General features: G+C 61.2%; 46 protein-coding genes (1 of these 46 only partly in view). 23 read left to right on the top strand and 23 right to left on the bottom strand.

Annotated features, from left to right (window positions below; all coding sequences use genetic code 11):
• Positions 1-186, bottom strand: partial view of a DUF2780 domain-containing protein gene (locus tag LVD08_RS02920; RefSeq protein WP_027610668.1) — the start only. It extends 372 nt beyond the left edge of the window; 186 of the gene's 558 nt are visible here — the first part of the coding sequence; it begins with the start codon at positions 184-186; the stop codon falls past the left edge of the window.
• A 148-nt stretch (positions 187-334) separates the two neighbouring features.
• Here LVD08_RS02920 and LVD08_RS02915 point away from each other — a divergent pair, with 148 nt between their 5' ends.
• Together LVD08_RS02915 and LVD08_RS02910 are read left to right on the top strand one after the other, a co-directional pair.
• Positions 335-970 (top strand): RNA polymerase sigma factor, encoded by a 636-nt coding sequence (locus LVD08_RS02915; RefSeq protein WP_247267341.1) that lies wholly within the window; start codon positions 335-337, stop codon positions 968-970.
• Entirely contained in the window at positions 967-1641 is a 675-nt protein-coding gene (locus tag LVD08_RS02910; protein ID WP_247267340.1) for an anti-sigma factor, read from the top strand. The genes LVD08_RS02915 and LVD08_RS02910 overlap by 4 nt, the downstream gene beginning before the upstream one ends.
• A gap of 118 nt (positions 1642-1759) precedes the next feature.
• Here the strand turns inward: LVD08_RS02910 and fdhA are convergent, their stop codons facing one another.
• The 8 genes from fdhA to LVD08_RS02870 all read right to left on the bottom strand — a co-directional run bounded on the left by fdhA (position 1760) and on the right by LVD08_RS02870 (position 11909).
• Positions 1760-2959: a formaldehyde dehydrogenase, glutathione-independent gene (fdhA, locus tag LVD08_RS02905; RefSeq protein WP_027610665.1), complete on the bottom strand. Its 1200-nt coding sequence runs from the start codon at positions 2957-2959 to the stop codon at positions 1760-1762.
• Between the two features lie 205 nt (positions 2960-3164).
• Positions 3165-4022, bottom strand: coding sequence for a formyltetrahydrofolate deformylase (purU, locus tag LVD08_RS02900; protein ID WP_003228959.1), 858 nt, complete (start codon positions 4020-4022; stop codon positions 3165-3167).
• Between the two features lie 215 nt (positions 4023-4237).
• Positions 4238-4870: a sarcosine oxidase subunit gamma gene (locus tag LVD08_RS02895; protein ID WP_008086919.1), complete on the bottom strand. Its 633-nt coding sequence runs from the start codon at positions 4868-4870 to the stop codon at positions 4238-4240.
• 160 nt (positions 4871-5030) lie between these two features.
• Positions 5031-8048 (bottom strand): sarcosine oxidase subunit alpha, encoded by a 3018-nt coding sequence (locus LVD08_RS02890; protein ID WP_027610663.1) that lies wholly within the window; start codon positions 8046-8048, stop codon positions 5031-5033.
• On the bottom strand, positions 8045-8374 hold the full coding sequence (locus tag LVD08_RS02885; protein ID WP_003228964.1) for a sarcosine oxidase subunit delta: 330 nt from the start codon (positions 8372-8374) through the stop codon (positions 8045-8047). Before LVD08_RS02885 ends, LVD08_RS02890 begins: the two co-directional genes overlap by 4 nt.
• 14 nt (positions 8375-8388) lie before the next feature.
• Positions 8389-9639: a sarcosine oxidase subunit beta gene (locus LVD08_RS02880; protein ID WP_003206307.1), complete on the bottom strand. Its 1251-nt coding sequence runs from the start codon at positions 9637-9639 to the stop codon at positions 8389-8391.
• A 20-nt stretch (positions 9640-9659) separates the two neighbouring features.
• On the bottom strand, positions 9660-10913 hold the full coding sequence (gene glyA, locus LVD08_RS02875) for a serine hydroxymethyltransferase (RefSeq protein ID WP_027610662.1): 1254 nt from the start codon (positions 10911-10913) through the stop codon (positions 9660-9662).
• 285 nt (positions 10914-11198) lie between these two features.
• Positions 11199-11909: a TraX family protein gene (locus LVD08_RS02870; RefSeq protein WP_247267339.1), complete on the bottom strand. Its 711-nt coding sequence runs from the start codon at positions 11907-11909 to the stop codon at positions 11199-11201.
• A 126-nt stretch (positions 11910-12035) separates the two neighbouring features.
• On the opposite strand from LVD08_RS02870, the gene LVD08_RS02865 reads away from it, so the two are divergent.
• Positions 12036-13076 carry a threonine aldolase family protein gene (locus LVD08_RS02865; protein WP_247267338.1) on the top strand — a complete coding sequence of 347 codons (1041 nt, stop codon included), beginning with the start codon at positions 12036-12038 and terminating at the stop codon, positions 13074-13076.
• A 208-nt stretch (positions 13077-13284) separates the two neighbouring features.
• On the top strand, positions 13285-14109 hold the full coding sequence (locus tag LVD08_RS02860; RefSeq protein ID WP_247267337.1) for an SDR family oxidoreductase: 825 nt from the start codon (positions 13285-13287) through the stop codon (positions 14107-14109).
• A 120-nt stretch (positions 14110-14229) separates the two neighbouring features.
• Here the strand turns inward: LVD08_RS02860 and gbcB are convergent, their stop codons facing one another.
• The gene (gene gbcB, locus LVD08_RS02855; RefSeq protein WP_027610659.1) at positions 14230-15330 is read right to left on the bottom strand and encodes a glycine-betaine demethylase subunit GbcB; all 1101 of its coding nucleotides are present in this window, start codon (positions 15328-15330) and stop codon (positions 14230-14232) included.
• Between the two features lie 281 nt (positions 15331-15611).
• Between gbcB and gbcA the strand changes: the two genes are divergently transcribed.
• Positions 15612-16907 carry a glycine-betaine demethylase subunit GbcA gene (gbcA, locus tag LVD08_RS02850; RefSeq protein WP_115986006.1) on the top strand — a complete coding sequence of 432 codons (1296 nt, stop codon included), beginning with the start codon at positions 15612-15614 and terminating at the stop codon, positions 16905-16907.
• Between the two features lie 102 nt (positions 16908-17009).
• On the opposite strand, the gene LVD08_RS02845 is transcribed toward gbcA, so the two are convergent.
• From LVD08_RS02845 to LVD08_RS02805, 9 genes are all read right to left on the bottom strand, one after another.
• Complete coding sequence (locus LVD08_RS02845; protein WP_247267336.1) at positions 17010-18254, bottom strand: metallophosphoesterase family protein; 1245 nt, start codon at positions 18252-18254, stop codon at positions 17010-17012.
• A gap of 25 nt (positions 18255-18279) precedes the next feature.
• Positions 18280-20148, bottom strand: coding sequence for a c-type cytochrome (locus LVD08_RS02840; protein ID WP_247267335.1), 1869 nt, complete (start codon positions 20146-20148; stop codon positions 18280-18282).
• Positions 20149-20346: 198 nt separating this feature from the next.
• A complete protein-coding gene (locus LVD08_RS02835; RefSeq protein ID WP_247267334.1) occupies positions 20347-23799 on the bottom strand; it encodes a GMC family oxidoreductase N-terminal domain-containing protein in 3453 nt (1150 codons plus the stop codon).
• Positions 23800-24870: 1071 nt separating this feature from the next.
• A complete protein-coding gene (etfB, locus tag LVD08_RS02830) occupies positions 24871-25641 on the bottom strand; it encodes an electron transfer flavoprotein subunit beta (RefSeq protein ID WP_247267333.1) in 771 nt (256 codons plus the stop codon).
• A 10-nt stretch (positions 25642-25651) separates the two neighbouring features.
• On the bottom strand, positions 25652-26872 hold the full coding sequence (gene etfA, locus LVD08_RS02825) for an electron transfer flavoprotein subunit alpha (RefSeq protein WP_247267332.1): 1221 nt from the start codon (positions 26870-26872) through the stop codon (positions 25652-25654).
• Positions 26872-28821, bottom strand: coding sequence for a dimethylglycine demethylation protein DgcB (gene dgcB / locus LVD08_RS02820; RefSeq protein WP_247267331.1), 1950 nt, complete (start codon positions 28819-28821; stop codon positions 26872-26874). The genes etfA and dgcB overlap by 1 nt, the downstream gene beginning before the upstream one ends.
• A gap of 154 nt (positions 28822-28975) precedes the next feature.
• On the bottom strand, positions 28976-31036 hold the full coding sequence (gene dgcA / locus LVD08_RS02815; protein ID WP_007962624.1) for a dimethylglycine demethylation protein DgcA: 2061 nt from the start codon (positions 31034-31036) through the stop codon (positions 28976-28978).
• Positions 31037-31051: 15 nt separating this feature from the next.
• Entirely contained in the window at positions 31052-31582 is a 531-nt protein-coding gene (locus tag LVD08_RS02810) for a DUF5943 domain-containing protein (RefSeq protein ID WP_007926354.1), read from the bottom strand.
• A gap of 78 nt (positions 31583-31660) precedes the next feature.
• Complete coding sequence (locus tag LVD08_RS02805; RefSeq protein ID WP_103368837.1) at positions 31661-32638, bottom strand: dipeptidase; 978 nt, start codon at positions 32636-32638, stop codon at positions 31661-31663.
• Positions 32639-32872: 234 nt separating this feature from the next.
• Here LVD08_RS02805 and LVD08_RS02800 point away from each other — a divergent pair, with 234 nt between their 5' ends.
• From LVD08_RS02800 to LVD08_RS02785, 4 genes are all read left to right on the top strand, one after another.
• Positions 32873-33274 carry a lysozyme inhibitor LprI family protein gene (locus tag LVD08_RS02800; protein WP_097089169.1) on the top strand — a complete coding sequence of 134 codons (402 nt, stop codon included), beginning with the start codon at positions 32873-32875 and terminating at the stop codon, positions 33272-33274.
• 212 nt (positions 33275-33486) lie between these two features.
• Complete coding sequence (locus tag LVD08_RS02795) at positions 33487-33741, top strand: type II toxin-antitoxin system RelE family toxin (protein WP_096795711.1); 255 nt, start codon at positions 33487-33489, stop codon at positions 33739-33741.
• A complete protein-coding gene (locus tag LVD08_RS02790) occupies positions 33725-34048 on the top strand; it encodes a helix-turn-helix domain-containing protein (protein ID WP_247267330.1) in 324 nt (107 codons plus the stop codon). The genes LVD08_RS02795 and LVD08_RS02790 overlap by 17 nt, the downstream gene beginning before the upstream one ends.
• A 28-nt stretch (positions 34049-34076) precedes the next feature.
• Positions 34077-34493, top strand: a complete 417-nt coding sequence (locus LVD08_RS02785; protein WP_064589572.1) for a DUF3010 family protein — start codon at positions 34077-34079, stop codon at positions 34491-34493.
• A 139-nt stretch (positions 34494-34632) separates the two neighbouring features.
• On the opposite strand, the gene LVD08_RS02780 is transcribed toward LVD08_RS02785, so the two are convergent.
• Positions 34633-35577 (bottom strand): GlxA family transcriptional regulator, encoded by a 945-nt coding sequence (locus LVD08_RS02780; protein ID WP_247267329.1) that lies wholly within the window; start codon positions 35575-35577, stop codon positions 34633-34635.
• Positions 35578-35769: 192 nt separating this feature from the next.
• On the opposite strand from LVD08_RS02780, the gene LVD08_RS02775 reads away from it, so the two are divergent.
• From LVD08_RS02775 to LVD08_RS02750, 6 genes are all read left to right on the top strand, one after another.
• Entirely contained in the window at positions 35770-36714 is a 945-nt protein-coding gene (locus LVD08_RS02775) for a choline ABC transporter substrate-binding protein (protein WP_247267328.1), read from the top strand.
• 76 nt (positions 36715-36790) lie between these two features.
• Positions 36791-37678, top strand: coding sequence for a 3-keto-5-aminohexanoate cleavage protein (locus LVD08_RS02770; RefSeq protein WP_027610645.1), 888 nt, complete (start codon positions 36791-36793; stop codon positions 37676-37678).
• A 140-nt stretch (positions 37679-37818) separates the two neighbouring features.
• Entirely contained in the window at positions 37819-38784 is a 966-nt protein-coding gene (locus tag LVD08_RS02765; protein ID WP_096795714.1) for an L-carnitine dehydrogenase, read from the top strand.
• Between the two features lie 127 nt (positions 38785-38911).
• Positions 38912-39388 (top strand): thioesterase family protein, encoded by a 477-nt coding sequence (locus LVD08_RS02760; RefSeq protein WP_247267327.1) that lies wholly within the window; start codon positions 38912-38914, stop codon positions 39386-39388.
• Between the two features lie 23 nt (positions 39389-39411).
• Positions 39412-40575 carry a gamma-butyrobetaine dioxygenase gene (locus LVD08_RS02755; protein WP_247267326.1) on the top strand — a complete coding sequence of 388 codons (1164 nt, stop codon included), beginning with the start codon at positions 39412-39414 and terminating at the stop codon, positions 40573-40575.
• Between the two features lie 370 nt (positions 40576-40945).
• The gene (locus LVD08_RS02750; RefSeq protein WP_007962640.1) at positions 40946-41209 is read left to right on the top strand and encodes a hypothetical protein; all 264 of its coding nucleotides are present in this window, start codon (positions 40946-40948) and stop codon (positions 41207-41209) included.
• Positions 41210-41296: 87 nt separating this feature from the next.
• Here the strand turns inward: LVD08_RS02750 and gbdR are convergent, their stop codons facing one another.
• Positions 41297-42400, bottom strand: a complete 1104-nt coding sequence (gbdR, locus tag LVD08_RS02745; protein WP_007949927.1) for a choline metabolism transcriptional regulator GbdR — start codon at positions 42398-42400, stop codon at positions 41297-41299.
• Between the two features lie 515 nt (positions 42401-42915).
• Entirely contained in the window at positions 42916-44292 is a 1377-nt protein-coding gene (locus LVD08_RS02740; protein ID WP_115985992.1) for an L-serine ammonia-lyase, read from the bottom strand.
• A 436-nt stretch (positions 44293-44728) separates the two neighbouring features.
• Here LVD08_RS02740 and LVD08_RS02735 point away from each other — a divergent pair, with 436 nt between their 5' ends.
• From LVD08_RS02735 to choV, 3 genes are all read left to right on the top strand, one after another.
• The gene (locus LVD08_RS02735; RefSeq protein ID WP_027610641.1) at positions 44729-45676 is read left to right on the top strand and encodes a choline ABC transporter substrate-binding protein; all 948 of its coding nucleotides are present in this window, start codon (positions 44729-44731) and stop codon (positions 45674-45676) included.
• 66 nt (positions 45677-45742) lie between these two features.
• On the top strand, positions 45743-46588 hold the full coding sequence (gene choW, locus LVD08_RS02730; protein ID WP_007962645.1) for a choline ABC transporter permease subunit: 846 nt from the start codon (positions 45743-45745) through the stop codon (positions 46586-46588).
• Positions 46585-47763 carry a choline ABC transporter ATP-binding protein gene (choV, locus tag LVD08_RS02725; RefSeq protein WP_007962646.1) on the top strand — a complete coding sequence of 393 codons (1179 nt, stop codon included), beginning with the start codon at positions 46585-46587 and terminating at the stop codon, positions 47761-47763. The genes choW and choV overlap by 4 nt, the downstream gene beginning before the upstream one ends.
• Positions 47764-48017: 254 nt before the next feature.
• On the opposite strand, the gene betT is transcribed toward choV, so the two are convergent.
• Entirely contained in the window at positions 48018-50015 is a 1998-nt protein-coding gene (betT, locus tag LVD08_RS02720; RefSeq protein WP_097089039.1) for a choline BCCT transporter BetT, read from the bottom strand.
• 428 nt (positions 50016-50443) lie between these two features.
• Between betT and betI the strand changes: the two genes are divergently transcribed.
• The 5 genes from betI to LVD08_RS02695 all read left to right on the top strand — a co-directional run bounded on the left by betI (position 50444) and on the right by LVD08_RS02695 (position 57547).
• A complete protein-coding gene (gene betI, locus LVD08_RS02715; RefSeq protein WP_247267325.1) occupies positions 50444-51064 on the top strand; it encodes a transcriptional regulator BetI in 621 nt (206 codons plus the stop codon).
• Positions 51065-51126: 62 nt separating this feature from the next.
• Positions 51127-52599 carry a betaine-aldehyde dehydrogenase gene (betB, locus tag LVD08_RS02710; protein WP_247267324.1) on the top strand — a complete coding sequence of 491 codons (1473 nt, stop codon included), beginning with the start codon at positions 51127-51129 and terminating at the stop codon, positions 52597-52599.
• A gap of 179 nt (positions 52600-52778) precedes the next feature.
• On the top strand, positions 52779-54482 hold the full coding sequence (gene betA / locus LVD08_RS02705) for a choline dehydrogenase (protein ID WP_098966005.1): 1704 nt from the start codon (positions 52779-52781) through the stop codon (positions 54480-54482).
• Between the two features lie 285 nt (positions 54483-54767).
• The gene (locus tag LVD08_RS02700) at positions 54768-56210 is read left to right on the top strand and encodes a TldD/PmbA family protein (protein WP_247267323.1); all 1443 of its coding nucleotides are present in this window, start codon (positions 54768-54770) and stop codon (positions 56208-56210) included.
• Positions 56210-57547, top strand: coding sequence for a TldD/PmbA family protein (locus tag LVD08_RS02695; RefSeq protein ID WP_247267322.1), 1338 nt, complete (start codon positions 56210-56212; stop codon positions 57545-57547). The genes LVD08_RS02700 and LVD08_RS02695 overlap by 1 nt, the downstream gene beginning before the upstream one ends.
• Positions 57548-57671 lie beyond the last annotated feature (124 nt).

The following is a 57671-nucleotide window of genomic DNA, read 5'->3' as shown; positions in this document are numbered from 1 at the left end:
ACCGAGACCGGTAACGGCTTGCAGCAAACCGGCGGTTTCCGAGGTCGGCGCGGCGGCGGTGGCAGCGTTGCCACCCTGCATGCTTGCAGCCGCTTTGGTCACGTCGTCCAGACTGAAGCCAGCAAACACCGGGCTCGCTGCAAGGGTCATAAGTGAAGCCAAGGCAATACCGCGTGAAATCTTCATTCAGACATCCTCTTGCGCTGTGGTAACCGCCCGTCTATGAGCGGCAGAACTGCCGGTTTGACCGGGTTTCAGCCAGCATGTTCCTCGCCGGCGCATCCATTTTCAGCGTAGCCACGTATATAAAACGTGAAACCGTGGACAACCCGAGATGAATGGCACAAGCGCCGTCGCTGAACTAGCCTGTGAACAGCCCGAGCAGCGCCCTCGTCGCCCGCCCATTGCCTGGAGAGCCGTCATTTCCATCGCCGACCCCGATCAGTTGCGCCAGCTGTTGGCCCAGTGCTCACTGGGCGACCGCGGTGCATTCGAAACGCTCTATCGCAGCGTTGGCCCACGCCTGCACGGCGTGGCCCTGCGCTTCATGGGCCGGGCGGATCTGGCCGAGGAAGTGCTGCAGGAAAGCTTCGTGCGCATCTGGAACAACGCCTCGCGCTACGAAGCCCATCTGTCGGCGCCGCTGACCTGGATGATCAACATCACCCGCCATCAGGCCATCGACCAGCTACGCAAACAACGCGAACGGCCACTGACCGATTTCGAGCAGGACACCCTGCCGGACGAAGGCCCTTCGGCTCACGACCTGTTGAACAGCAGCCGCGAAGCCAGCGCGCTGCATCGCTGCCTGGACACCCTCGACGGCATGCAGCGCCAGTCGATCAGCGTCGCCTACTTCCAGGGCCTTTCCTGCTCGGAACTGGCCGAACACCTGGCGGCACCGCTGGGCTCGGTGAAGTCGTGGATTCGTCGCGGCATGGAGCGTCTGCGCAGGTGCCTTGAATCATGAATTACCAGACCCCCGCCTTGCGCCGCGCCCTCGCTGCCGATTACGCCATTGGCCTGATGTCGGCGGCGGCGCGTCGGCGTTTTGAACAATTGCTGCTGGATGATGCAGCACTGCGAAGCGAGTTGGCGCAGTGGCAGGAGAGCCTCGCCAGCCTTACCGAAATGCTGCCGGAGCAACCGGTGCCAGATCGGGTGTGGCAAGGCATCACCGCACGGATCGAGCCGCAAGTGCTGCACGTCCCGGAAAAACGTCCGTTCTGGAACTGGCTGCGCGTCAGCGTCGCTGCCTGTTCGATCGTGGTGCTGGTGTTCCTCGGCTCCCTGTACAACCGCGACGACGCCCGCTACCACGCCACCCTGCTGAGCGCCGACGCGCAACCTGCGCTGAAAGTCGCGGCGCATGCGGATTATCTGCAGGTCGAACCGCTGACTTTGGCGGCAATCGGGCCAGATCGCAGTCTGGAATTGTGGGCGATACCGGCGGACGGCAAGCCGATTTCACTGGGGGTGATTCCTGCAGGCGGCAAAGGCAAGGTTGAACTGAGCGCGGCGCAGAAAGTCTTGATCGGCCAGCCGATTGCGCTGGCGGTGAGTCTGGAACCCAAGGGTGGCTCGCCGACCGGGCAGCCGACCGGGCCTGTGCTTTACCAGGGCGCTTTGGCAGCCCTCTGATTGAAAAAATCAAAAGATCGCAGCCTTCGGCAGCTCCTACATCGATCCCTGTAGGAGCTGCCGAAGGCTGCGATCTTTTGGTCTAAAAAAAAGGCGACCCGTGGGTCGCCCTTTTTACTTACGCCGCACTGAACAACCGATGCGGATCGATCACAAACTTCTTCGGTACGCCGGCATCGAACTCGCCGTAACCTTCCGGCGCCTGGTCGAGGCTAATGACCTGCACGCCGACCACTTCGGCGATGTTGATGCGGTCCCACATGATCGCCTGCATCAGTTGGCGGTTGTACTTCATCACCGGGGTCTGGCCGGTGTGGAAGCTGTGGGATTTGGCCCAGCCCAGACCGAAGCGGATGCTCAGGCTGCCCATTTTCGCGGCGGCATCGACCGCGCCCGGATCTTCGGTCACGTACAGGCCCGGAATACCGATCTTGCCGGCGACGCGCACCACGCCCATCAACGAGTTGAGCACGGTGGCCGGGGCTTCGGCTTTCACCCCGTCATGCCCGTGGCCGCGCGCTTCGAAGCCCACGCAATCCACCGCGCAATCGACTTCCGGCTCGCCCAGCAGTGCGGCGATCTGTTCGTGCAGCGGCGTGTCCTTGGACAGGTCGACCACTTCAAAACCCTGAGCCTTGGCGTGCGCCAGGCGGATGGTATTGACGTCGCCGATGATCACCACCGCCGCCCCCAGCAGACGCGCCGAGGCTGCAGCGGCCAGACCGACCGGGCCGGCGCCGGCGATGTAAACGGTGCTGCCCGGGCCAACGCCCGCCGTCACCGCACCGTGATAACCGGTCGGGAGGATATCGGAGAGGCAGGTCAGGTCGCGGATTTTCTCCATGGCCTTGTCGCGATCCGGCAGCTTCAGCAGGTTGAAGTCGGCGTACGGCACCAGCACGTACTCGGCCTGGCCGCCGGTCCAGTCACCCATGTCGACATAACCGTAGGCACCGCCGGCACGAGCCGGGTTGACGGTCAGGCAGACGCCGGTGTGCTGCTCCTTGCAGGAACGGCAGCGCCCGCAAGCCACGTTGAACGGTACGGAAACCAGGTCGCCGATCTTCAGGTTCTCGACGTCGGAACCCTTTTCGATCACTTCGCCGGTGATTTCGTGGCCCAGCACCAGACCGGTCTGCGCCGTGGTACGGCCGCGCACCATGTGCTGGTCGGAGCCACAAATGTTGGTGGATACCACACGCAGGATCACCCCGTGTTCGATCTTCCTGCCGCGCGGGTCCTGCATTTTCGGATAGTCGATTTTCTGTACTTCGACCTTGCCAGCGCCGAGATACACCACACCACGATTGCCAGACATGCTTTCACCTCGCTGTTGTTTTTATGGAACTGCGTTGCCCAGGCAGGCAGCGCGTTAAGTGCTCGGGTTATTGCTTGTTGGTTTTGCGTTGTCAGTTATGGCCTCTTCGCGAGCAAGCCCGCTCCCACAGTTGATCTTGGGTGTGACAGAGACCTGTGTTTCGACACAAATCCCTTGTGGGAGCGAGCTTGCTCGCGAAAGCGATCTAAAGAACGACCGTGCGATTGGCGTTCAAAAACACCCTTCTTTCGATGTGATAACCCACGGCCCGGGCCAACGTCAGCCCCTCGATATCCCGCCCCTTGGCAATCAGATCCTCGGGGTAATGACTGTGATCCACCGCCTCGACACCCTGGGCAATGATCGGCCCTTCATCGAGGTCGTTGTTGATGTAATGCGCCGTGGCGCCGACCAGCTTCACGCCTTTGTTGTAGGCCTGGTGATACGGCTTGGCGCCCTTGAACCCCGGCAGCAGCGAGTGATGGATGTTGATCGCCTTGCCATCGAGCTTGCGGCACAACTCCGGTGACAGCACCTGCATGTAGCGGGCGAGGATCACCAGTTCGGCACCGGACTCTTCGATCACCTGCCACACCTGACGCTCCTGCGCCGGCTTGTCGTTGGGGTCGAGGGGGAAATGGTAGTAGGGAATCTGGTGCCAGTCGGCCAGCGGCTTGAGGTCAGGATGGTTGGACACCACCGCCGCCACGTCCATCGACAACTGGCCGATGCGCTGGCGGTAAAGCAAATCGTTGAGGCAGTGATCGGCCTTGGAGACCATGATCACCACTTTTGGCCGGTAGTTCGGCGCGGTCAGCTCGAAGACCATGCCGAACGCCTGACCGCGCTCGGCAAGGCCGGCGCGGAAGGATTGTTCGTCGAAACCGTCAGGCTGACGGAATTCCACGCGAATGAAGAAACGGCCCGAGAGCCGGTCATCGAACGAATGGTGCTCGGTGACGTAGCAACCCTGCTCGAACAGAAAACGCGTCACCGCGTCCACCGTGCCGAGCACGCTGGGGCAGTCGGCGGTCAGAATCCATGTGTCTGGGGCGCGGCTCATGGTGCGGTGACTCCTGTTCTTTTGTGCGCGGTGTCTGGGGGATTTTTGCCCCTCACCCTAACCCTCTCCCGGAGGTAGAGGGGACTGACCGAGGTGTTCTTTCGAGCTACGCCGACCTGAAATATCGGGTCGAACTCAGGCTCGAAATCACACAAATCTGCTCCCTTTCCCCCTCTCCCCCCTGGGGGAGAGGGCTGGGGTGAGGGGGTAAGCTTTTAGGCTTGTACGCTCAACCCGTATTCAGCCGACGCATCCTGCAGCCACAACCACCAGTAATCCGAGAAGCTGCGGCGGATCAGCAGTTCCCAGGTATCTTCGGCGGTGTGGCGGATCATCAGCTGCGACTTGGCGAACACCGTGCCCACGGCTTTGCCGACCGGGAAGTTGTTCGGGTGCACGTCGTAGCTGGTGGATTTCATCAGCACCTGACGCACGTTCGGCCCGCTCAGTTCGAGCACCTGCTGGCCGCCGCTGACGTTGACGATCGCGATGTGCAGGTCGCCCAGCGCCTCGCGCAGTTTCTGCTCGGCGGCAAATTCTTCACCGCTTGGCACGATCAGCAGCCACTCGTCCGGGCCCATCCATTGCAGGCTGGTTTCGCCTTTGACGATCACGCTCAGGGCGCCCGGCAACTCAATGCCGAGGGCCTTGTGCACGCCAGCGGCGAAGGCTGCATCGTGGCCATCGCCACGAATGGTCAGGTGACCGAGGAGTTTCTTTTCACGCACGATCACGCCGGCGTTCTTGCGACCCTTGCCGACCAGGCTGGCGAGGTCGGCATGGTGCAGCGACGACTCGGCCTTGGCCCCGGTGGTCGGGCGTTGTTGGTACACGTTGGCTGTGGTCATAAAGCACCTTCCTGAATTCTGACTTGAACCCTTTGCAAGCAGATCTACCGCTATCGCGAGCAGGCTCACTCCTACAAGGGGTACGCGATCACCTGTAGGAGTGAGCCTGCTCGCGATGAAGTCACCGCGGTGCGACTGGCACTCCACAGGAGCCGAACCCTCAAATATTTTGCCGATCACCCTTCGGATCGAAGAACACCGAAGACACAATCTCCGCCTCGATCACGCTGCCATCGGCCAGCGGCGCGAACACCCGCTCGCCCATGCGCTTCAGACCGCCCTTGACCACGCCCATGGCAAACGAATAGCCGAGGGAGTTGTGCGCGTAGCTGGAGGTCACGTGGCCGACCATGGTCATCGGGATCGCCTGCTTGGTGTTGAACACCAGTTGCGCACCTTCCGGCAGCCAGACGTTCGGGTCGATCGGCTTCAGGCCCACCAGTTGTTTACGCTGATCCTTCACGCAGTCTTCACGGTTCATGCCGCGCTGGCCGATCCACGAGAACGGTTTGGTACGACCGACGCACCAGCCCATGTTCAGGTCGTCCGGGGTCATCGAGCCGTCAGTGTCCTGACCGACAATGATGAAACCCTTCTCGGCGCGCAGCACGTGCATGGTTTCAGTGCCGTACGGCGTCAGGTTGTACTGCTTGCCGGCCTCGACGATTTTCTCCAGCACGCCCATCGCGTAGTCGGCCTGCACGTTGACTTCGTACGACAGCTCACCGGTGAACGAGATACGGAACACCCGCGCCGGCACGCCGCCGACCAGACCTTCTTTCCAGGTCATGAACGGGAACGCTTCGTTGCTCAGATCAATGTCGGTCACGGCGCTGAGCAGCTTGCGGCTGTTCGGCCCGGACAGGGTCATCGTCGCCCAGTGGTCGGTGACCGAGGTGAAGTAGACCTTCATCTCTGGCCATTCGGTCTGGTGGTACAGCTCCAGCCATTGCAGCACGCGAGCCGCGCCGCCCGTGGTGGTGGTCATGACGAAATGGTTGTCGGCCAGACACGCCGTCACACCGTCGTCGAAAACCATGCCGTCTTCTTTGCACATCAGGCCGTAACGGGCCTTGCCCACGTCGAGCTTGGTCCAGGCGTTGGTGTACACGCGGTTGAGGAACTCGCGGGCATCCGGGCCTTGAATGTCGATCTTGCCCAGGGTCGAGGCGTCGAGCAGGCCGACGCTGTCGCGCACGGCTTTGCATTCGCGTTTGACGGCGGCATGCATGTCTTCACCGTTTTTCGGGAAGTACCAAGGACGTTTCCACTGGCCGACGTCTTCAAACTCGGCGCCGTTTTTCAGGTGCCATTGATGCAGTGCGGTGTAGCGCACCGGTTCGAAGATGTGCCCACAGTGACGACCGGCTACCGCGCCGAACGTTACCGGCGTGTAGTTGGGGCGGAACATCGTGGTGCCCATCTGCGGGATGGTCACGTTCAGCGAACGCGCGGCGATGGCCAGGCCGTTGACGTTGCCGAGCTTGCCCTGATCGGTGCCGAAACCCAGCGCGGTGTAGCGTTTGACGTGTTCGACCGACTCGAAACCTTCGCGGGTCGCCAGTTCGATGGCGGCGGCGGTGACGTCGTTCTGCAGGTCGACGAATTGCTTCGGCGCACGCGAGGTGCCCTTCTCGTGCGGCACCTGGAACAGCGCCAGGGTCGCTTCTTCGAGACGGCTCAGCGCTTTTGGCAGCGTGCCTTCGACCACCGCAAAACCGGCTTCACTGGCAGCGCGTGCGCCACCTTCGAAACCATCGGCCAGCGAATCTCCGAGGCCGTAAACGCCGTTGATGCCGCCGACGCACACACGCTTCTGCGGTGCTTCGCCCGGTACGAAACCGAGGATGTCTTCACGCCAGATCGGCTTGCCACCGAGGTGCGAAGCCAGGTGCACGACAGGGCTGTAACCGCCGGAACTGGCGATCACGTCGCAGTCGAGCCATTCGCCCGGGCTGGTCACGGTGTGCGCTTTGACGTCAATCGCGGCGATGCGGGCAGCGGTGACGCGCTTGCTGCCACGAGCTTCGATCACAGCGCTGCCGGTGAGGATGCGAATGCCTTTGGCGCGGGCTTCTTCCACCAGCGCACCACGCGGATTGCTCCGTGCATCGGCGATGGCCACCACTTGCAGGCTGGCGTCGAGCCAATCCAGCGCCACGCGATAGGCGTGATCGTTGTTGGTGGTCAGCACCAGCTTCTTGCCCGGTGCCACACCGTAACGGCGCACGTAAGTCGAGACCGCACCGGCGAGCATGTTGCCCGGCACGTCGTTGTTGCCGTAGACCAGCGGACGTTCGTGGGCGCCGGTCGCCAGCACTACACGCTTGGCGCGGACACGATGAATGCGCTGACGTACCTGACCGATTGGCGCGCGGTCACCAAGGTGATCGGTGAGGCGTTCATGAATGGTCAGGAAATTGTGGTCGTGGTAGCCGTTGACCGTGGCGCGCGGCAACAGCAGCACGTCCGGGGTGTTCTTCAGTTCAGCAATGACGCTGGCCACCCATTCGATCGCCGGTTTGCCGTCGAGGCTTTCGCGGGAATCTAGCAGGCTGCCGCCGAACTCTTCCTGCTCATCAGCGAGGATCACCCGCGCACCACTGCGCGCAGCCGCCAGGGCCGCGGCGAGACCGGCAGGGCCGGCGCCGACGATCAGCACGTCGCAGTGCTGGTTCATGTAGTCGTAGGTGTCCGGATCGACTTCGGTCGGCGAACGGCCAAGCCCTGCAGCCTTGCGAATGTACTTCTCGTAGGTCATCCAGAACGATTGCGGGTACATGAAAGTTTTGTAGTAGAAACCCGGCGGCATCAGCTTGCCGCCGACCTTGCCGAGAATCCCCATCATGTCGTTGTTGACGCTCGGCCAGCCGTTGGTGCTGGTGGCGACCAGGCCTTGGTACAGCGCCTGTTGCGTGGCGCGCACGTTGGGAATCTGCGTGGCTTCGGTGGCCCCGATCTGCAGCACGGCGTTCGGCTCTTCGGCACCGGCGGCGAAGATCCCGCGTGGACGCGAATACTTGAAGCTGCGGCCGATGATGTCGACGCCGTTGGCGATCAGTGCCGAGGCCAGCGAGTCGCCCTCGAAGCCTTTGTAGCTCTGACCGTTGAAGGTGAAGCTCAGCACTTTGTTGCGGTCGATCCGTCCACCGTTGGACAGGCGATTGGTCTGGCTCATACCTTCTCTCCCAGCGCCGTCGTGGCTGTTTTCGCCGTATCAGCCTTGTCGGTGAATTGCGGCTTGGTGCCGATCTTGTAGGTTTCGAGAATCTCGTAGGTCACGGTGTCGCGGGTGACGTTGAAGTACTGGCGGCAACCGGCGACGTGATCCCACAGCTCGTGGTGCAGACCACGCGGGTTGTCGCGGAAGAACATGTAATCGCCCCACTCTTCATCGGTGCAGGCGTTCGGATCCAGCGGACGCGGGATGTGCGCCTGACCGGATGCATGGAATTCCTCTTCGGAGCGCAGTTCGCCGCAGTGAGGACAGAAGATATGCAACATGGGGATTTCTCCTGTTAGTGGGCAACCGCAGCAGCGCCGTGTTCATCGATCAACGCACCGTTGTGGAAACGGTCGATGGAGAAAGGTGCGGCCAATGGGTGCATTTCACCCTTGGCCAGACTCGCGGCAAACACGTTGCCCGAGCCAGGAGTGGCCTTGAAGCCACCGGTGCCCCAACCGCAGTTGAAGAACATGTTCGGTACCGGGGTTTTCGAAATGATCGGGCAAGCGTCCGGGGTGGTGTCGACGATGCCGCCCCACTGGCGGTTCATGCGCACCCGCGACAGCACCGGGAACATCTCGACGATGGCCTGGATGGTGTGCTCGATCACCGGATACGAACCGCGCTGGCCGTAGCCGTTGTAACCGTCGATACCGGCGCCGATCACCAGGTCGCCCTTGTCGGACTGGCTGATGTAACCGTGCACGGCGTTGGACATGATCACGCTGTCGATAATCGGTTTGATCGGCTCGGACACCAGCGCTTGCAGCGGGTGGGATTCGATCGGCAGACGGAAACCGGCGAGCTTGGCCATGTGCCCGGAGTTACCGGCGGTGACCACGCCGACACGCTTGGCGCCGATGAAGCCCTTGTTGGTCTCAACGCCGATGCACACGCCGTTTTCCTTGCGGAAACCGATCACTTCGGTCTGCTGGATCAGATCCACGCCCAAGGCGTCGGCGGCACGGGCAAAGCCCCAGGCCACGGCATCGTGACGGGCGACGCCGCCGCGACGCTGAACAGTCGCGCCCATCACCGGGTAGCGGGTGTTTTTCGAGCAGTCGAGGTACGGGATCTCGTCGGCCACTTGCTTGGCATTAAGCAGTTCGCCATCGACGCCGTTGAGGCGGTTGGCGCTGACCCGACGCTCGGAATCTCGGATGTCCTGCAGGGTGTGGCACAGGTTGTAGACGCCGCGCTGGGAGAACATCACGTTGTAGTTGAGATCCTGCGACAGACCTTCCCACAGTTTCATCGCATGTTCGTACAGGTGCGCCGACTCGTCCCACAGGTAGTTGGAACGCACGATGGTGGTGTTGCGCGCGGTGTTACCGCCGCCCAGCCAGCCCTTCTCAACCACGGCCACGTTGGTGATGCCGTGTTCCTTGGCCAGGTAGTAAGCGGTCGCCAGACCGTGCCCGCCGCCGCCAACGATGACCACGTCGTAGACCTTCTTCGGCGTCGGCGTGCGCCACATGCGCTGCCAGTTCTCGTGGTGGCTGAGGGAGTGTTTGAAGAGGCCGAAGCCCGAATAGCGTTGCATAGTCATTTACTCCAAACCGCTCAGCGATAAACCGGGTAGTCGGCGCACAGTGCCGCGACGTTCTTGGCCACATTCGCTTCAACGTCGGCGTCACCGAGGTTGTCGAGGATGTCGCAGATCCAGCCGGCCAGCACTTCGCACTGGGCGACCTTGAAGCCACGCGTGGTGACGGCCGGGGTGCCAATGCGCAGGCCCGAGGTCACGAACGGCGACTGCGGGTCGTTCGGCACGGCGTTCTTGTTGACGGTGATGTGCGCACGGCCGAGGGCAGCGTCAGCATCTTTGCCGGTCAGGCCCTGACGGATCAGGCTGACCAGGAACAGGTGGTTGTCGGTACCGCCGGACACTACATCGTAGCCACGTTTGATAAACACGCTGGCCATCGCCTTGGCGTTGTCGATCACTTGTTGCTGATAGGCCTTGAAGCCGGGCTCCAGCGCTTCCTTGAAGCACACCGCTTTACCGGCGATGACGTGCATCAACGGGCCGCCCTGGGCACCGGGGAATACCGCGGCGTTGAGCTTCTTCTCGATCTCTTCGTTGGACTTGGCCAGGATAAGCCCGCCACGCGGACCGCGCAGGGTTTTGTGGGTGGTGGTGGTGACCACGTCGGCGTACGGCAGCGGGTTCGGGTACAGGCCAGCAGCGACCAGACCGGCAACGTGGGCCATGTCGACGAACAGCAGCGCACCGACCTTGTCGGCGATCTGGCGGAAGCGCGGGAAGTCCAGGGTCTTGGAGTAGGCGGAGAACCCGGCAACGATCATCTTCGGCTTGCACTCGACGGCGAGACGCTCGACTTCGTCGTAATCGATCAGCCCGGTGTCGGTGTTGATCCCGTACTGCACCGCGTTGTACAGCTTGCCCGAGGACGACACCTTGGCGCCGTGGGTCAGGTGACCGCCGTGAGCCAGACTCATGCCGAGAATGGTGTCGCCCGGCTGGATCAGCGCCAGGTACACCGCGCTGTTGGCCGAGGAACCGGAGTGCGGCTGGACGTTGGCGTAATCGGCGCCGAACAGTTGCTTGGCGCGTTCGATCGCCAATGCTTCGACTTTATCCACATGCTCGCAGCCACCGTAGTAGCGCTTGCCCGGATAACCTTCGGCGTATTTGTTGGTCAGGCCGCTGCCTTGCGCTTGCATGACGCGCTTGCTGGTGTAGTTCTCCGACGCGATCAGCTCGATGTGATCTTCCTGACGTTGCTCCTCGGCATTCATCGCCGCCAGCAGTGCATCGTCGTAACCCTGGATCTGGTCTTGCTTGCTGAACATCGCGTCTCTCCCAGCGGCATCTGTGCGCCATTCGTCTCGGTAAGGCACTGGCAATCAAGGCAGTGCCCTTTGATGCGATGGTATGACCGGCGCAGACAGCTCAAATGCCTGCGGACGCCACGCAAAGGTGCGTTTACGACATGGCCGGAAAAGGCTGGTCGGACACATCATCCAAAACTGCGGAGATCCCCTGTGGGAGCGGGCTTGCTCGCGAAGAGGCCGTGTCAGTCGACATCATTACCGCCTGACACACCGCTTTCGCGAGCAAGCCCGCTCCCACAGGGGTCAGGTGTATGCCGCGCGGATGGCGAGCAGCAGGAGGAAATGCAGGGGGTAGAGTGCGTACGCCCAGCGGCGCATCGGCAGGGGATGGATAGACCCGAAGTGTCGCAACAGGAACATGCCGAGCAATGGCGCACCCAGACACGCCGCGATGCCGATTACCGCGACGGCGTTACCGAATACGGCAGCCTCATACAACACCCGCCACTGATTGCCCGCCAGACACACCAGCCCCGGCAGGAGGCCGAAATACCAGGGACGACGGATCACCCACAGCAGCGCCAGCGGCAGCAACACGCCAAACCCGCCGAACATCAGCCACTGCGAAAACAACGCCGCCAGCAGCAAGGCGCCCACGCCCAAAAGCCGCGACAACAACGTGCGATCCTGCCAGCCCCGCGCCACCAGCAACCCCAGCGCCAGCGTAGGCATCACGTTCAAGGTGTCGGGATCAGGAATGTACAAGCGGTAAGGAATCTCGCTGACCAGGCTGAACAGCAGCAACCAGCCCAGATAGCGCCACTCGGTCTTCTGCGCGCCGGCGCGGGAAAGATTCGCCGCCATCGCCAGGCAGAACCACGGGAACGCCAGACGCCCCGGCACATACAGCCAATCGGCGCTGATCCCGACATATCGCAGGTGATCGAGCAGCATGCTCAGCAACGCCAGCCACTTGAGCAGATCCAGCGCGCCGTCGCGTTTAGTCACGTGCATAATCGGGTAACAAACTGGTAATTTTCTGACAGCGACATCCCGTGTGCTCCCCGGAAGATCTTCGGTAAAGTGCGCACCCTCATTGACCACGAGCCTTCACAAGAGTCTCGACCACGGAAGCCGGCCATGACCGACAAGAGCCAACAATTCGCCAGCGACAACTACTCCGGTATCTGCCCTGAAGCCTGGGCCGCCATGGAACAGGCCAACCACGGCCACCAGCGCGCTTATGGCGACGATGAATGGACCGCACGTGCGGCCGACCATTTCCGCAAGCTGTTCGAAACCGACTGCGAAGTGTTTTTCGCCTTCAACGGCACCGCCGCCAACTCGCTGGCGCTGTCGTCGCTGTGCCAGAGTTACCACAGCGTGATCTGCTCGGAAACCGCCCACGTCGAAACCGATGAATGCGGCGCCCCGGAATTCTTCTCCAACGGCTCGAAACTGCTGATCGCCGGCACCGAAAACGGCAAGATCACCCCGCAGTCGATCCGTGAAGTCGCGCTCAAGCGCCAGGACATCCACTACCCGAAACCGCGCGTCGTGACCCTGACCCAGGCCACTGAGGTCGGCAGCGTCTACACCCCGGAAGAAGTCCGCGCCATCAGCGCCACCTGCAAAGAGCTGGGCCTGCACCTGCACATGGACGGCGCGCGTTTCTCCAACGCCTGCGCATTCCTCGGCTGCTCGCCGGCCGACCTGACCTGGAAGGCCGGCGTCGATGTGCTGTGCTTCGGTGGCACCAAGAACGGTATGGCGGTGGGTGAAGCGATCCTGTTCTTCAACCACAAACTGGCCGAAGACTTCGATTACCGCTGCAAGCAGGCCGGGCAACTGGCGTCGAAAATGCGCTTCCTCTCGGCACCGTGGGTCGGCATCCTCGAAAACGACGCCTGGCTCAAATACGCCCGCCACGCCAACCACTGCGCGCAACTGCTGGCCGAGCTGGTCAGCGACATTCCGGGCGTGGAACTGATGTTCCCGGTGCAGGCCAACGGCGTGTTCCTGCAACTCTCGGAACCGGCCATCGCCGCGCTGACCGCGAAAAACTGGCGCTTCTACACCTTCATCGGCAAGGGCGGCGCACGCTTCATGTGCTCGTGGGACTCCGAAGAAGAACGCGTACGCGAATTGGCCCGTGACATCCGCGAAGTGATGTCCGCCTGATAGCTCCCCAGCCCTGTGGGAGCGAGCCTGCTCGCGAAGAGGCCGGCACATCCGACGTAGAAGTCGGCTGCCAGACCGCTTTCGCGAGCAGGCTCGCTTCCACAAAAGCTCACCCAATCCAATCGCCCCTCCTCGTTCGCACCTGAAGACATCGTCTACATTGTCTGTCGAGCCCTCCGCTCACATAACAAGAAGCAGGAGCATCGGCATGTCGCTAAAAGGCAAAACCCTGTTCATCACCGGCGCCAGCCGTGGCATCGGGCGTGAGATTGCGCTGCGTGCCGCGAAAGACGGGGCCAATATCGTGATTGCGGCCAAAAGCGCCGAAGCCCACCCCAAACTGCCTGGCACCATCCACAGCGTAGCCAAGGAAGTCGAAGCCGCTGGCGGCAAGGCATTGGCCCTGCAAGTCGATGTGCGTGATGAAGACGCGGTGCGCAATGCGCTGGCCCAGGCCAACGAGCATTTCGGCGGCATCGATGCGCTGGTCAATAACGCCGGGGCGATCAAGTTGACTGGCGTGCAGCACATCGAACTCAAGCGTTTCGAACTGATGCACCAGATCAACACCCGCGCGGTACTGCTGTGCAGCCAGGCCGCCCTGCCCTATCTGAAAAAATCCGCCGGACACATCCTCAACCTGTCACCGCCGCTGAACCTGGCAAGCAAATGGTTCGCCCAGTACAGCCCGTATACGCTGACCAAGTACGGCATGAGCATGTTGACCGTGGGCATGAGCGAGGAATTCGCCAGTTACGGCATCAGCGTCAATTCACTGTGGCCGCAGACGATGATTGCCACGGCGGCGATCGAGTTTCAGCTGGGAAATCGCGAGTCGTTCAAGCATGCGCGCACGCCGGCGATCATGGCGGATGCGGCGCATGTGATCCTGGGAAGCAGCGCACGACAGATCACTGGACGGCTGCTTATCGACGAAGAAATTTTGCGTGAGCACGGCGTGACTGAGTTCAAGCATTACCGGTTCGAGCCGGACAGCGACGCCGCACTGATGCCCGATCTGTTTATCGATTGAAGCGCATAACCCTGTGGGAGCGAGCCTGCTCGCGAAGAGGCCGTGTCAGACAGCACAGATGTTGAATGACACACCGCCTTCGCGAGCAGGCTCGCTCCCACATTGGATTTGTGCAGTGGTCTAGAACTCGATGCGCACGTCGCCCTTCGGCACGCTGCAGCACGACAGAATGTAACCCTCGGCCTCGTCGTCCTCGGTAATCCCGCCGTTGTGCTCCATCTCTACTTCGCCGCCCAGTTTCATCACCTTGCACGTGCCGCAGATCCCCATACCGCAAGCTTTCGGAATCATCAGGCCAAGCTTGGCCGCCGCCGCGTGGACGGTTTCGCCCGGGGCCACGCGAATGCTTTTGCCGGACGCGGTGAATTCGACCTGATGCAGATCCGCCGCATCGATTTCCGGCGCATCGGCTGCCTGCTCGGCTTGCTCCACCGCATCGGCACGAGCTTCCGGTGGCGTGGCGCCGAAGGATTCCTCGTGATAACGCGACATGTCGTAACCGGCCACTTCCAGCAGGCGCTTGACCGCGTTCATGTACGGCGTCGGGCCGCAGCAGAACACTTCGCGCTCAAGGAAGTCCGGCACCATCAGTTCGAGCATCTTGTGATTGAGGTAGCCGCGATAACCGGCCCACGGCTCGCCCAATCCATGTTTCTCGCAGATCAGGTGCAGGCTGAAGTTGTCGATCCGCGACGCCATGTGTTCCAGCTCGCGGTGATAAATGATGTCTTTTGGCGAGCGCGCGCTGTGGATAAAGGTCATGTCGACATTGGCGTTGGTGTCGTAGAACCAGCGCGCCATCGACATGCACGGGGTGATCCCCACGCCGCCGCTGAGGTAAAGGACTTTCGGGCTCGGGAAGTCGATGGCGTTGAACAGCCCGACCGGGCCGTGCACCGCCAGCTCCTGGCCTTCATGCAGGGTGTCATGCAGCCAGTTGGAGACCTTGCCGCCCGGCACACGCTTGATGGTCACCGAGAAGCTGTACGGCACCGACGGCGAACTGGAAATGGTGTACGAACGCATGATCGGCTGGCCGTCGATTTCCAGCTCCAGGGTCACGAACTGCCCGGGCTTGAAGAAGAACAGGATCGGCTGGTCGGCCATGAAACAGAAAGTGCGCACGTCCCAGGTTTCCTGGATGACTTTGACGCAACGGACGATGTGTCGGCCATTGGCCCAGGTCTGGGTGGTGACCGGATTCAGGAAGCTGTTGGACATGCTGTTCTCCACGGCCGACTGTCGGCCTTCATGTGGCGATTCTGCGTATAGCGTGAACCGTCCGTTTACCTATCCGCGACATCGGCATACTTATCGCGACCAGCCCCCAACCGCCGGGGGTTGCGCGTCGGGAACAGATTGCACCATGTCGCCCATGGATAAGGTTGCGGGCAGCGCCGGCCCCACACTCGCCCCACACCAAGACGAATTCTTTACACCTTGCGTAGCAACCCTGATCAGCCACTTTCGCGGCCACGCAGATGGCCTTGAGGAATACATCGATGGACGTCACCGCAAAAATCAGCCTGGGCGATCCGCTGGAACCCGCACGCAAGGCCACCGCACAGATGCTGCAGGAGCGCGAGCGCACTTTCTCGCTGCCACAGCCGTTCTACAGCGACGAGCGCCTGTTCGATATCGACATGCAGGAGATCTTCCAGAAGGAATGGCTGATCGCCGGCATGACCTGCGAGATCCCGGCCAAAGGCAACTACCTGACCCTACAGGTCGGCAAGAACCCGATCATCGTCATTCGTGGCGCCGACGGCGTGGTGCATGCCTTCCATAACGTCTGCCGCCACCGTGGCTCGCGCCTGTGCACCAGTGAAAAGGGCAAGGTTGCAAAACTGGTCTGCCACTACCACCAGTGGACCTACGAACTGGACGGGCGCCTGCTGTTCGCCGGCACCGAGATGGGCGCCGACTTCGACATGAAGCAGTACGGCCTCAAACCGGTAAACGTGAAAACTGCCGGCGGCTACATCTTCATCAGCCTGGCGGAGAATCCGCCGGCCATTGATGACTTCCTGTCGACACTGAACCACTACATGGAACCGTACGACATGGAGAACACCAAGGTGGCGATCACCACCACCTTGATGGAAAAGGCCAATTGGAAACTGGTGCTGGAAAACAACCGCGAGTGCTACCACTGCAACGCGTCGCACCCGGAACTGCTGAAAACCCTGCTGGAATGGGACGACGTCACCGACCCGCGCGCCGATCAGGCGTTCAAGGATCACGTCGCCGCGTCTGCTGCTGCGTGGGAAGCCGAGAAGATCCCTTACGCCCACGCCAGCTTCGGCCTACGCAACCGTATCGTGCGCATGCCGCTGCTCAAGGGCACCGTGTCGATGACCCTGGACGGCAAACAGGGCTGCGCCAAACTGATGGGCCGGATCAAGAACCCGGATCTGGGCTCGATGCGCATCCTGCACCTGCCGCACTCGTGGAACCACTGCATGGGCGACCACATCATCGTCTTCACCGTGTGGCCGATCAGCGCCCAGGAAACCATGGTCACCACCAAATGGCTGGTGCACAAGGACGCGGTCGAAGGCGTGGATTACGACGTCGAGCGCATGCGCCAGGTGTGGGACGCGACCAACGATCAAGACCGGCGTCTGGCCGAAGAAAACCAGCGCGGGATCAACTCCACGGCTTATCAGCCTGGGCCGTACTCCAAGACCTATGAGTTTGGTGTGGTCAACTTCGTGGACTGGTACAGCGAGCGCATGCTGAGCAACCTTGGGGCCGAGCCTGCGCCGTACCTCAAAGGCGTCCCGGTCCAGGGCTAAAATCAAAGGCAAAAGCTTCGCGAGCAGGCTCACTCCTACAGGGGAACGCATTCCAACTGTAGGAGTGAGCCTGCTCGCGATGGCGTCAGAACAGCCACCTCATTACTTGGATGACCACCTCACCGATCCATCCTCCCCAATAAACTCCTCAAAAATATCCTCCCCCACCAACCTGATTTTCGCGTACCCGTTCAACACCCGCAGCGGATACGCCGGGTCGTTGGCATCCTGCGTCTCCGACCACAACACCCGCGAATGCCCGTTCAGCTCGCTGGCATTGCCATAGGGAATCGCCCCGTGCCCGGCGCAACGCGCATGCAGGCTGCCCTGTTGCGCGTAGACGATGCCGTTGTGCAGATGCCCCCAGTACCAATAGTCCGGCTCGCGCCCCAGGGCATCGCACACCGGTTGATACAGCGCGGTCTGGTGATGCCCGGAAATATCGAAGCCCTGGTGATGGCTGAGCACCATGATCTTTTTGCGCTTGGGCAAGGCTTTCATCCAAGTGATCTGCGGCTCGTTGAGTGTGCCGTCCATGTACAGGTTCATCGCGTCCGAGGCATACGCCGAATCCAGCCCGACCACCAGCCAGTCGTCGTTGATCAAGGCGAAATAACTGGTGCCCTGCTGCCCCGGAAAGCGCTTGGCCAGTTCCTTGAAATAGCCGTGGGCGCCGCTGTACATCTCGTGGTTGGAGTTGAGGGTGAACGAGCCGTGGCTGCCCATCGGCCAACCGGCCATGTCGACGTCTTCCTGCGAATGGCTGCCGGCGTAGTAGACGTCGCCCAGATGGATGGTGAAATCCGCTTGCGCCAGTTGCATCTGGTTGGCGACTGAAACCGCCGGCGCATGACTGTCAAAGGGGCCGGTGCCCCAGTCGCCGGCAATCGCCAGGGTCACGTCGCGCTCCATCTGCACCACCGCCGGGTCAGTGCCGAAGGTCGCGTGATGGCGCAGGTTTTCAATCCACTTGAGCAATGCCTCGCTCCACAGCAGATCAAGCAACTCCCACTTGCGACAGCCGAGCAGGCTGCCGTCCTGCAACACCCGGGTCGCCAGTTGATCGGGCGATTGCGGCAACGGTGTGGCATTGCCGATACGCAGGATCGACAGGCCATGAGACAACTCCCATGGCACCGCCGGTTCATCGCCCGGCAACTCACCGTTTTTCAGCACGTACTGCGCCTGATCGTGACCGCGCTGCAGCAGCTTGATGATCGCCTGAAACTCCTGCGGCTCAAGCTCGCTGATGAGCTTCATCCAGGCCATTTCCATGCGCGTGAACAAGCCGTGAATGCGCAGTTTGACCTTGTCGTACTCGTGTTCCCAATGACTGACCAGTGACATGGCGTAATCCTCTATCCGTAAGGGCTCACAGGGTTTTCATGAATTCGATCAACGCACGTTTGTCGTCGTCCGACAGCGTGGTGCCATACAGGTGACCGCTGTTGTGGTTGCCCTCCAGTCGGGTGTCGTATTTGAAATCCGCCGAGGCTTTGGCCTGAGCGCCCGTGGTGACGAAGCCGACGTTGACCGGGTCGTAGACGTCGGAGCCGGTGATGAACACCTCCGGACGTTTTTCCGGCGGTTGCAGCAGGTCCCACAGGGTCGGCACCGAACCGTTGTGCAGGTACGGCGCGCGCAGCCAGATACCGTCAGTCGGCGTGTTGCTGTAGCTCTGGGTCTTGCGATACGCGCCGAAGTCGAACGGCGGTTTCTTGAAGGTGTGGAACGCCGTCACCAGACCGGTGGTGAACGAGTCGAGCCGATGCGGATCGGTGCCCAGTTGATCGATGTTGGTGGTGACCTGCCCGGTGTCGGCTCGACCGAAGTCGTGGCACGCGGCGCAATTGGCCTCCCAGATCGGTTTGCCCTGCGCAACTTTCGCCTGATCCAGCGCCCACGGCCACGCCGGCGCCTTGTGCCCGAGCAGCCAGTTGGTCACGCGGTTGAAGCTCGGCGGCAGCACCGATTCCGGCGTTGCGCCCACGGCCATCGCGGCGGCGTAGTTGCGTTCGTGGATCTTGTTGTTATTGCCGTCCCAGTGGAGGTACATCGATTCCCGCGGCTTCTGGTTCCACACTTGCGGCAGATCGACGGTGCCGATGGTCGAGTCATCCGGGAAGCCGAACACCACCATTTTCGTCGGGTTGAAGGTGTCGGTGCGGCCCGGGCCCTGTTGCGGACGCAGCTTCTGCCAGGCGTAGGCCTGTTTCTGCTTGAGCAAAGCGCTCTTCGCCATGGGAATGATCAGGTAGCGGTTATAGAGTTTCTCGAAAAAGCCCAGCTGGAATTTGCCGTTGATCGCCGCCATCACCGCGTCGGTGGTGAATTTCGGGTCGCTGGCGCAATCGTAGGCGAACCACTGGAAGGCCTGCAGTTGCAGGGTGTTGGCCGGCGCGCTGGGCACGTTGACCGCAACGTCGCTGGCATTGGCCCGGTAGGAGCCGGTGTGACACAGCGCGCAGTTCGGCTCTACCGTCGGGTAACCGATCTGCCGCTTGGCCATGCCGATCGGCAGATCCTTGCCGTTCTCATAGAGAAAGCCGAAGACTTCCCAGCCGCCGGGTTTGGGCAGTTTTTCCGGGCACATCTGCGGCAGCACGGCGAACAGGTAATACGGGATCCGCGCTTCGATACCCAGGCCGATGGCGGCGTATTTGTAATGATCTTCGTCGGAGGCGTACTCCTGCTCCGGCACCACCCGCAGCATCTGGTACCAGGTCTGGTACCCAATGAAACCGAGCAGCGCCAGTACGACCAAGGTACCGACCTTGAAGGCATGGCTCTGCCATTTCCGCACCCAGGCTGCGCGCCACTCGCGCCAGCCATCGCACAGCAGCGCCCATGGCCGGTTCGCGGGCGTGGTGCCGAGGTACAGCAGAATACCGAGGATCAGGAAGAAGCTCAGATCGCCCATCAGCATCGGCACGAACACCGAGCCTTGAATGCTCGTATTGATCAGGTATATCCAGAACACCACGGCGATCAGCCGCGTCAGCACGCACAGCCAGGAATGCACCACATAGCGCGGCGCGTTGAAGCCCGACGGCATGTAAAACACGCTGATGCCCACCAGCAGCATCCCGGCGTTTTCCAGCCACGGGTCGGAGAGTTGCGGCGGCAGACCGACCACCGATGTCAGCAACCCCGGCGCGAACAGCGCCGGGATCGCGAACACCATGTTCATCGCAATGCCGATCCAGATGAAGCGTTGAAACCAGCGGATACAGGTATCCATGTCATCCATTTCCTTGTGCAGACCTTAGGAGAGTCCCTCTGTGTGATGAGCTTTTGTGGCGAGGGAGCTTGCTCCCGCTCGGCGGCGAAGCCGTCGTAAACCCGGCAGATGCGGTGGTTCAGGAAAACCGCACTCTCAGGTTTTGGGGCCGCTTCGCAGCCCAGCGGGAGCAAGCTCCCTCGCCACAGGAAAACCTCATCAGCCGAGGGCCGTTTTCTCCAGGTGTTCAAGGATGAGCGGATACACATCCACCACCGCGTTCTTGCCGAACATGCAGTCGATGTGGCCATAGCCCGGCACCACATGTCGGCTGTAGCGCTCCGGCCCGTGGACTTCGCAGACTCGCTGGTAGGTCTTGAGCGTGCTTTCCGGCAGGTAACACTGGTTCTCCGCGCCACTGATAAAGCAGATCGGCATCGTCAGCCGCTCGAAATGCGGCATGTACACATCGTTGCCCTTGAAATCCACCAGGTGCCCTTTGCGCACGATCAGCGCCAGGTGCTCGAAAGTCTCGATGTTCGATTCGCCGAACAGCTCGTGCAGGTTGTCGTGCAGGGTTTCGTTGAGGGTGTCGTGGCGATACAGCGAGGCGTACATGAAAGTGATGCGGTGGCACACCGGGTTGGTGCAATAACCCTGCGCCTCGATTCGCGCGTAACCGTTGAGGGCTTTGTCGTAGAGGCGGTTGAACCAGTTCTCCTTGCTGTCGGCGTAAGCCGTCATCGACTTGATGCCGATCGCATCGAGCATGCCCGGCAGGTGCAAACCGGCCTTCAACCCGGTGGCCGTGGCGACCACGGTGTCAGCGGCAATCTGCGAGCAGACCACCGAACGCACACCCTGCAGCCCCGCCAGCAACGACATGAAGAACGTCGTCGCGCCGTAGCAATGCACCACGCATTGCACGTCTTTGGCTCGGGTCTCCTGCTGAATCTGCGCGATGGCAGCCTTGAAGTCGTACTGGGCGATCTGGTCGCCATTCCACTCTTTCTTGCTCGCCGGCAGCAGAATGCTCACCCGGAAATCCAGCAGCCACACGTCATAGTCGTGCTTGCACAGGTACTCCAGCAGGTTGGTCTGGATGGTGTCGGTGGAAAAGATATTCGAACCGACACCCAGGCCATGCACCAGCATCACCGGGCCTTTGCTGCCGGCCTGATAACGGGTCAGGCGCAGCTCGACACCGTCTTCGGTGGGGAAGAAATGCACCGCCGGGATCGGCGCATCCAGCGGCCGTTTCAGGCGTGGCGGCGCGTCGGGGTTGAAGTAGATATCGCCAGCGAAGACCCCGCCGTAACTCTCCCAGAGAATTCCGGCGAAGAACTTGCCGAAGCGCGCCAGGCCTTCGATGCGCTCGCGCTCGTTGCGCGCGTTGAGCACTTTCATGGTGGTCATCTGCTTGGCGAAATCGCTCGGATGAATGTGCATCACCCCGGAGCCGATCACCTCGCCCGACTTGTCCGGCCCGCGATACAGCGTCACGTACAGGGTGCTGGTGTCGTGCCAGATGTTGAGCACGCCGTTGTCTTCCGGCACGGTTTTGAAGGCGCTGAAGAAATAGTCGTTGCCGTCCTCGGCGGTCAGTTTCATGTCGTATTTCATGTGCCGTGTGTCGACCTGCTGCTCGAATTGTTCGAACAGGTTGAACACGCCGTTGCTGGCGGTCAGCGGTTGCGGTGACAGCGCCGGGGCATTGACCGTACCGACGATGGTCGCGGCGTGCTCCGGCTCCTTGATCATCCGATTGAGGTCGTTGGCGGTGATGGTCAGGGTGAAGTCGATTGGCGAGTTGTCCGCCTCACCGCGTTTGGCCGCCGCCTCGTAGACTTTCAGATCAGTGCTTTGCGCGGCAGTGAATGCCCGGGAGAAATAGCCCTTCATGGTTTCGGTGAACTGCACGCCGAGAGTCGGTGGTGCCACCTGTTTGCGCGGTGCCGACGGCAACGTGTAGTCGATCTGCCAACCACGGTCAGCGGCGAGCAGGCCCATGTTGCGTTCACTCACAGCGGAGATGGTCAGCAGCGGATTGACCGCCAGCGAGGTCGGGATCACCGCGCCGTCGGTCACGTACAGACTGGCGTAAACATCGGTGCCGGCCGCGCCGCTGAACACCTGGCCCTTGTGATTGACCACGCCTTGCGTCGCGTCTTCGCCCATCACGCAACCGCCCAGCGGATGCACAGAAACGATGCTGTGCTTGAGCAGCCTGGTCCAGATCGGATTCTCGACCCAGACCCCGCCCAACGCCTTGGTGCTCTGGTACAGACGCTCATTGCCGAGTTTGAAGTTTTGCTGCTCGCCGACACCCGGCCAGTCGATGCGCAACTGGTCCTTGTTGTCGAGAATCATCCGGCCCTGGCCACTGTCGTGGCTCATGATCAGGTAGGTCTGCATATTGTGCAGCGCGCCGTAATAGGGGCCGCGCAGGAAGCTTTCGGCCTCGCGCTCCTTGTAGCCGAGCTTGCCGCTGAAACTGTCGTCCGTGGCCTTGCCGATCATCTCGGCGAACCCGGCCATCGCCGGCACCATCGGCCGGCCGAGGGCGCCGGGGATCGAGCCTTCCTCGATGACCATGCGGCTGCGCCAGTCACCTTCGGTGCGCATGTCGATGATCGAGGTGATGCACGGGCCGACCGGGTGCAGTTCCTTGGCCGAGTGTGCGCCGAAGCCGATGCCGTTGATGGTCTGCTCGCAGTTGTGGCCGAAGCCGAGGATGTCACCGTTGCCGCTCATGTTCTCGCCGAGCTGGCCGGACATCACCAGGCCCTTGTCCCGTGAGCGCAGCAGGATCTCGGTAGAACCGAGGGTACCGGCAGAGACCACAACGATGTCGGCCTTCACGAACAGCGTCGGCGCGTCGAACTTCTCGCGACCGCTGTCGAGGTACTGGAAGTGCACGATCCAGCCTTCGCCGTCGCGCTCCAGATGGCGCACCTCAGCCTGGCAGAAAATCTCCGCGCCGTGGTTCCAGGCGTCCGGCAGATAGTTCATCAGCGTGGTGTTCTTGGCCTTGTTGTTACAGCCCGAGACGCAATCGCCGCACTGGTTGCACGGCAGTTGCTCGACGCCGACGTGGTTGAGGTTGTTCGGCAGTTTGTCGAAGGTCACGTTGATCGGCGGCTTGTAGAAATGCGCGCCTTGCTTGAGGTAGTCCGCAGACTTTTTGTTGGCGTCGAGCTTGGGCAGGTTTGGCGCGGTATTCGGGTACGGATTGGGCTTGAGCATTTCCCGGGCGCGGGCGTAACCGTCCTTGAGCAGCGTATCGCGATGATCGCGTACCGCTTGCGGCCAGCGTGGATCCTCGAACACCCCGGGTTCCGGCTCCAGGGAAACGTTGGCATTGATCAGCGACGTACCGCCGAGGCCGCAGCCGACCACCACATTCTGCTGGGCGTTGACGTGCAGATCGAACAGCCCGGTGCGCGAGCCAATGTGGCCGTCCGGGTCATGCACCTGCAACTCTTCGGTCGCGGCGATCATGGTGTTGGGGTATTCACCGGGCTGCATTTCCCGCCCGCGTTCGAGCAGGCACACCTGCTTGCCGGCCCGGGACAGGCGCGACGCAGCAATGCCGCCGCCATAACCGGAGCCGATGACGATCACGTCGTAGTGTTCCTTGATCTCGCTGATGGGCGTTGCGATGCGTGTCATGAGGGTGTTCCTCTCTCAGGCAGATGGGGCAACTCTGCGGTTGCCTGCAATCAATGGGCGAACGGGCACCTGGCCTCCGGGTCGAGCCCGGCGACAGCACAGCGGTTAAAGCAGGAGGTCGCTACAGACGAGCGCGTTGATTGGCCGCACGACGTAACGTGCGCTTGCGTGGCGAGGGGGGATGGCGGTGTGGGCGGCTATCCATCATGCGTTCTCCCAGAACCTGATGTGGATAAGTGACGGCTGTCCTTGTGCCATTGCAGTGAAGACAGCGCAGGAATCGAAGTCAAGGCAACGGTTTAGAACTGTATGAAATCTGATCAATTGCTGTTTGGACTATACCGGGCGGGCCTTGCGGGGTTTGGCAAACAAGTTATCCACATAGCCACCCACAGCAAATGGGGGTAACTGTGGATGACTGGAAAAATAACTCGCTGATTTGTGAAGAAAAATCGTGACTTATCCAGAATGATGGTTTGCCAGACACATTGGCTATTTTTTGATCAAGTCTTTGTAAGCCACGTTTTTCATGGCTTGTAGAGGATGGCGAACACGTTATCCACAGAAGCACCAACAGAGTTCGGGGGTAACTTCGCGGCGGCTGTGGAAAAGCGCTGAGGGCTGTGTGAAATCGCGGTTTACACGGGGATTATCAGCTTTAAAAGCTTAATCGATCAATTATTGATCAATCCTATACAGGCCACGTTTTATATGGCTTGCAGCGGACAGCGAACATCTTGTCCACAGAAGCGCCAACAGAGATTGGGGGCAACTCTTGAAGTTATTCAGGAGAAAAAGCCCGGTAAAACCGTGACTTAGGCTGGTTGTTTTTTGAGCTGGGGCCTGGAAGGCTTGATTGGCGTGGGGTACAGGGATGGGCGAACACGTTATCCACAGATCCGCCAACAGGGATTGTGGGTAAACACACGGAGATCTGCTGCCCCCTTAACCAATGTGGGAGCGGGCTTGCTCGCGAAAGCGGTGGGTCATTCAACTTTGATGCAGCTGAAACGACGCTTTCGCGAGCAAGCCCGCTCCCACAGGGGGTGTTCACTGTCTGGAGGATCGTGGCTAGCGGACGACACCCTCTTCGATCAGGAGTTTGAGGATCGCTTCAGCGCCGGCCTGCGCGGTGACGCCTTTAAGCACTTGTCCACCGCCGCCACTGGCTTTGGCGGTGGCAGCTTTCATACGGTCCGCACCGCTCTTGGCCTTGATCACCTTCAAACGTTTCGGCCGTGGCTTGGCCGGCTGCAACGTGGCAACCGCCAGCAGTTCATCGTCCAGCACGTCGACGTCTTCGGCGTTCAGCACCCCGCGTCGCGCCGGGCCGTAGGCACTCTGTCGAGGTTTGGGCGCGGCGTTATCCACAGTCGCCAGAAACGGCAGCTTCACCTTCAACCGCCGCCGCTGCCCGCGAGGCAAGGCTTGCAGCACCAGCGCCGAACCGTCGGTGATCGACTCGACCTGCGCCAGCCCCACCACCAGCGGCCAGCCCAGCCCTTCGGCCAACAGGAACGGCAACATGCCCGAGCCTTCGCCGGTTTCCGCCTGACTGCCGGTCAGCACTACCTGGGCGCTGGCATCACGCAGATACGCGGTCAGCGCCGGCAAGGCGTCGGCGCCAGCGGGTTGCTCCAGCACATGCAGCTGTTCCAGGCCCATGCCCAGATAGGCGCGCAGTGCCGGTTCCGCGACATCCCCGGCATGCAGCACTTGCAGGTTATCCCCAGCCAGTTGCAGGCCCAGTTCCACGGCGCGCGCGTCCTGTTCGGCGCGGCGTGGCCGGCCCGAGGTCGGGTGGGCACCGATGGAAACCAGACTGATGATCTTTGTGCTCATAACCCGTTCCTTAAGCCGCATCGCGCTTGGCTTCGTTGCGGTAAGCCGCTACCGCCGCGATCAACGCCTGAAGAATTTCCGCGCTCTCGCCAATCACCGACAGGTCGGCGCGTTTGATCATGTCGCAACCGGGGTCGAGGTTGATCGCCACCACCTTGTCACAGGCACCGATGCCCTGCAGGTGCTGGATCGCCCCGGAGATACCCACAGCCACGTAAACCCGCGCGGTGACCCAAGTGCCGGACGCACCGACCTGCCGATCACGGGCCATGAAGCCATCGTCTACCGCGACCCGCGAGGCGCCTTCGGTGGCGCCGAGCGCCGCAGCGGTCTGGTGGAACAGCGCCCAGTCCTTGACCCCGTTGCCGCCGGAGAAAATGAACTCGGCTTCGGCCATCGGAATCGCCGCCGGGTCCACCGCGACCGCGCCAAGATCCTCGATCCGCGACAGGCTGCGCGCCACCGTTGTGGATAACTCCACCTGCAGTGCCTCATGACGGGTTTCGCTGACCGGTTCTGCGCATTCGGCTGCGGCCAGAATCAAGCGTGCGACCGGTCGCGCCAGGTCTTGCAGGCCCGCGCCAGCGCGACCGATGCATTCCTGATCCTTGACTTGCCAGACCCGCGTTGCCGGGCGTTCGCCCAGTGCCGCGGCAAAACGCCGACCGAGTTCACCGCCACCGCTGCGGCTGTCCGGCAGCAGCCAGTGACGCGGGTTGAACTGGTTATCCACAGCCCGCAAGCCCTGCACCCGTTGCTCCGGTGCATAACCGCTGAATTGGTCACCCTCCAGTACCAGCAAGCGATCGACGCCGGCCGTGGCGAAGGCGCTCTCTTTGTGATCGCCAAACACCACCGCCAGCACCGCACCGTCGTTGCCGGCCAGTTGATGAGCCAGGCCCAACAGGTCACGGTCGTGGCTGCTCAGGCGACCGCCAACCATGTCCGGCACCACGCTGATGTAAAACGCCGGGGCCGGTACCTGATGCAGCGGCAACTGCACTTCAACCGTGGCCGAGCGCTTGACCGCCCCGCCCTGTTGCGCGCCACTGCGGTCGATCCGTTTGATGCCGTTGGGGCCGATGAAGCCGATGCCGTGCAGATTCTTGCGGATGACACCATTGGGGCCCATCCAGCTGTGTTGCGCCGGTTGCATCGCCGCGTGCAACGGGTGCAGGCGGTTACGCGCAATCCATTCGGCGCGCGGGTCGCGGCGGATAATGTCGCTCATCAGTGGGCCTCCGCAGGTTCACGTTTGGCCGGTGCAGTCGGCTTGTTCGGCGCGGCGTCTTCGAGCAGCGCGTCGGCCACTAGTTCGGCGATGTCCTTGATCAGCGGACGCGGTTCGACCACGCCCTCGAGCATCGCCGTGCACTGTGGACAACCTACTGCTACCAGCTCGGCGCCGGTCTCGCGGATGTCATCCATGCGCATGTCGGGGATCCGCTGCTTGCCGGGAATGTCGGTGATCGGCGCACCGCCACCGCCGCCGCAGCAGCGTGAACGGAAGCCGGAACGTTGCATCTCTTTGACCTCGATGCCGAGGGCGCGCAGCACCTCACGCGGCGCCTCGTATTCGCCGTTGTAGCGACCGAGGTAGCACGGATCGTGGTAGGTCACGCTGTTGCCTTTGTGCTGACCGAGGTTCAGCGCACCGGCCTGAATGATTTCCGCCATGTAGGTGCTGTGGTGCTGCACCAGGTAGTTGCCGTCGAACGCGCCGTACTCGTTTTTCAGCACATGGAAACTGTGCGGATCGCAGGTGACGATGCGGTTGAAGCTGTATTTGGCCAGGGTCTGGATATTGCGTTTGGCGAGCAGCTGGAAGGTCGCTTCGTCGCCTAAACGCCGGGCCACATCACCGCTGTCACGTTCTTCGAGGCCGAGTACGGCGAAGTCAACCTTCGCGGCTTTCAGCACTTTGACGAACGCACGCAAGGTGCGCTGGTTACGCATGTCGAAGGCACCGTCGCCGACCCAGAACAGCACGTCGGTGGATTTCTTTTCGCTAAGCAGAGTGAGGTTCAGATCCGCCGCCCAGTTCATCCGCCCGCCCGGAGCGAAACCGCCGGGGTTGTCGGTGGCGATCAGGTTCTCGAGAACTTCGGCGCCCTTGTTCGGGGTCGCGCCTTTTTCCAGCGTCAGATGGCGGCGCATGTCGACGATGGCGTCGACGTGCTCGATCATCATCGGGCATTCCTCGACGCAGGCGCGGCAGGTGGTGCACGACCACAGGGTTTCGGCATCGACCAGACCATTGACGATAGGTTGATGCGGATTGCCGCTGTGCTCACCGATTGGCTTACCCGGATAAGGGCTACCGGCAAACTTCGCGTCAGTGCCGCCAGCCAGGCCGACGACCATGTCCTGAATCAGCTTTTTCGGGTTCAGCGGCTGGCCGGCAGCGAAGGCCGGGCACGCCGCTTCGCACTTGCCGCACTGCACGCAGGCGTCAAAACCGAGCAACTGGTTCCAAGTGAAATCCTTGGGTTTTTCCACGCCGAGCGGCGCGATTGGATCATTCAGATCCAGCGGTTTCAGACCGGTGGAACGGCCGCCGCCAAAGCGTTCGGCGCGGCGGTGCCAGGCCAGGTGCAGGGCGCCGGCGAAGGCGTGTTTCATCGGCCCGCCCCAGGTCATGCCGAAGAACAATTCCGACACGCCCCACAAAACACCGAGCCCGAGAATCGCTGCCAGCAGCCAGCCGCCGAAGTTCTCCGGGAGGATCCCGGCCACCGGCAGGGTCACCAGAAAGAACGAGGCGGAGAACGCCAGCAGGCTTTTCGGCAGGCGCATCCACGGGCCTTTCGACAACCGTGCCGGCGGGTTGAGCCGGCGCCGATAAACGAAGAGCGCACCGACGAACATCACCGCCGTCATCAGCAGCAGCGCATAGCCGAGGATGCGGTTATGCAGGCCGAAACCGTGCACCAGAATCGCCAGCACGATCGACGCCACCGCACCACCGGCCGTGGCGACGTGGGTGTTGGCGATGTATTTGTCCCGCGCCACCACGTGGTGCAAGTCGACCATGTAACGCTTGGGCATGGCCAACAGGCCGCCGAGCAGATCGACCTTCGAGGCCCGGCCCCGACGCCACATGGCCACCCGCCGCAACGCCCCCAGAACCGCAAGGGCCAGGGCTGCGAACAACAGGATTGGAAGAAGGGTGTTCAACATGGTGAAGCTCCCACCAGTACAGCCTGGAGAAACACGGTCCGCTTTACTGTGGGAGCGGGCTTGCTCGCGAAAGCGCTGGATCAGTCAGCTCATGCACAACTGACAGAATGCATTCGCGAGCAAGCCCGCTCCCACAGGGGTCATGTGCAAGTCCTTAGAAGTCTTTGCACAACCGCAACGCGTCATAAATGGCAGCATGGGTATTACGCTGCGCCACGCAGTCGCCGATGCGGAACAGCAAGTAGCCGTCACCGGTGCTGCTCAACGATGGCTGCGGCTGGATCGCGAACAGCGCCTCGACATCGATCTGGCCCTTGTTGCGCGAACCCTCTTTGAGCGCGTAGTAGATTTCCTCATCCGGACGCACGCCGTTCTCCACCACCACCTGATCGACCACCCGCTCCTCTTTGGCGCCGGTGTATTCGTTCTCCAGCACCGCCACCAGCTTGTCGCCTTCGCGGTAGACCTTTTCCAGCATCATGTCGCCGGTCATGATCACTTCTTTCGGGTACATGCTGCGGTAGTAGGTCGGGAACGATGTACCGCCGATGGCCACGCCCGGCTTGATGTCGTCGGTGACGATCTCGACCTGGCTGCCCTTGTCGGCGAGGAAGTCGGCGACCGACATGCCGGTAAACTCGCAAATGGTGTCGTAGACCAGCACGTTCTTGCCCGGCGCCACCTTGCCGTCGAGCACGTCCCAGCTGCTGACCACCAACCCTTCGGCGGCGCCCCAGTGTTCGTTCTGCTCAAGGAACGGATGCCCACCGACTGCCAGCACCACCACGTCCGGACGCAAGTCCATGATGGTGTCGGCATCTGCAGCAGTGCCCAGACGCAGGTCGACTTTCAGCCGCGCCAGTTCCAGCTGGAACCAGCGGGTGATGCCGGCGATCTGGTCACGTTGCGGTGCTTTCGACGCGGTAGTGATCTGCCCGCCGATGAATTCTTTCTTCTCGAACAGGGTCACGTCGTGGCCACGCTCGGCAGAGACGCGTGCTGCTTCCATCCCGGCCGGGCCGGCACCAACGATCACCACTTTGCGTTTGACGCCTGTGGACTTTTCGATGATGTGCGGCACGCCCATGTATTCACGGGACGTCGCGGCGTTCTGGATGCACAGCACGTCCAGACCTTGATACTGACGATCGATGCAGTAGTTGGCGCCGACGCACTGTTTGATCTGGTCGATCTGGCCCATCTTGATCTTGGCGATCAGGTGCGGGTCGGCGATGTGCGCGCGGGTCATGCCGACCATGTCGACGTAACCGCCTTCAAGGATGCGCGTGGCCTGGTTCGGGTCTTTGATGTTCTGCGCGTGCAGCACCGGAACCTTGACCACTTCCTTGATCCCGGCCGCCAGGTGCAGGAACGGCTCCGGCGGATAGCTCATGTTCGGAATCACGTTGGCCAGGGTGTTGTGGGTGTCGCAACCCGAGCCGACAACACCGATGAAATCGAGCATGCCGGTGTCGTCGTAATACTTGGCGATCTGCTTCATGTCCTCGTGGGACAGACCGTCCGGGTGGAACTCGTCACCGCAGATACGCATGCCCACGCAGAAGTCGTCACCGACCTCGGCGCGTACGGCTTTCAGCACTTCCAGACCAAACTTCATCCGGCCTTCGAAGCTGCCACCCCATTCGTCGGTACGCTTGTTGACGCGGGGGCTCCAGAACTGGTCGATCATGTGCTGGTGCACCGCCGACAGCTCGACACCGTCCAGGCCACCGGCCTTGGCGCGGCGCGCCGCCTGGGCGTAATTGCCGATCACCCGCCAGATCTCTTCCGGCTCGATGGTCTTGCAGGTCGCACGGTGCACCGGTTCACGGATACCCGACGGCGACATCAGGGTCGGCCAGTGAAAACCATCCCAGCGCGAGCGTCGGCCCATGTGGGTAATCTGGATCATGATCTTGGCGCCATGCTTGTGCATGGCGTCGGCCAGGTTCTGGAAGTGCGGAATAATCCGGTCGGTGGACAGGTTGACCGAACTCCACCATTGCTGCGGACTGTCGATGGCGACCACCGACGAACCGCCGCAGATCGCCAGGCCAATGCCGCCCTTGGCTTTCTCTTCGTAGTATTTGACGTAGCGCTCGGTGGTCATGCCACCGTCGGTCGCGTAGACCTCGGCGTGCGCGGTGCTGAGCACGCGGTTGCGGATGGTCAGTTTGCCGATCTGGATCGGCTGGAACATTGCTTCGAAAGCCATGGCGGGTTCCTCGACTTACAACGGCTTGACGGTGAACAGGCCGTCGTCGTGGCCTTCTTCGGAGCCACCGTAGACTTGCTCGGCAACCGTACGAATCTTGCTGCCGCGAGCGGCGAGGATCTGGTCCATGGCGCCGGCAAACCAGCCGGTGAACATGTAGTCGACCTTGCGCCCGACCTTGCCGTAGACGTAGACGAACGCGGAGTGTTCGAGCTTGACGCTGGCGGTGCCTTTGTCGAGGTCGATGTCCTGAATCTTGAACAGGCCCCAGCCGCGTTGCGACAGACGCTTCATGTAGTGCTCGAACACCGCGACGCCTTCCAGGCCGTGACATTCGGCTTCTTTTTCACACCAGTGCCAGGCGGACTTGTAGCCGGCCTTGTAGAGGATTTCGGCATAGGCGTCGGCGCCCAGCACTTCCTCGATACCCATGTGGTTGTTGACGAAGAAGTGACGTGGCACGTAGAGCATCGGCAGGGCGTCGGAGGTCCAGACACCGGTCTCGCTGTCGACTTCGATTGGCAATTGCGGGGCGATCTTGGCCATGGAAACTTAACTCCAGAAAATTCGGTTTGTTGCCCCCGGCACGAACGGCCGGGGGAAAGGATTCAGAAGTACGGTGGCTTATTCGCCCCAAACATCTTTCAAGACGTTGACCCAGTTCTCGCCCATGATCTTGCGCACCACTCGCTCGGGGTGGCCGCGCTTGAGCAGGGTTTCGGTCAGGTTCGGGAACTCGCCGACGGTGCGGATGCCCAGCGGGTTGATGATCTTGCCGAAGCTGGTCAGACGGCGGGCGTAGCCCTTGTCGTGGGTCAGGTATTCGAAGAAATCCTGGCCGTGACCCTGGGTGAAGTCGGTGCCGATGCCGATGGCGTCTTCGCCGACGATGTTCATGGTGTATTCGATGGCTTCGGCGTAATCGTCGATGGTCGAATCGATGCCCTTGGCGAGGAATGGTGCAAACATGGTCACGCCGACAAAACCGCCGTGGTCAGCAATGAACTTCAGTTCAGCATCGGACTTGTTGCGTGGGTGCTCTTTCAGACCCGACGGCAGGCAGTGGGAATAGCAGACCGGTTTTTTCGATTCGAGGATGACTTCTTCGGAGGTTTTGGAACCGACGTGGGACAGGTCGCACATGACGCCGACGCGGTTCATCTCGGCGACGATTTCGCGACCGAAGCCCGACAGGCCGCCGTCACGCTCGTAGCAACCGGTGCCGACCAGGTTCTGGGTGTTGTAGCACATCTGCACGATGCCGACGCCGAGCTGCTTGAACACCTCGACATAGCCGATCTGGTCTTCGAACGCGTGGGCGTTCTGGAAGCCGAAAAGGATGCCGGTCTTGCCCTGCTCCTTGGCGCGGCGGATGTCGGCGGTGGTGCGCACCGGCATCACCAGGTCGCTGTTTTCGCGGATCAGCTTCTGGCTGGCGGCAATATTGTTCACGGTCGCCTGAAAGCCTTCCCACACCGACACAGTGCAGTTGGCCGCCGTCAGACCGCCCTTGCGCATGTCTTCGAACAGCTCGCGGTTCCATTTGGCAATGATCAGACCGTCGATAACGATGCTGTCGGCGTGTAATTCGGCTGGGCTCATCAGGCGTCCCCTTATTGGCGATTCATGCGCCGAATCGTCTGCCGGCGCTTTGGGGCCAGCATATGCCTCGGTGCCGGGGCGACCGGGTGCAAAAACGACAGGGGAATTGCCGAAAGCGTCAATCCGCGACAAAGGGTCGCCAGGCGTCCCGATCAGCTACCTGTTCAAGCCCGCCAGCTTGAGCCAGAATCTGGCGCATCTTGGATACACCACTGGATTAGAGCGGCGACAACCATGAAATCGATCTTCCTGGCTTTGGCACTGATGGCGACCGGCGTACACGCCGCCGAAGAGACCGACAACAACCCGTGCGACGCGGTGGAAAACGACGTCCAGACCCTGGAGTGCTCGACCTACAGCCGCAGCACCGCCGAAGACCTGCTCAAGGACAACTACGCCAGCCTCAACGAGCGCATGCAGACCACCTATGGCAAAAACGCCGCGCAACTGGCCGACATCACCGCCAAATTGAAAACCGCCCAGCAACAATGGCTTAAAACCCGCGACGCCGATTGCGCGGTGGAAGCATTCCCGGCCACCGAAGGCAGCAAGGCGTTCAAGATTGCGCAGAATGACTGCGTGGCACGGATGAGTGACGAACGGTCGGAGTTTTTGGAGTCGATTGGGCAGGAATAGTCCTCAAAATTTGAAGGAAAATTGGAACCACTTTCTGCATTCGCCTCGTGAATCTCTTCTTCTTACGGCACATGCCGACTTCGCCTATACGTATTGCGTGAAAGCTCCGATCTACGAGCCTTTCACGCAATATGCTGACAACAGTTCTTGATTGGTCACATTGGAAATATAAGTAAAGATTCGCGAATCTTATAAAAGACTTATATTCTTCCATGAACAGCATCCACTGGACACGAAAGGCCGTTAAGCAACTCTTGAAATTGCACTCTGTGCATCAGGTAAAGGTTCGAGATGCCGTTACGTCGCTCGCCGACATGCCTGATGTGGGCAATGTCAAAGCACTGATTGGCCATGACTACGCCTACCGCCTGCGCGTCGGCAATTATCGAGTCATGTTTGACTGGGATGGCGCAATCAAAGTGATCAGTATTCAAGAGGTCAAGAAACGCGATGAACGCACCTACTGACATCCAAATCATCAACGACGCTGAAGGCAACCCAGCCTTCGTCGTCATCCCTTACGCGCAGTACATTGCGCAGAAAAAGCAGCCCGACCTGATTCCCCATGAAGTCGTCAGTCGGATGGTCGACGGGGCGACACCGATCCGTGCCTGGCGTGAATATCTCAACTTGACTCAGGAAGAAGTCGCCAAACGCATGGGTATTTCACAACCGGCGTTTGCTCAGCAGGAAACAGTCGCCAAGCCTCGCAAGGCCACACGCAAGAAAATTGCCGCAGCGTTCGGCATCACCGCCAATCAGCTTGAGTTGTAGGCTGCCCTCTTTATTCAAAGGAATTCCCATGAACATCTGCGGCATCGAAATCAAAGGCAGCGAAGCGATCATCGCCGTGGCCTCCCTTGACGGGGCAACGCTGAGCCATGTGGCGCTCAACACCAAGAAAATCGCCCTCGACGATGATGACGAGGCGGCTAACGTCAAACGCTTCGCGGCGCAGGTTGCTTCGTTTGTGCGCGAGCATTCGATTGACCGGATTGCGATCAAGAAGCGCAGCAAGAAGGGTGAGTTTGCCGGTGGTCCGACCACGTTCAAGATCGAGGGTGTGTTTCAGTTGCTGGACGGGTGTGAGGTGACGTTGTTGTCGCCGCAGACGATCAATGCCCAGGCCAAGAAGCACAATTTCGAGCTGCCGGGGACGCTGAACAAGTATCAGCATGAGGCTTATAAAGCGGCGTGTTCGGCGTTGGTGAAGAAGTAACCTTTTCTTCAGACACTGAAGATCAAAAATGTGGGAGCGGGCTTGCTCGCGAATGCGGTGGATCAGTCAACTCAAGTTTCGACTGACACTCCGCTTTCGCCAGCAAGCCCGCTCCCACATTGGTTTTGTGTGCATCCATTCAGGCTTGGGCGGTACGCCGGTCTTCACGGGGACAGCGGGCGAACTTCGCGCGGTAGCTACGGGTGAAGTACGAGGGCGATTCAAAGCCGCAGGCGATGCTGACTTCGAGCACGCTCATATCGGTCTGACGCAACAGCTGCCGGGCTTTCTCCAATCGCAGGCGCAGATAAAAATTGCTCGGTGTGTCGTTCAGATGCAGCCGAAACAGGCGCTCCAGTTGCCGCCGTGTCACCTTGATCGATTCCGCCAGTTGCAGCGTGGTCAGCGGTGGTTCGCTGTGTTGTTCCATCTCGCCAATCACTTGCACCAACTTCTTGTTGTTGATGCCGTAGCGCGTGGCGACTTCCATGCGCTGGTGGTCCTTGCGCGGACGAATCCGTCCCAGCACAAACTGCTCGCTGACCTGAATCGCCAGTTGCGGGCCATGGGCCTGGGCGATCAGGTCGAGCATCAAATCGATGGAGGCGGTGCCACCCGCCGAGGTGATGCGCCGCCGATCGATCTCGAACAGTTCCTGCGTCACGCTGAGCTGTGGATAAGACTCTTTGAACGCATCGATGGCTTCCCAGTGCAGGGTCAGGCGATGGCCGTCGAGCAGGCCGGCTTCGGCGAGGACGAAACTGCCGGTGTCGATGGCGCCCAGGGTCACGCCTTCGTTGTCCAGGCGTCGCAGCCAGTGCTCAAGGGTCGGCGTGGCGAACTTCAACGGTTCGAATCCGGCCACCACCAACAGCGTCGCGCCTTTCTTCAGCGGCTCCAGCGTCGCGTCGGCGTTGACCGACATGCCATTGCTCGCCAGCACCGCTCCGCCATCGGCGCTGAGCACGTGCCAGCGGTACAGCTCGCCGCGAAAGCGGTTGGCCACCCGCAGCGGTTCGATCGCCGAGATGAAGCCGATGGCGGAAAACCCCGGCATCAGCAGAAAGTAGAAATCCTGGGACATGTGCGCACTCGGTTAGCGGGTAGCGTGGATCGTTGATACGCCGATTGTCGTCAGCGTTCAAGCGCACAGGTCGCTACAGTGCAAGAGCCAGTCGCCGCAGTGCGCTTTCGAAGGCCTACAGCTGCGTAACTTGGCATCACCGGCACGCCAGATGCCGGAACTCACAATAAACGACCTGCCGAGGAACCCGACATGAAACGACTGATCAGCAGCTGTGTTCTTGCACTCAGCGGTACCGCTTTCTTGAGCGCCAGCGTCATGGCAGCCGAACCCGCCTCGTGCCAGAACGTGCGCATGGGCGTGGTCAACTGGACCGACGTGATCGCCACCAGTGCCATGACCCAGGTCCTGCTCGACGGCCTCGGCTACAGCACCAAACAAACCAGCGCCTCCCAGCAAATCATCTTCGCCGGGATCCGCGATCAGCGTCTGGACCTGTTCCTCGGTTACTGGAACCCGCTGATGACCCAGACCATCACCCCGTTCGTCGACGCCAACCAGGTCAAAGTCCTGGAAGCACCGAACCTGAAGGATGCCCGCGCGACCCTCGCCGTGCCGACCTATCTGGCCGACAAGGGTCTGAAGACTTTTGCCGACATTGCCAAGTTCGAAAAGGAACTGGGCGGCAAGATCTACGGGATCGAACCGGGTTCGGGCGCCAACACGCAGATCAAGGCGATGATCGCCAAGAACCAGTTCGGCCTCGGCAAATTCCAGCTGGTCGAGTCCAGCGAAGCCGGGATGCTCGCCGCCGTCGACCGCGCCGTGCGCCGCAAAGAGGCCGTGGTGTTCTTCGGCTGGGCGCCGCACCCGATGAACGTCAACGTCAAGATGACTTACCTCACTGGCAGCGAGGACGCCCTCGGCCCGAACGAAGGCATGGCCACGGTATGGACTGTCACCGCGCCGAAATACGCTGAACAGTGCCCGAACATCGGTCGCCTGCTGAGCAACCTGACGTTCACCGCCGAAGACGAGAGCCGGATGATGCAGCCACTGCTCGATCACAAGGACGCCTTCGAATCGGCCAAGCAATGGCTCAAGGATCACCCCGAAGACAAGCAGCGCTGGCTGGAAGGTGTAACCACCTTCGACGGCAAACCGGCCGCTGAAAATCTGCAACTGACCAGCAAATAACCCAAGCCCGAACACACGCTTCGCAGCCCGAGAAAAGGCTGCGAACAGACCCATCACGCCTGAAGGAAACCGCACCATGAACCACGACGTCATCATCACCTGCGCACTCACCGGTGCTGGCGACACGACCGCCAAAAGCCCCCACGTGCCGGTCACCCCGAAACAGATTGCAGCGGCTGCCGTGGAAGCAGCCAAGGCCGGCGCCACCGTTGTGCATTGCCATGTGCGCGACCCGCAGACCGGCAAGTTCAGCCGTGACGTGGCGCTGTACCGCGAAGTGATGGAGCGCATCCGTGAGGCCGACGTCGACATCATCGTCAACCTCACCGCCGGCATGGGCGGCGACCTCGAAATCGGTGCCGGCGAGCACCCGATGGAGTTCGGCCCGAACACCGATCTGGTCGGCCCGCTGACCCGTCTGGCTCACGTTGAAGAACTGCTGCCGGAAATCTGCACCCTCGATTGCGGAACGCTGAACTTCGGCGACGGCGACACCATTTACGTCTCGACCCCGGCGCAACTGCGCGCCGGCGCCAAGCGCATCACCGAGCTGGGGGTGAAGGCCGAGCTGGAAATTTTCGACACCGGCCACCTGTGGTTCGCCAAGCAGATGATCAAGGAAGGCCTGCTCGACAACCCGTTGTTCCAGCTGTGCCTGGGCATCCCGTGGGGCGCGCCGGCCGACACCACCACCATGAAAGCCATGGTCGACAACCTGCCCGCCGATGCGGTGTGGGCCGGGTTCGGCATCGGCCGCATGCAGATGCCAATGGCCGCGCAAGCGGTGTTGCTCGGCGGCAACGTGCGGGTCGGCCTGGAAGACAACCTGTGGCTGGACAAGGGCGTGCTGGCGACCAACGGTCAACTGGTCGAACGCGCCAACGAGATCCTCAGCCGCCTCGGCGCTCGCGTACTGACCCCGGCTGAGGGCCGCAAGAAGATGGGCCTGACCCAGCGCGGCTGACCCAGCACTCATTTCCCCCTGTGGGAGCGGGCTTGCTCGCGAAGGCGCTGGCTCTGCCCATAAAGATGCGTCGGATGTACCGGCCTCTTCGCGAGCAAGCCCGCTCCCACAGTTTTTTGTGCCAAATTCAGGAAATCACCATGAGCTTTATCACCGACATCAAAACCTTCGCCGCCCTCGGCAGCGGTGTCATCGGCAGCGGCTGGGTCGCGCGTGCCCTCGCCCATGGCCTCGACGTGGTGGCCTGGGACCCGGCGCCCGGCGCTGAAGCTGCGCTGCGCAAACGCGTGGCGAATGCCTGGGGTGCGCTGGAGAAAAACGGTCTGGCGCCCGGTGCTTCGCAGGATCGTCTGCGTTTTGTCGCGACCATCGAAGAATGCGTGCGCGATGCCGATTTCATTCAGGAAAGTGCCCCGGAACGCCTCGAGCTGAAACTCGATCTGCACAGCAAAATCAGCGCAGCGGCCAAGCCTGATGCCTTGATCGGATCGAGCACTTCCGGCCTGTTGCCGAGCGAGTTCTACGAGAGCTCGACCCACCCTGAACGCTGCGTGGTCGGGCACCCGTTCAACCCGGTTTACCTGCTGCCGCTGGTGGAAGTGGTCGGCGGCAAGAACACCGCGCCCGAGGCCGTGCAAGCGGCGATGAAAGTCTACGAATCCCTCGGCATGCGCCCGCTGCATGTGCGCAAGGAAGTGCCGGGATTCATCGCTGACCGTCTGCTCGAAGCGCTGTGGCGCGAGGCGCTGCACCTGGTCAACGACGGGGTGGCGACCACTGGCGAGATCGACGACGCGATCCGTTTTGGCGCCGGGCTGCGCTGGTCGTTCATGGGCACGTTCCTGACCTATACGCTGGCCGGCGGTGACGCGGGGATGCGTCACTTCATGTCGCAGTTCGGCCCCGCGTTGCAGTTGCCGTGGACTTATCTGCCGGCACCGGAACTGACCGACAAGCTGATCGACGATGTGGTCGATGGCACCAGCGACCAGCTCGGCCGCCACAGCATTTCGGCGCTGGAGCGCTATCGTGATGACTGCCTGCTGGCGGTGCTGGAGGCGGTGAAGACCACCAAAGAAAAGCATGGAATGAGTTTCAGCGAGTAATCCTTGCTCAGCAATTCCGGCCCCTTCGCGAGCAAGCCCGCTCCCACAGGTGACCGCATTCCAATGTGGGAGCGGGCTTGCTCGCGAAGACGGCAGCCCAGTCACTAATAATGTTGGATCTGACACCATGCCCACTCTCACCACCTACCAAACCACCATCATCCCCGACTGGGTCGACTACAACGGCCATCTGCGCGACGCCTTCTATCTGCTGATTTTCAGCTACGCCACCGACGCGCTCATGGACCGTCTCGGCATGGACAGCAACAACCGCGAAGCCAGCGGCCACTCGCTGTTTACCCTTGAACTGCACCTGAATTACCTGCACGAAGTGAAGCTCGGCGCCGAGGTCGAGGTGCGCACGCAAATCATCGGCCACGACAGCAAACGCCTGCACCTCTATCACAGCCTGCACCTGGCCGGCGACGACAAGGAACTGGCCGGTAACGAGCAGATGCTGTTGCACGTCGATCTCGCCGGCCCACGTTCCGCGCCGTTCACCCCGGACACCTTGAGCCGCCTGCAAGCCATCGCCGCCGAGCAAGTCGATCTGCCCGTCCCGGCTTACATCGGCCGCGTCATCGCTCTGCCACCCGCCCGTTAATCCCTCCCACGCAAGGAGCCGCCATGCACACCGCTGCCGCTGTTGCCGATTTCCGCAGTTATCCGTTGATCAGCGCGCTGAGCGGCGTGCAGAACCTGGCGGATCGCGTTTCACTTGCCTGGGCCGATGGCCGCATCAGCCCGTTTCACCATGTCTGGTTGCGCGACAACTGCCCGTGCGAACAGTGCGTCTACACCGTCACCCGCGAGCAGGTATTCGAGATCGTCGATGCCGCGCCGGATCTGGCCCCCGCCAACGCGCACATCGACAGCGACGGCTGTCTGCTGATCGACTGGCAGGATGGCCATCACAGTCGCTTCGATCCGGGCTGGCTGCGCGCTCACGCCTATGACGACGAATCCCGCACCGAACGTCTGGTCGCCAAACCCAAGGCTTACCTGTGGCGCAGCGATTTGCAGCTACCGATATTCGAATATTCAGCGCTGATGAACGACAACGGCGCGCTGCTGCAATGGTTGATCGCGGTACGCGACATCGGCCTGACTCAGGTGCGCGGCGTGCCCACCGAGCCGGGTTCGCTGAAGCTGATCGCGCAGCGCATTTCGTTCATCCGCGAGAGCAACTTCGGCGTGCTGTTCAACGTGCAGTCCAAGGCCGATGCCGACAGCAACGCCTACACCGCTTTCAACCTGCCGTTGCACACCGACTTGCCGACTCGTGAGCTGCAACCGGGTCTGCAATTTCTGCATTGCCTGGTGAATGATGCCGAGGGTGGCGAGAGTATTTTTGTCGACGGTTTTGCGATTGCCGACGCGTTGCGTCAGGAAGCACCGGAGCTGTTTCAGGCGCTGTGCGAAATCCCCGTGGAGTTTCGCAACAAGGACCGCCACAGCGACTATCGTTGCCTGGCGCCGATCATTGCGCTGGACGCGTTGGGCCGGGTTGCGGAGATTCGCATGGCGAACTTTTTGCGCGGCGCATTCGATACATCGGTGGAGCAAATGCCGCTGCTGTACCGGGCCTATCGGCGCTTGATCGCCATGACCCGTGAGCCACGTTTTCGCCTGATGCAGCGACTCAATCCGGGTGAACTGTGGTGCTTCGATAATCGCCGCACGCTGCATGCGCGCAATGCGTTTGACCCGGCCACCGGGGCGCGGCATTTCCAGGGTTGCTACATCGATCGGGATGAGTTGTTGTCGCGGATTCTGGTGTTGCAACGGTAAACCGCGTCATCGTTCTTCGCGAGCAGGCTCGCTCCCACACTGGAAATGCATTTCAAATGTGGGAGCGAGCCTGCTCGCGAAGGCGTCAGCGCCAACCACACACCGCTCCCGGATTCAAAGGCAAAAAAAGCCCCGATACAAGCCGTGACAGGATCGGGGCAGAGGGTACTGTTGAGGAGCTGCCAGTCGAGGGTGACCAAACCGTCTGTAGCGAGCTGAGGTCAGTGTGCCGACTCCCCTTGGCACTGAGTTAGCCGAAAACGACCTGTTCATAGCCGTCGCGGCCACTGCGACAAATCGCCCTTGCCGTGCCTCCACATGCCCACCAGAATCGAGTCACGACCTCCGTTGCCGAAGAAGGAAGCGCGCCATGATGTATGCCGATTTGATCGATCAGGAAGACTTGTTGGGCCAGCTCAAGGCATTGGGTTTTCAAGTGCCGAGCGGTTCGACCGCCGAGCAGGCCTGTGAGTGTGCGGTGCGTGGTCTGGACAATGTTCGCGCGTTTGAATTGCGCAAGATGGTCAAGGACATGTACACCAGCGGCGCCAGTATCCAGCCTGCGGTGCGCCAGGCGATCGACAAACAGTTGTTGCCGGCGTTGGCGGATTACCAGCAAAGCCATAGCGCCTGATAAATCCATTCGCGAGCAGGCTCGCTCCCACATTTGAAATGCATTCCAGGTGGGAGCGAGCCTGCTCGCGAAGAACGATGACTCGGTCTACAGCCTTACGCTGGCAAACGTCGACTCATTACGCGCCTGACTCAACGCCGACATCGGCCCCGATAGCGGCGACATCACGATCGCCTGCGGCAGCGGCAGCATCGCCACTTGCTGGGTGGTGTTGGAGCCTACGCGTTCGTCACGCGGCGGAATGCCGAAGTATTCGCGGTAGCACTTGGAGAAGTGCGGCGTCGACACGAAACCACACACCGACGCGACTTCAATGATCGACATCGGCGTCTGCTTGAGCAGTTGCCGCGCGCGGATCAGGCGCAGCTTGAGGTAGTAGCGCGACGGCGAGCAGTGCAGGTATTTCTGGAACAGCCGCTCCAGCTGTCGACGCGACACGGCGACGTACACCGCCAGTTCGTCGAGGTCGATCGGCTCTTCGAGGTTGGCTTCCATCAGCGCAACGATTTCCTGCAGCTTCGGCTGATTGGTGCCGAGCATGTGCTTGAGCGGCACGCGCTGGTGATCCTGCTCGTTGCGGATGCGCTCGTAGACGAACATTTCCGAGATCGCGGCGGACAGTTCACGCCCATGATCGCGGCTGATCAGATGCAACATCATGTCCAGTGGCGCGGTGCCGCCGGAACTGGTGAAACGGTTACGGTCGAGGGTGAACAGGCGAGTGCTCATCGCCACACGCGGGAAAGCTTCCTGCATCGCCGCCAGACATTCCCAGTGCACGCTGCAATCGAAGCCGTCGAGCAGACCGGCGCAAGCCAAAGCCCAGCTGCCGGTGCACACCGCGCCCAGACGCTTGGACTGACGCGCCTGGCTCTGCAGCCATGACACGTGTTCACGGGTCACGGTGCGTTGAATGCCGATCCCGCCGCAGACGATCACGGTGTCCAGGGGCGGGGCTTTGTGCATGGAGGCATCAGGGGTGATTTGCAGACCGTCACTGGCCCACACCTGGCCGCCATCGACGGTCAGGGTGCTCCAGCGATACAGCTCACGACCGGACAATTGGTTGGCCATGCGCAGGGGCTCGACTGCGGAGGCCAGAGAAATCAGCGTGAAATTGTCCAGCAGCAGAAAGCCGATGGATTGAGGCGCACGGTTCTGGGGTTGGGCCCCGGAGTTGAACGACGTCATCGCGGTATCTCCTCACACAAAGCGGGTGATGGCCTCAGGCGGAGGCTCTTGTTATTGCCGGCGTTCTCGCGTGGGAGACGGGCTTTGTTATGACAGAGCAATTGCCATGCCTAAAATTGAATGGCTGTTCAATAACTCCTGAAAACGACGTCGCGACGTGTCTATTCAAGACGTCGGACACACGGTGTTTCGAAGTGCCATCAGCGGCGCCGAGGGCCCTGCCCCGCTGCCTGTGAGCAGATCGGTAGCACTTGTGGGAACGGGCTTGCGCGCAGTTGTTTCAGAGTGTCACCGCAAGCACGGGTGACGGACGGCAGGGAGTGCGAATGGCGCACTGCGAGTGGGAAAAGCTCTTATCTGATTGCGACGCGCTAAAAGGTGGCGTGATTGTTTTGTTGTGTTCACTTAGCGCGCAGTTTTGACTGGTCTGGCGCTATCGCGAGCAGGCTCACTCCTACAGGGGAACGCATTCCAAGTGTAGGAGTGAGCCTGCTCGCGATGGGAGCGACACGGTCTCAGCACTCAACCGCGCTGACCGCCAAACCACCCCGCGAGGTCTCTTTATATTTGTCATGCATATCGGCGCCGGTATCACGCATGGTGCGGATCACCCGGTCCAGCGAGATGAAGTGCTGACCATCGCCACGCAGGGCCATCTGCGCTGCGTTGATCGCCTTCACAGCGGCAATTGCGTTGCGCTCGATACACGGCACCTGCACCAGGCCGCCGACCGGATCACAGGTCAGGCCGAGGTTGTGTTCCAGGCCGATTTCCGCCGCGTTGCACAGTTGCTCCGGCGTCGCGCCGAGAATCTCCGCCAACCCCGCCGCCGCCATCGCGCAGGCCGAACCAACCTCGCCCTGGCAGCCGACTTCGGCACCGGAGATCGAGGCGTTCTTCTTGCACAGAATCCCCACCGCCGCCGCGCCCAGGAAGTAATCGACCACATTGGCGTCGGTGACCGCTTCGCTGAACTTCATAAAGTAGTGCAACACCGCCGGGATGATCCCCGCCGCGCCATTGGTCGGCGCCGTGACCATGCGCCCGCCGGCAGCGTTTTCTTCATTGACCGCGAGGGCAAACAGGTTGACCCACTCCATGGCACTGAGGGTCGAGCCGATCACGTTGGGCTTGTTCAACTCCTGCAGGCTGCGATGCAACTTGGCCGCGCGCCGGCGCACATTGAGACCGCCGGGAAGGATGCCTTCGTGCTTGAGGCCCTGCTCGACGCAATCCTGCATCGCCCGCCACAGCTTCATCAGTCCGGCGCGGATTTCCTCTTCGCTGCGCCAGACCTTTTCGTTGGCCATCATCAGTTCGGCGACGCGCAGGTTGTTCTTTTGGCACAGCTGCAGCAGTTCCACCGCGCTGGAAAAGTCATAAGGCAATTCGGTGCGATCCAGATCGACCACACCGCTGGATGCCTGCGCCTGATCCACGACAAAACCGCCACCGACCGAATAGTAGGTGTCGCGATGAATCTCGCCGTGATCGCCTTCGGCAACCAGAGTCATGGCGTTGGGGTGGAACGGCAGGTTTTCGTCGATCAGGCGCATGTCGCGAGCCCAGACAAACGGCACCGACAGACGACCATCCAATAACAGCGTGTGAGTTTCGCGCAGCGCCTGAATACGCGGGCCGATCTGCGACGGGTCGATTGCGTCCGGCCACTCGCCCATCAAGCCCATGATCACTGCATTGTCGCTGCCGTGGCCGATACCGGTAGCCGACAGTGAGCCGAACAGTTGCACTTCTATACGCCGTACCTGCTCGAGCAGGTGCCGGTCGCGCAGCGATTCGACAAACAGGGCGGCGGCGCGCATCGGGCCGACGGTGTGGGAACTGGACGGGCCGATGCCGATTTTGAACAGGTCGAAAACGCTGATAGCCATTGCTGCAGAGCTCCTGAGGATGCCGTTCCCGGGCGTTAAGCGCCCGCTGGCGGAGCTGCTACGCTCAAGCTGCGATCCGCCGGAATGCCCGCATCATCAGGCTTTTGTCAGGTCGCTCGGCGTCTGACACCGACGCACTCATGCCCACCAACGCCGTGCCGGTTTCCTCCCGTGTTTTCGCCGTTTTTATGCGGTTCAGATGGCCAAACGGGGCGGAAAAAAGCTGTAAACGACGTCACTGACACTGGATGCGACCATCCCTGTACTGGATACGACCCACCCTGTAGGCGTCAGATTTTCACTGGTACATGATCGTTATGACTCGATTGCAAGGCGCCGTGGTAGAGCTGTCTCCAGAACGCCATCCAACCGCAACCTATAAGTGCGGTGGTCCACAGTCGGAACACTGCCAAAAAAAACACCAAGGAGTCCATCCATGAAAGGTTCCCCGTCGTTGTTGTTGGCCGCCATGCTGAGTCTGCCGTTACTGGCTCAAGCCGCAGAACCGGCGCAGTGCAGTACCGTTAACTTCTCCGATGTCGGCTGGACCGACATCACCGCGACCACCGCCACCACGTCGGTGGTGCTCGACGCCCTCGGCTACAAGACCAAGACCACCATGATCTCAGTGCCCGTGACCTACAAGTCGCTGGCCGACGGCAAGAACATGGACGTGTTCCTCGGTAACTGGATGCCGACCATGGAAAACGACATCAAGGCCTACCGCGATGCCGGCACCGTCGAAGTGGTGCGCACCAACCTCAAAGGTGCCAAGTACACCCTCGCCGTACCGCAAGCCCTGTACGACAAGGGACTGCATGACTTCGCCGACATCGCCAAATTCAAGAAAGAGCTCGATGGCAAGATCTACGGCATCGAGCCTGGCAACGACGGCAACCGCCTGATCCAGAGCATGATCGACAAGGACGCTTTCGGTTTGAAAACCGCCGGCTTCAAGGTCGTCGAATCGTCCGAAGCGGGCATGCTCTCGCAGGTCGACCGCGCGCAGAAACGCGACACCGCCGTGGTCTTCCTCGGCTGGGCGCCGCACCCGATGAACAAGCGCTTCAAGATTCAATACCTGACCGGCGGCGATGACTTCTTCGGCCCCGATTTCGGTGCTGCCACCGTGGCGACCAACACCCGCAAGGGCTACACCACCGAATGCAGCAACGTCGGTCAGTTGCTGAAGAACCTGGAGTTCACCGTCGACATGGAAAGTACCCTGATGGGCAACATCCTCGACGACAAGATGAAGCCTGAAGCGGCCGCCAAGGCCTGGCTGAAAAAGAACCCTCAGGTGCTCGATACCTGGCTCGCTGGCGTGACCACCATTGACGGTAAACCAGGCCTGGAGGCCGTGAAAGCCAAGCTCGCACAGTAATTGCCTTACGCCGGGCGAGTTCGCTCGCCCGGGCTGTTTATTCCTTGCATGCGGACGTTCACTACCATGCTGATTGATCAGAAAATCCCTTTAGGCCAGTACATCGCGGGCTTCGTTGAATGGTTGACGCAACACGGCGCCAGCACCTTCGACGCAATCGCCGTGACACTGGAAACGATGATCCACGGCGTGACGTTTGCGCTGACCTGGTTCAATCCCTTCGTCTTGATCGGCCTCATCGCCCTGCTCGCGCATTTCATCCAGCGCAAATGGGGGCTGACTGTTTTTGTGATTGCCTCGTTCCTGCTGATCCTCAACCTGGGGTACTGGCAGGAAACCATGGAAACCCTCGCCCAGGTCATGTTCGCGACCCTGGTCTGCGTGGTCATCGGCGTACCGCTGGGCATCGTCGCTGCGCACAAGCCGATGTTCTACACTTTAATGCGTCCGGTACTCGATCTGATGCAGACCGTACCGACCTTCGTTTACCTCATTCCTACCCTGACCCTCTTCGGGCTGGGTGTGGTGCCGGGCCTGATCTCCACGGTGGTGTTCGCCATCGCTGCACCGATCCGCCTGACCTACCTGGGCATCCGCGATGTCCCGCAAGAACTGATGGACGCCGGCAAGGCCTTCGGCTGCTCGCGTCGCCAATTGCTCTCACGGATCGAACTGCCTCACGCCATGCCGAGCATCGCTGCCGGCATCACCCAGTGCATCATGCTGTCGCTGTCGATGGTGGTGATCGCGGCACTGGTAGGCGCCGACGGACTCGGCAAACCGGTGGTCAACGCACTGAACACTGCTGATATCGCCTTGGGCTTCGAAGCGGGCCTGGCGATCGTACTGCTGGCGATCATGCTCGACCGTATCTGCAAACAACCCGACGCCAAAGTAGGGGGTGACGCATGAGCATAATTCGCTTCGATAACGTTGACGTGATCTTCACCAAGGATCCGCGCGAAGCACTGAAACTTCTCGATCAAGGTTTGACCCGCAGCGAGATCCTGAAAAAGACCGGGCAGATCGTCGGCGTGGAAAAGGCCAGTCTGGACATCAACAAGGGCGAGATCTGCGTACTGATGGGCCTGTCCGGCTCCGGCAAGTCGAGCCTGCTGCGCTGCATCAACGGCCTCAACACCGTGAGTCGCGGCAAGCTGTTCGTCGAGCACGAAGGCAAGCAGATCGACATCGCTTCCTGCACCCCGGCCGAACTGAAAATGATGCGCACCAAACGCATCGCCATGGTGTTCCAGAAGTTCGCCCTGATGCCGTGGCTGACGGTGCGCGAGAACATCAGTTTCGGTCTGGAAATGCAGGGCCGACCGGAAAAGGAACGGCGCAAGCTGGTCGACGACAAGCTTGAACTGGTGGGCCTGACCCAATGGCGCAACAAGAAGCCCGATGAACTCTCCGGCGGCATGCAGCAGCGGGTCGGCCTGGCCCGGGCGCTGGCGATGGACGCCGACATTCTGCTGATGGACGAACCGTTCTCGGCACTCGACCCGCTGATCCGTCAGGGTCTGCAGGATGAACTGCTGGAACTGCAACGCAAGCTGAGCAAGACCATCGTGTTTGTCAGTCACGATCTCGACGAAGCACTGAAACTGGGTAGCCGCATCGCGATCATGAAGGACGGCCGGATCATCCAGTACAGCGTGCCGGAAGAGATCGTACTGAACCCGGCGGACGACTATGTGCGCACCTTCGTAGCCCACACCAACCCGCTCAACGTCCTGTGTGGCCGCAGCCTGATGCGCACGCTGGACAACTGCAAACGCATCAACGGTTCGGTGTGCCTCGACCCGGGTGGCGATTCGTGGCTGGACCTGGCCGAAGGCAACACGATCAAGGGTGCGCGGCAGAACGGTTCGGTGCTGAACCTGCAGAACTGGGCACCGGGGCAAGCAGTGGAAGCCCTTGAGCGCAAGCCGACACTGGTGGACTCGAACATCGGCATGCGCGACGCGCTGCAGATTCGCTACCAGACCGGCAACAAACTGGTGCTGCACGACAACAACCATGTGGTGGGGATTCTGGGCGACAGCGAGCTGTATCACGCGTTGCTGGGCAAGAACCTGGGGTAAGAACCCCGGACACAAAAACGCCGCGAGAGGATCGCGGCGTTTTTGTTGGTACAGGTTATTCAGTTGCAAACAGAGAACCTGTGGTGAGGGGATTTATCCCCGATGAGCTGCGGAGCAGTCCTGAAACCTGTGACAGCGATTTATCTGAACTACCGCAATTGCCGGCTTGGGGCCGCTTCGCGACCCATCGAGGATAAATCCCCTCACCACAATGGTTTAACGGAGCAGCTGACCGCACCGCAAAACTTCAGGGGTTAGCTATACACCCGGCCAAGGAGCTGCCGATGGCTTTCAAACTGATCGAGCACATCGCGTGTGATCTGATCCTGCGTGAAGCCCATCAGGTCGTAGTCCTGGCTGCCGTTGTGCAAATACACCTCGGCGCGGTAGTAACGCTGGCGCGCTTCATCGGACTGGGCCGATTCGGTCGGGGTCGCCAGATAGCCGTCCAGGCTCACTTCGTAGACGAAAGGGTTGCCCTCTTCCATCTCGACGCGCACGCCCATGCAGCGTTTGGATTTGCCCAGCAGCGTCTGCACTTCCAGACCCTGTGCACGCAGTTGTGCAGCAGCGTCGTCAAGTGCCGGGGTCACGTGTTTGTCCATGAAGCGCTGCACCACCGATTGGCTCGGTTGCAGATCCAGCTGCGTCAGACGCTCGCTGAAACCACGACGCCCGCGCTCAGCCAGTTGCGCCTGCTCCTGTTCGATCTGCACGTCCTGGCGCATCGCCTTGTGCAGCCCGAACATGAAGAACACCAGCACCACCGAGAACGGCAGACCGGCCAGCACCACCATGGTTTGCATGGCTTCGAAGTTACCGGCGAACAGCAGACCGATGGTCACCAGCGTGATCACCACCGACCAGAAGATCCGCAGCCAGTGCGGCGCATCTTCATCAACGTTGCCGCCCTTGCAGGACAGATTCGCCATCATCACCGCGCCGGAGTCGGCCGGGGTCAGGAACAGCACGAAACCGACGAAGATCGACACACCGATGACGACTTTCGACGCCGGGTAGTGTTCCAGCAACTGGTAGATCGCCATCGACGGTTGTTCCAGCGCCGTCTTGCCGAGTTCCACCGCCCCCTGGTTCATCACCAGATCCAGCGCCGAGTTACCGAAGATCGACAGCCACGCCAGGGTGAAACCCAACGGGATCAGCAGTACACCAGCGACCAGCTCACGCACGGTACGACCACGGGAAATACGCGCGATGAACATGCCGACGAATGGCGCCCAGGAAATCCACCACGCCCAGTAGAACAGGGTCCACAGGCCCAGCCAGCGGTCGGACTTGGCGCTGTCGCCTTCGTAGACGTACAGGTCGAAGGTCTTCAGCACCACGCCGTTGAGGTAGTCGCCGATGTTCTGCACGAAGCCGTTGAGCAGGTGCAGGGTCGGGCCGAACAGCAGGACAAAAATCAGCAGACCGCTGAACAGCACGATGTTCAGGTTGGACAGACGACGAATGCCATTTTCCACGCCGGACACGGCAGCGATGGTCGCCACGGTGCTCATCACGATGATCACGATCAAAAGGTTGGTGTTGCTGTGTTCCATGCCGAACAGGTTTTCCAGGCCGGAGGACACTTGCAGCGAACCGATCCCCAGGTTGGTCACCAGACCCAGCAGGGTCACGAACATGCCGAAGCCGTCCACCGCGTGACCGGCGGCGCCTTTGACCCAACGCTCGCCGACCAGCGGATACAGCGCCGAACGCAGGGCCAGCGGCTGGTTATGACGGTAAGCGAAGTACGCCACAGCCAGACCGACCAGCGCATAGATCGCCCAGCCGTGCAGGCCCCAGTGCAGGAAGGTCAGTTGCACCGCCTGACGCGCGGCCAGGTTGGTGGCCGCTGCGCCTTCCGGAGGATTGAAGTAATGGTCCAGCGGCTCGGACGCGCCGAAGTACAGCAGCGAAATACCGATACCCGACGAGAACAGCATCCCCGCCCAGGCGCCGTAACTGAAATCCGGGGTGTCGTCCTTGCTGCCCAGTTTGAGTTTGCCGTAGGAGGAAAACGCCAGGCCCACCACAAACACCAGGTACGCGGCGATCACCACCATGTAGTACCAGCCGAAGCTGCGCGACAACCAGGCCTGAGCGATACCCAACAATCTGCCGGCCTCTTGCGGGGCGATGATCAGAATGGCGGTCAACAACAGAATCAACGCGGTAGAGGTGTAAAACACCCAACCGTTGACCGTCACCTTCTCGGGCGGGGTCTTTATAAGAGAGGCAGAACTCATGGCACAAATGCTCCAGGCAGTGCGAGAGAAGAACACAAGGCAACACGGAACCCGACCAATCGGTTAGTTGGCAGCCGACCGGCGGGTGATATAAAGACACCCCGAAAAAAGCCCGAACCTGCCGAAATGGCGTTGCGAATCGCTTTCGTGGCCAAAGCTGTGCGGACGTTCATCCGAAACCTGGCCCCGAGCGTCTTGCCCATTCAACACGTCCATCGAACAGCGAACCGCGCCATGCCCCACGCAGGTTTCAAGCATTTTCGGATGTCGTTTTATCGCCATTTACAAGCAGAAAAAATCTGTAGGCAGCGACGATTTGTCGCAGATCTTATTCTTTGTTGATTGAACGTTCAATCAAAACAAAATAGACTGGCCCTCAATCCGATAGGCGTTTATCGCCCTTCGGAAGGCCTAAGGAGATGTGCAAGATGCCCAAGGTCGGTATGCAACCCATCCGCCGCCAACAACTGATCGAAGCCACGTTGCAGGCGGTCGATCAGGTCGGTATGGGGGACGCCAGCATTGCGCTGATCGCCCGTTTGGCCGGTGTCTCGAATGGCATCATCAGTCACTATTTTCAGGACAAGAATGGCCTGATTGCCGCCACGATGCGGTATCTGATGAATGTCCTCAGCGAGAACGTCACCGCGCGCCGACAGGCGCTGGCAGACAGCAGCCCACGGGCGCATCTGCAGGTGATCATCGAAGGCAACTTCGACGCCAGCCAGGTCAATGGCCCGGCAATGAAAACCTGGCTGGCCTTCTGGGCCACCAGCATGCACCAGCCGTCTTTGCACAGGTTGCAGCGGATCAACGATCACCGTCTGTATTCCAACCTGTGCTGCGAGTTCCGCCGTGTGTTGCCGCTCGAAGATGCGCGCAGCGCCGCGCGTGGACTGGCAGCGTTGATCGACGGCTTGTGGTTGCGCGGCGCGCTGTCGGGAGACGCTTTCGACACGGCGCAGGCGCAACAGATCGCGTACGAATACATGGATTTCCAATTGGCCAAGCAGGTGAACCAGAGCACACAGAAAACGCTCGGTACCTGAACCGCCACCGCAGTTTCAGCGCGGTGGTCGACGCCAACCACTAATGCACTTGCGAGGACACTATGGCCCGTTTCGAACTGCAAAAACTCTACATCGATGGCACGTACTCCGACGCTGGCAGCGATGCCACTTTCGAAGCCATCAACCCGGCGAACGGTGAAGTCCTCGCCCAAGTGCAACGTGCGACCAAGGAAGACGTCGAGCGTGCTGTGGTCAGCGCTGAAAAGGGCCAGAAAATCTGGGCCGCGATGACCGCCATGGAGCGTTCGCGCATCCTGCGTCGCGCCGTCGACATCCTGCGCGAGCGCAACGATGAACTGGCTGCTCTGGAAACCCTGGACACCGGCAAGGCTTACTCCGAAACCAAATACGTCGACATCGTCACCGGCGCCGACGTGCTGGAATACTACGCAGGCCTGGTGCCGGCGATCGAAGGCGAGCAGATTCCGCTGCGCGACACTTCCTTCGTCTACACCCGTCGCGAGCCACTGGGCGTGGTCGCCGGTATCGGCGCGTGGAACTACCCGATCCAGATCGCCCTGTGGAAATCCGCACCGGCCCTGGCCGCCGGTAACGCAATGATCTTCAAGCCAAGCGAAGTCACCTCGCTGACCACCCTGAAACTGGCCGAAATCTACACCGAAGCCGGCCTGCCAAACGGCGTGTTCAACGTGCTGACCGGCAGCGGCCGTGAAGTCGGCACCTGGCTGACCGAGCACCCGCGCATCGAGAAAGTCTCCTTCACCGGCGGCACCGACACCGGCAAGAAAGTCATGGCCAGCGCTTCGGCTTCGTCGTTGAAAGACGTGACCATGGAACTGGGCGGCAAGTCGCCGCTGATCATCTGCGACGACGCCGACCTCGATCGCGCCGCCGACACCGCGATGATGGCCAACTTCTACAGCTCCGGTCAGGTTTGCACCAACGGCACTCGCGTATTCGTACCGAGCCACCTGAAAGCCGCTTTCGAAGCCAAGATCGTCGAGCGCGTCGCGCGCATCCGCATCGGCAACCCGGAAGACGAAAACACCAACTTCGGCCCACTGGTCAGCTTCGCCCACATGGAAAGCGTGCTGGGTTACATCGCCAAGGGTAAAGAAGAAGGTGCCCGTGTGCTGTGTGGCGGCGAGCGTCTGACCGATGGCGAATTCGCCAAAGGTGCATTCGTCGCTCCGACCGTGTTCACCGATTGCACCGACGAAATGACCATCGTTCGTGAAGAAATCTTTGGCCCGGTGATGGCGATCCTCTCCTACGAGACCGAAGAAGAAGTGATCCGCCGCGCCAACGACACCGACTTCGGCCTGGCCGCCGGTATCGTCACCAAAGACCTGAACCGCGCGCACCGCGTGATTCATCAACTGGAAGCCGGTATCTGCTGGATCAACGCCTGGGGCGAGTCCGACGCAAAAATGCCGGTGGGCGGTTACAAGCAGTCGGGCGTGGGTCGTGAAAACGGCATCAGCTCGCTGACCAACTACACACGCATCAAATCGGTACAGGTCGAGCTGGGCGATTACGTCTCGGTGTTCTAAGCCCGAGTCTTGTATTGCCTGCGAAGGCCTCTTCGCGGGCAAGCCCGCTCCCACAGGTTTGGAGTCGTCCTTCAAATCTGTGGCAGCTCCCAATCCTTGTGGGAGCTGGCTTGCCAGCGATTCGAGTGCGCAGCACTCGCTGAGGTCCTGCCTGACCACATTTAAAGAGGGTGCATTCAATGTCCCAAGAATTCGATTACATCATCATCGGTGCCGGCTCGGCCGGTAATACCCTGGCGACCCGTCTGACTGAAGACGAAGGCGTCACCGTGCTCCTGCTCGAAGCAGGCGGCCCGGACTATCGTTTTGACTTCCGCACGCAAATGCCGGCTGCACTGGCATTCCCGCTGCAAGGTCGTCGCTACAACTGGGCGTACGAAACCGATCCGGAGCCACACATGGACGGTCGCCGGATGGAATGCGGTCGCGGCAAAGGCCTCGGCGGCTCCTCGCTGATCAACGGCATGTGCTACATCCGTGGCAACGCGATGGACTACGACGGCTGGGCGAAACTGCCGGGCCTGGAAGACTGGTCGTACCTCGACTGCCTGCCGTACTTCCGTAAAGCGGAAACCCGCGACATCGGCCCGAACGACTACCACGGTGGCGACGGCCCGGTCAGCGTGACCACGCCGAAGGCGGGCAACAACCCGCTGTTCCACGCCATGGTTGAAGCCGGCGTGCAGGCCGGTTACCCGCGCACCGAAGACTTGAACGGCTACCAGCAGGAAGGCTTCGGCCCGATGGACCGCACCGTGACGCCAAACGGCCGTCGTGCTTCCACCGCCCGCGGCTACCTCGACGTTGCCAAGAAGCGCTCGACCCTGACCATCGTCACCCACGCCCTGACTGACAAGATTCTGTTCGAAGGCAAGCGTGCGGTTGGCGTGCGTTACCTGGTCGGTTCGGCGGAAGAGCGCGTTGAAGCCAAGGCACGCAAAGAAGTCCTGCTGTGCTCCGGCGCCATCGCTTCGCCGCAGATTCTGCAGCGCTCCGGTGTCGGCCCGGCAAAACTGCTGGAAAGCCTCGACATCCCGGTGGTCCACGACCTGCCGGGCGTCGGTGAAAACCTGCAGGATCACCTTGAGCTGTACCTACAATACGCCTGCACCCAACCGGTCTCGCTGTACCCGTCGCTGCTCTGGTACAACCAGCCGGCCATCGGTGCCGAGTGGCTGTTCAACGGCACCGGCATCGGCGCCAGCAACCAGTTCGAAGCCGGCGGTTTCATCCGTTCGCGTCCGGAATTCGAGTGGCCGAACATCCAGTACCACTTCCTGCCGGTAGCGATTAACTACAACGGCAGCAACGGTGTGAAAGAGCACGGCTTCCAGGCGCACATGGGTTCCATGCGTTCGCCGAGCCGTGGCCGCATCCAGTTGAAGTCCAAGGATCCGCGCCAGCACCCGAGCATCCTGTTCAACTACATGGCCACCGAGCAGGACTGGCAGGAATTCCGTGACGGCATCCGCCTGACCCGCGAAATCATGCAACAGCCTGCGCTGGACGCCTTCCGTGGCCGCGAAATCAGCCCGGGCATCGACGTGCAAACCGATGAGCAGCTGGACAAGTTCATCCGCGAGCACGCCGAAACCGCGTTCCACCCGTCCTGCTCGTGCAAGATGGGCACCGACGAGATGGCGGTTGTGGATGGCGAAGGTCGCGTGCACGGCATGCAGAGCCTGCGTGTGGTCGACGCTTCGATCATGCCGATCATCACCACCGGTAACCTGAACGCGCCGACGATCATGATCGCCGAGAAAATCGCCGACAAGATCCGTGGCCGCAAGCCACTGCCGCGTAGCAATGCTGCCTACTACGTGGCTGGCGGTGCGCCGGTGAAGGGCAAGCCGATGCGTGATATCACCCCGGCGGCTCAGTAAGACTTGATACCGCGTCACGGCTAATCGCGAGCAGGCTCACTCCTACAAGGATCTCCAGTGTTCACATAATGTGTGTTCGCTGGAGATCCTTGTAGGAGTGAGCCTGCTCGCGATGAGGCCCTGCAATTCAATACCCCTCCCCCCTGCTGCACAGTAAATCCTCCTACACCTCCTCTTCACTTGATCCTACCCCCACGCAGGCCTACTCTAGACCTCGCGCAATCGTTTCATCCCTCCCCCGCCGAATCGCTTCACCCCGCAACTCCATAACAAGGAGGTTCCCGAATGTTCGATTTCCACCCCCAGCTCAAGCAGCGCTTCGCTGCCTTGCGCACGGGCGCCGAGTTTTTCTCCCTGCGGTATGTACGCGAGTCCGGCCAGTACCTGTCGGTGCGCAAGAACGTCGCCGAGCCGCCAAGCCTGAGCCGCGACGAAGGCGCGATGCTGACTGTGCGCGTCAACGGCGTCGAGGCTTATGCGGCGACCAACGACCTGTCGCAGCAAGGCCTGCAAGCCGCCCTTGAGCGCGCCGAACTGCAGGCCCGGCGACTGAAGCCGCACGCCTTGCTCGACCTGCGCGAACAGCCTGTATCGAGCGACCGCGCTGATTACTTTTCGCCCAATCTCGAGCAACCCTTCCCGTCCCTGAGCGAATGCTTCGAGCTGCTCGGCGCGGAATCCGCCTCGGTGCCAAAGGATGAGCGCCTGGTGAATTGGGAAGCGAGCATCGGCATCACCCACGTCGAGCAGATCTACCTGAGCAGCGCCGGCGCCGAATTGCGCCAGGCCCAGCGCTTCGTCTATCCGGGCCTCGACGTCACCGCCTATGACGGCAACGACAGCCAGACCCGTTCCCTCGGCCGCGAGAACTTCGGCCAGCAGGGTGGCGCGGACGTGATCAGCCGTTGCGGCCTGGTCGGCGCCGGCCCGAAGGTGGCCGATCAGGCCCTGCAACTGCTGCTCGCGCCGAACACCCCGCAAGGCCCGCGCGATCTGTTGCTGATGCCTGACCAGATGATGCTGCAGATTCACGAGTCCATCGGTCACCCGCTGGAGCTCGACCGCATCCTCGGTGACGAGCGCAATTACGCCGGCACCAGCTTCGTCAAAACCAGCGACTTCGGCAGCCTGCAATACGGCTCGAAGCTGCTCAACGTGACCTTCGACCCAGACATTCCCGAAGAGCTGGCCAGCTACGGCCACGATGACGACGGGACCAAGGCCAGCAAACAATTCCTGATTCGCGAAGGCTTGCTGTTGCGGCCACTGGGTGGCGCGCTGTCGCAGTTCCGCGCCGGTCTCGACGGCGTTGCCAACAGCCGCGCCTGCGGCTGGAACCGGCCGCCGATCGACCGCATGGCCAACCTCAACATCGAGCCGGGCGATCAGTCGCTGACGCAACTGATCAGCGGTATCGAGCACGGCATTCTGATGAGCACCAACCGTTCATGGTCGATTGACGATGCGCGCAACAAATTCCAGTTCGGTTGCGAGTGGGGTCAGTTGATCGAGAACGGCGAACTCAAGGGTGTGGTGAAAAATCCGAATTACCGGGGCATTTCCGCGCACTTCTGGAAGAGTCTGCGCGCGGTCGGCAATGCCGGCACCCGAATGGTGCTGGGCACGCCAAACTGCGGCAAGGGCGAGCCGAACCAGGTGATCCGCGTCGGCCACGCTTCACCGGCCTGCGTATTCAGCAACGTTGATGTGTTTGGGGGAGACGCCTGATGAGCATTTCGAAGAGTCAGTCCGACGCCTTCAAGGTCATGGTCAATTGGCTGCGCGACAGTGTGCGCGAGCCGGAACAATTCACCCTCAGCTACGCCGCCGAGTCCTCGGCGTTCGTGCGTTTCAATCACGCCAAGGTGCGTCAGGCCGGCCAGGTGCAGCAAGCCGACGTCGGGCTGAAGCTGATCAACGACGGGCGCCACGCCGATCTGCACATCACCCTGTCCGGTGATCAGGAAGCCGATCTGCAACGCCTCTCCGAAGGCCTGCAACAACTGCGCGAAACCCTGCCGCTGCTGCCACAGGATCCGTACCTGCTGCTCAACCACAACGGCTGGCAGAGCAACAACGTGCAGGAACATCCGCTGCCGGACACCGAGCAGGTGGTCGAGGAAATCTGCACCGCTGCTGAAGGTCTGGATCTGGTCGGCTTCTATGCTGCCGGTCCGATCAGCCGTGGTTTCGCCAGCTCCTCGGGGGCGTTCGGCTGGCATCAGGCCAACAGCTTCAACTTCGACTTCAGCCTGTTCCACGACAATGGCGAAGCGGTGAAAGCCAGCTACGCCGGGCACGAGTGGAGCAGCGAAGGCTTCACCCGCCGCTTCCAGCAGGCCCGCGAGCAACTGGCGTTCCTCGGTCGACCGTTACGCACCCTCGCACCGGGGCAATACCGCGCGTACCTGGCGCCGGCCGCGCTGGAAGAAATCATGGGCATGCTCAGCTGGGGCGGCTTCTCGGCGCAGTCGATTGCCAGCAAAAGCAGCCCGCTGCAGAAGCTGTATGTCGGCGATCAGGCGTTCAGCCCGCTGGTCTCGCTGGATGAGCAAGTCAGCGGTTCGTTGAGCCCGGCATTCTCCGGCGAAGGTTATCCGCGCAGCGATCTGCGGCTGATCGTCGAAGGCAAGGCTGGCGATCAACTGGTCGGTTCGCGCAGTGCCGCCGAATACGGCCTGACCGCCAACGGCGCCGGCGGCGGTGAAATGCCAAGTGCACTGAACATGGCCGCCGGTGATCTGTCACAGGCAGAGATCCTCAAGCAGTTGGGCACCGGGCTGTACATCAGCAATCTGTGGTACCTGAACTACTCGGATCAACCAGCGGCGCGCCTGACCGGCATGACTCGCTTCGCAACTTTCTGGGTCGAGAACGGCGAGATTCAGGCGCCGGTCAGCACCATGCGCTTCGACGACAGCGCCTACAGCCTGCTGGGTTCGCAGCTGGAAGCATTGACCGCCGAGCGTGAGTTGCTGCTGTCGGCGAGCACGTATAGCCAGCGCAATACCTCGTCGGCACTGCTGCCGGGGGCGCTGGTGAGCCGACTGACCTTGACCCTATAAGACCAGGATCTCCAAAACACTGGAGATCTACTGTGGGGGGGGGGGACGGGCCGGGAGGGGGGGGGGTCGCAATACTCTAGGGGGGGGGCGCAACCCCCCTTCGCGGGCGCCCCCCGCCCCCCCC

The sequence above is a fragment of the Pseudomonas sp. YL2 genome (genome assembly GCF_023063025.1).
Taxonomy (GTDB): domain Bacteria; phylum Pseudomonadota; class Gammaproteobacteria; order Pseudomonadales; family Pseudomonadaceae; genus Aquipseudomonas; species Aquipseudomonas putida_A.
Note: the sequence above shows the minus strand (reverse complement) of the source record. Positions and strands in the feature narration are given on the sequence as shown.

Coding starts and splice junctions, on each gene's coding strand:
- LVD08_RS02915 (WP_247267341.1), top strand. CDS start 335: ATGAATGGCACAAGCGCCGTCGCTGAACTAGCCTGTGAACAGCCCGAG.
- LVD08_RS02910 (WP_247267340.1), top strand. CDS start 967: ATGAATTACCAGACCCCCGCCTTGCGCCGCGCCCTCGCTGCCGATTAC.
- fdhA (WP_027610665.1), bottom strand. CDS start 2,959: ATGTCTGGCAATCGTGGTGTGGTGTATCTCGGCGCTGGCAAGGTCGAA.
- purU (WP_003228959.1), bottom strand. CDS start 4,022: ATGAGCCGCGCCCCAGACACATGGATTCTGACCGCCGACTGCCCCAGC.
- LVD08_RS02895 (WP_008086919.1), bottom strand. CDS start 4,870: ATGACCACAGCCAACGTGTACCAACAACGCCCGACCACCGGGGCCAAG.
- LVD08_RS02890 (WP_027610663.1), bottom strand. CDS start 8,048: ATGAGCCAGACCAATCGCCTGTCCAACGGTGGACGGATCGACCGCAAC.
- LVD08_RS02885 (WP_003228964.1), bottom strand. CDS start 8,374: ATGTTGCATATCTTCTGTCCTCACTGCGGCGAACTGCGCTCCGAAGAG.
- LVD08_RS02880 (WP_003206307.1), bottom strand. CDS start 9,639: ATGCAACGCTATTCGGGCTTCGGCCTCTTCAAACACTCCCTCAGCCAC.
- glyA (WP_027610662.1), bottom strand. CDS start 10,913: ATGTTCAGCAAGCAAGACCAGATCCAGGGTTACGACGATGCACTGCTG.
- LVD08_RS02870 (WP_247267339.1), bottom strand. CDS start 11,909: ATGCACGTGACTAAACGCGACGGCGCGCTGGATCTGCTCAAGTGGCTG.
- LVD08_RS02865 (WP_247267338.1), top strand. CDS start 12,036: ATGACCGACAAGAGCCAACAATTCGCCAGCGACAACTACTCCGGTATC.
- LVD08_RS02860 (WP_247267337.1), top strand. CDS start 13,285: ATGTCGCTAAAAGGCAAAACCCTGTTCATCACCGGCGCCAGCCGTGGC.
- gbcB (WP_027610659.1), bottom strand. CDS start 15,330: ATGTCCAACAGCTTCCTGAATCCGGTCACCACCCAGACCTGGGCCAAT.
- gbcA (WP_115986006.1), top strand. CDS start 15,612: ATGGACGTCACCGCAAAAATCAGCCTGGGCGATCCGCTGGAACCCGCA.
- LVD08_RS02845 (WP_247267336.1), bottom strand. CDS start 18,254: ATGTCACTGGTCAGTCATTGGGAACACGAGTACGACAAGGTCAAACTG.
- LVD08_RS02840 (WP_247267335.1), bottom strand. CDS start 20,148: ATGGATACCTGTATCCGCTGGTTTCAACGCTTCATCTGGATCGGCATT.
- LVD08_RS02835 (WP_247267334.1), bottom strand. CDS start 23,799: ATGACACGCATCGCAACGCCCATCAGCGAGATCAAGGAACACTACGAC.
- etfB (WP_247267333.1), bottom strand. CDS start 25,641: ATGAGCACAAAGATCATCAGTCTGGTTTCCATCGGTGCCCACCCGACC.
- etfA (WP_247267332.1), bottom strand. CDS start 26,872: ATGAGCGACATTATCCGCCGCGACCCGCGCGCCGAATGGATTGCGCGT.
- dgcB (WP_247267331.1), bottom strand. CDS start 28,821: ATGTTGAACACCCTTCTTCCAATCCTGTTGTTCGCAGCCCTGGCCCTT.
- dgcA (WP_007962624.1), bottom strand. CDS start 31,036: ATGGCTTTCGAAGCAATGTTCCAGCCGATCCAGATCGGCAAACTGACC.
- LVD08_RS02810 (WP_007926354.1), bottom strand. CDS start 31,582: ATGGCCAAGATCGCCCCGCAATTGCCAATCGAAGTCGACAGCGAGACC.
- LVD08_RS02805 (WP_103368837.1), bottom strand. CDS start 32,638: ATGAGCCCAGCCGAATTACACGCCGACAGCATCGTTATCGACGGTCTG.
- LVD08_RS02800 (WP_097089169.1), top strand. CDS start 32,873: ATGAAATCGATCTTCCTGGCTTTGGCACTGATGGCGACCGGCGTACAC.
- LVD08_RS02795 (WP_096795711.1), top strand. CDS start 33,487: ATGAACAGCATCCACTGGACACGAAAGGCCGTTAAGCAACTCTTGAAA.
- LVD08_RS02790 (WP_247267330.1), top strand. CDS start 33,725: ATGAACGCACCTACTGACATCCAAATCATCAACGACGCTGAAGGCAAC.
- LVD08_RS02785 (WP_064589572.1), top strand. CDS start 34,077: ATGAACATCTGCGGCATCGAAATCAAAGGCAGCGAAGCGATCATCGCC.
- LVD08_RS02780 (WP_247267329.1), bottom strand. CDS start 35,577: ATGTCCCAGGATTTCTACTTTCTGCTGATGCCGGGGTTTTCCGCCATC.
- LVD08_RS02775 (WP_247267328.1), top strand. CDS start 35,770: ATGAAACGACTGATCAGCAGCTGTGTTCTTGCACTCAGCGGTACCGCT.
- LVD08_RS02770 (WP_027610645.1), top strand. CDS start 36,791: ATGAACCACGACGTCATCATCACCTGCGCACTCACCGGTGCTGGCGAC.
- LVD08_RS02765 (WP_096795714.1), top strand. CDS start 37,819: ATGAGCTTTATCACCGACATCAAAACCTTCGCCGCCCTCGGCAGCGGT.
- LVD08_RS02760 (WP_247267327.1), top strand. CDS start 38,912: ATGCCCACTCTCACCACCTACCAAACCACCATCATCCCCGACTGGGTC.
- LVD08_RS02755 (WP_247267326.1), top strand. CDS start 39,412: ATGCACACCGCTGCCGCTGTTGCCGATTTCCGCAGTTATCCGTTGATC.
- LVD08_RS02750 (WP_007962640.1), top strand. CDS start 40,946: ATGATGTATGCCGATTTGATCGATCAGGAAGACTTGTTGGGCCAGCTC.
- gbdR (WP_007949927.1), bottom strand. CDS start 42,400: ATGACGTCGTTCAACTCCGGGGCCCAACCCCAGAACCGTGCGCCTCAA.
- LVD08_RS02740 (WP_115985992.1), bottom strand. CDS start 44,292: ATGGCTATCAGCGTTTTCGACCTGTTCAAAATCGGCATCGGCCCGTCC.
- LVD08_RS02735 (WP_027610641.1), top strand. CDS start 44,729: ATGAAAGGTTCCCCGTCGTTGTTGTTGGCCGCCATGCTGAGTCTGCCG.
- choW (WP_007962645.1), top strand. CDS start 45,743: ATGCTGATTGATCAGAAAATCCCTTTAGGCCAGTACATCGCGGGCTTC.
- choV (WP_007962646.1), top strand. CDS start 46,585: ATGAGCATAATTCGCTTCGATAACGTTGACGTGATCTTCACCAAGGAT.
- betT (WP_097089039.1), bottom strand. CDS start 50,015: ATGAGTTCTGCCTCTCTTATAAAGACCCCGCCCGAGAAGGTGACGGTC.
- betI (WP_247267325.1), top strand. CDS start 50,444: ATGCCCAAGGTCGGTATGCAACCCATCCGCCGCCAACAACTGATCGAA.
- betB (WP_247267324.1), top strand. CDS start 51,127: ATGGCCCGTTTCGAACTGCAAAAACTCTACATCGATGGCACGTACTCC.
- betA (WP_098966005.1), top strand. CDS start 52,779: ATGTCCCAAGAATTCGATTACATCATCATCGGTGCCGGCTCGGCCGGT.
- LVD08_RS02700 (WP_247267323.1), top strand. CDS start 54,768: ATGTTCGATTTCCACCCCCAGCTCAAGCAGCGCTTCGCTGCCTTGCGC.
- LVD08_RS02695 (WP_247267322.1), top strand. CDS start 56,210: ATGAGCATTTCGAAGAGTCAGTCCGACGCCTTCAAGGTCATGGTCAAT.